The organism is Nocardia sp. NPDC003963, from assembly GCF_053605105.1.
Genome location: NZ_JBSGIP010000004.1, coordinates 1 through 57671 on the forward strand (window position 1 = coordinate 1; position 57671 = coordinate 57671).

Below are 57671 nucleotides of genomic sequence, written 5' to 3' on the forward strand. Positions count from 1 at the left end.
TCTGGCCGGGCCTGTACCTCGACGATTTCGCCGCCTTCGCCTACGAACCGCTCGGCGGACGTGGCGAGGCGTACCTGGCCGGTATGGCATTCGCGGCGGCGGCCCGGGCGCTGGGCGTCCGGATCCGCCAGTCCACCCCGGTCCGGGAACTCGTCGTCGGGGCGGCCGGAGCGGTGCGGGGAGTCCGGCTCGACGACGGCTCCGAGATCCACGCGGGCACAGTGGTGCTCGCGGCGGGTCCCTGGACGCCCGCGCTCGCGGCGAGTGCCGGGGTACCGGTGGACGTGCGGGCGCAGCGCGCGCAACTCGTCCTGGTCGATCAGGGCGCGCCGCTCCCCGTGGTCCCGGTGCTGTCGGATCTGGCCGGACTGTCCTATCTGTGCCGGGAACCCAACGGCGAACTGCTGGCCGGAAACTCCGACCACCGGGCACCGGAGTACATCGACCCGGACAACTATGTGAACCGTGCCGACGAGAGCACGGTGGACAAGGTGATCGGCAAGCTCGGGCACCGGCTTCCGGATATGCCCGATCCGCGGATCACCGGCTCCTATGTCGGTGCCTACGATGTCACACCCGACTACAACCCGATCATCGGCCCGGCCCCGGTCGAGGGCCTGTTCCTGGCCACCGGTTTCTCCGGCCACGGGTTCAAGATCTCCCCGGCGGTGGGCCGGCTGGTGGCCGATCTGCTGCTCACCGGAAAGACCGATCTGCCCGGGGTGGATCCGCACGATTTCCGCTGGTCCCGTTTCGCCGAGGGCGATCTGCTGGTCAGCCCGCATCCGTACGCGGGTGCGGGGGAGATGCGCTGAGACCTCCACCGCCCGTACCGTCCACCGATCATCTGGAGCGACCATGACCATCGATACCGCCCCCGTTCTCGCCCCCGCGACAGGTCGTACCACCGGCCCGGCAACTCTCACGGCACTGGCGAAGGCCGCCGGCATCGAATACATCCTCGCGCTGTTCACCACCCTGGCGGGCAAACCCTGCGCCAAACTGGTTCCGGTCGAGGCGGCCGCGCAACTGGAGGCCGGCGGTGCCGGTTTCGCCGGCTACGCCGCGGGCAGTATGGGGCAGGAGCCGAAGGATCCCGATCTGGTCGCCGTTCCCGATCTCGCTTCGTTCACCCCGATCCCGTTCATCCGTCCCGGGCTGGCGCTGGTGCACTGCGATCCGCATGTGCACGGGAAACCCTGGCCGTACTCGCCGCGGGTGATCCTGCGGGTCGCGCTGCGCCGGGCGGCCGCGCGCGGCCTCACGGTGAAGGCCGGCGCGGAGATCGAGTACTTCCTGGTCAACCGGGCGGCCGACGGCACCCTGCGCACCGCCGACGATGCCGATACCAGCCGCCGGCCCTGCTACGACGCCCGCGATGTGACCAGGATGTACGACCACCTCACCGAGATCTCGGCGGCGATGAACGCGCTGGGCTGGGGTAACTACGCCAGCGACCACGAGGACGCCAACGGGCAGTTCGAACAGAACTTCGCCTACGCCGAGGCGATGACGACGGCGGACCGGGTGATCACCGCCCGGTACCTGCTGTCGGTGATCGCCGAGAAACGCGGTATGCGAGCGACTTTCATGCCGAAGCCGTTCGCCGATCGCACCGGTTCCGGGATGCACCTGCACCTTTCGCTGTGGAACGGCGAGCGGCCGATCTTTCCCGATGCCACCGATACCCGCGGTCTGGGCCTGTCCGCCACCGCGTACGCCTTCATCGCGGGCCTGCTGGAGCATGCCTGCGCCATGCAGGCGCTCCTGGCGCCGACGGTGAATTCCTATAAACGCCTGGGCGCGGTCTCCACCAGCAGCGGTGCCACCTGGTCGCCGCGCCGTGCCACCTACGGCGGTAACGATCGCACGCACTACCTGCGAGTGCCCGACGAACATCGGGTGGAATTGCGCGGCGGTGACGGTTCGGCCAACCCGTATCTCGCGCTGGCCGCCGGGGTGGCCGCGGGACTCGACGGTATCGAACGCGAGCTCGATCCCGGCGCACCCGGTGAACAGCGGGATTCCGGTGCCGTGCTGCCGATGACCCTGCTGCACGCCATGGACGCGCTCGACGCGGACCCCGTGGTCGCGCACGCGCTCGACGGGGCGGGGCCCGGCGTCAGCGAATATTTCGCCCGCCTCAAACGCGATGAGTTCTTCGCCTGGCACAACACGGTCTCCGCGTGGGAGATCGACGAATACCTGACCGCTTTCTGATACCGCGACGAGGAGTTCCTATGTGCGGAATAGTCGGGTTGCATCTGCGCGACCCCGCGCTGCACCCACGGCTCGGCGAACTGCTGACCGCCATGCTCGACCAGATGTGCGAGCGCGGACCGGATTCGGCCGGGATGGCGATCTACGGCGACCCGCGATGGTCGCCACCCGGCGTGGCCACGGTATCGCTGCTCGACGCCGGAGTACCGGCCGCCGAACTCGCCGCGGCGATCGGCACCGATATCGGCACCCCGGTCACCGGGATCGATCTGACGCCGACCACGGTGCTGAACGCGAAGACCGACCCGGAGAGCCTCGCCGCCGCGGCCCGCCGGGCGGCGCCGGCCGCCCGTGTCATCGGATTCGGCCGCGATCTCACCGTGCTCAAAGGCGTCGGCGATCCGAGTGCGCTGGCCCGGCGGTTCGGACTGCCCGCGGCGGCGGGCTGGCAGGGGGTCGCGCATACCCGGATGGCGACCGAATCGGCGGTCACCGCGGCCGGTTCGCATCCGTTCTCGGTCGGCCCGGACCAGTGCCTGGTACACAACGGATCGTTCGCGAACCATATGAGCGTCAAACACGAACTGGAACGGGCCGGCGTGGTTTTCGACAGTGCGAACGATACCGAGGTGGGTGCCCGTTTCGTGGCGCGGGAGCTCGCCGGGGGCGCCGATCTGGAGAAGGCCCTGCGGCTGCTCGCCGAACGCTTCGACGGCTTCTACACCCTGCTTGTCGCCAACCGCGAATCGTTCGCGGTGGTGCGCGATCCGATCGCCTGCAAACCGGCGGTCGTGGCCGAAACCGATCGCTGGGTGGCGATGGCTTCGGAATATCGCGCGCTGGCCGGCCTGCCGGGTGTGGAGCAGGCCCGCATCTTCGAACCCGAACCGGAGGAGGTCTACGTATGGCACCGACAGTGAGTACCGAGGGCACGGTGCGGGCCGAATCCGCCGGCACGGTCCTGGATCTCGGCACGTACAGCGTGCGGGAGGTCAATGCCCTGCTGCACGGACCGGACGCGCCGCGCCGGGTCACCCTGACCGCGCCGCGGGGCGCGCATGCGATGGTATGCGGTCTCGACGACGAGATCGAGGTCACCGTCGAGGGACATGTGGGTTACTACTGCGCCGGGATGAATCAGCGGGCCACGGTCACAGTCCGCGGTAATGCCGGGGTCGGGGTGGCGGAGAACATGATGTCGGGGACGGTGCGGGTCACCGGTAACGCCTCCCAGTCGGCCGGGGCCACCGCGCACGGTGGCCTGCTGGTGATCGAGGGCGACGCGGGCGCCCGATGCGGTATCTCGATGAAGGGTGCCGATATCGTCGTCGGCGGCGATATCGGGCATATGAGTGCGTTCATGGGACAGGCCGGACGCCTGGTCGTGTGCGGTGACGCCGGTGAGGCGCTGGGGGATTCGCTCTACGAGACCCGGATCTACGTGCGCGGACGGGTCGCCTCGCTGGGTGCCGATTGCGTCGAGAAACCCATGCGCCCGGAACATCTGGCCGAACTCGGTGAGCTGCTCACGGCGGCCGGGTTCGACGCCGCACCCGGCGAGTTCACCCGGTACGGCTCGGCCCGCACCCTCTACAACTTCCACGTCGACAACCTCGGCGCCTACTGACACGCCTATCAGGAGACCGAATATGACCACTCCCGCGCCGGTGAATCCGGCACTCCGTGAATCGGCGACCTATCCGCGCTCCGTGATCGCCGAGATCCAGCGCGCCGCCGATACGGGTCTCTACGATATCCGTGGCTGGGGCGCGAAACGGCCGCTGCCACATTTCGACGATCTGCTCTTCCTCGGTGCCTCCATGTCGCGATATCCGCTGGAGGGCTACCGCGAACGCTGTGACACCGACGTCGTACTCGGCGATCGGTACGCGACGAAGCCACTGCATCTCGATATTCCGGTGACCATCGCCGGAATGAGTTTCGGTGCCCTGTCGGGCCGGGCCAAGGAAGCACTGGGACGCGGCGCGAGCGCGGTGGGCACCTCGACGACCACCGGCGACGGCGGTATGACCGCGGAGGAACGCGGACAGTCGAAAACGCTCGTCTACCAGTATCTGCCGTCGCGCTATGGGATGAATCCCGATGATCTGCGCAAGGCCGATGCCATCGAGGTCGTGCTCGGACAGGGCGCGAAACCGGGTGGTGGCGGGATGCTGCTCGGCCAGAAGATCACCGAGCGCGTCGCTCGGATGCGTACGCTCCCGCAAGGGGTGGATCAGCGGTCGGCGTGCCGGCATCCGGACTGGACCGGCCCGGACGATCTGGCGATCAAGATCATCGAGCTGCGCGAGATCACCGAATGGGAGAAACCGGTCTATGTGAAGGTCGGCGCCACCCGGACCTATTACGACGTGAAGCTCGCGGTGCAGGCCGGTGCCGATGTGATCGTCGTGGACGGTATGCAGGGCGGTACCGCGGCCACCCAGGACGTGTTCATCGAACATGTCGGCATCCCCACCCTGGCGGCCCTGCCGCAGGCCGTCCGGGCACTCCAGGAACTGGACGTGCACCGGAAGGTGCAGCTCATCGTGTCCGGTGGGATCCGCAGCGGCGCCGATGTCGCCAAGGCCATGGCCCTGGGCGCGGACGCCGTCGCCATCGGTACGGCCGCGCTCATCGCCCTCGGCGACAACAGCCCGCGTTTCGCCGAGCAGTACGCCGCGCTCGGTTCGGCGCCCGGTTGTTACGACGATTTCCAGGCCGGCCGCGATCCGGCCGGGATCACCACCCAGGATCCCGAACTGGCCCGTAATCTCGATCCGGTCGCGGCGGGACAGCGCCTGGCCAATTATCTCCGGGTGCTCACCATGGAGGCGCAGACGCTGGCGCGGGCCTGCGGTAAATCGCATCTGCGCAATCTGGAGCCGGAGGATCTGGTGGCCCTCACCGTGGAATCGGCGGCCATGGCCGGTGTTCCGCTGGCGGGGACCGACTGGATTCCCGGCCGGTTCTGACGAGGATGGATATGCGGACTTTCGACACCCTGTGGAACGACATCCTGGACGTCGGCCGGGCCCCGGCCACCGGTGGTTATCGCCGGTTCGCCTGGAACGATGCCGATCTGACGCTGCGCGAATGGTTCACCGGCTGCGCGGGTGCGCGCGGAATGCAGGTGGAGGTGGATCGCAACGGCAACCTGTGGGCGTGGTGGCTGCCGCCGGGATGGGACGGGGATCCGGTCGACGCCTTCGTCACCGGTTCACATCTGGATTCGGTCCCCGACGGCGGTGCCTTCGACGGGCCGCTCGGTGTGGTGAGCGCGTTCGCCGCCGTGGATCTCGTCCGCGAACGAGGTATCGTCCCGGACCGCCCGGTCGCCGTGGTCGCCTTCTGCGACGAGGAAGGCGCCCGGTTCGGTGTCGCCTGCGTCGGATCCCAGTTGAGCACCGGCGCGCTGACCGCCGAACGCGCGCTGGGGCTGCGTGACAGCGACGGCATCACCCTGGCCGAAGCGCTCGCCGGCGCGGGTCGCGATATCGGGCACCTCGGACCGGACCCCGAACTGGTGAAGCGGGTCGGTGTATACGTCGAACTGCACGTCGAGCAGGGCCGGGCCCTGGATCTGGTGGACCGTCCGGTCGCGGTGGCCTCCGCCATCTGGCCGCACGGCCGGTGGGTGTTCGAATTCTCCGGCGAGGCCAACCACGCCGGCGCCACCCGGCTGATCGACCGCCGCGATCCGATGCTCGCCTACGCCACCGCGGTGCACACCGCCCGGCAGGCTGCCGAACTGCATACCGCGGTGGCGACCTTCGGCAAGATCGCGGTACTGCCCAACGGCGCCAATGCCATCGCCTCCGAGATCACCGCCTGGCTGGACGCCCGGGCCGCCGACGAGGACACCCTGCGCCGGCTCGTCGCCGAGATCGAGGACCGGACGCGGGCGGATACCACCGCCGCCGGGATCGGCCTGCGGGTCGAGGCGGAATCGGTGACCCCGATCGTCGAATTCCCGGCGGACATTCGTGATCGGGTCGGCCGGGCTCTCGCGCAACTGGGCGAGGTCCCGGTGCTGCCGACCGCGGCGGGCCACGATGCGGGAATTCTGTCGGCCCTCGTCCCGACGGCGATGCTGTTCGTCCGCAATCCGACCGGTATCTCGCATTCGCCCGTCGAATTCGCCCGGGCGCAGGACTGCCACACCGGGGTACGCGCGCTCGCCGATGTCATGACCGAATGGGTGTGCCCGGCCGCGGCGGAGGTGAGCGACAGGCGCGAGTGACGGTTCCGGCGAGTTCGAATCGGCCCGAGTGGGATCCGCGACCCGGTCCGCTCCTGCCGTTAACGTGCACGGGGTGGACTTGGAACTGAACGGAAAACGGGCGATCGTCACCGGCGGTAGCAAAGGGATCGGGTTCGCCGTCGCGCGCGGACTGGCGAACGAGGGTGTGGATGTGGTGCTCGCGGCCCGCTCGGCCGAGCCGCTGGCGGCCGCCGCCCGCACGCTGGCGGAGGAGACGGGCCGGCGCGTACTCGCCGTACCCACCGATACCGGTGACGACGACCGAGTGCGCGCGCTGGTCGAGCGGACCGTCGCGGAACTGGGCGGCGTAGATATCCTCGTGAATTCCGCCGCCACTCCGTGGAGTGCGGGGGCGAGCAGCGATCTGGCGGGAACGGATGACGAGACCGTGCGGCGTGAGGTCGAGATCAAGGTTCTCGGATATCTGCGCACTGCCCGCGCGGTGGCGCCGTACCTGGTCGAGCAGCGGTGGGGAAGGATCGTCAATATCAGTGGACTCGGTGCGCGGCAGGCGAATTCGATCGCGCAGACCATCCGGAACATCAGTGTGTCCGCGCTGACCAAGAACCTGGCCGACGAACTCGGCCCGTCGGGTGTCAATGTCACCGTCGTTCATCCCGGCTTGACCAGAACCGAACGTCTCACCGACCGTTTGACTGTCGATGCGGAGAAATCCGGACGCGCGATCGCCGACCTCGAGGGCGAGATCGCGCGTAACACCCTGCGGCGGGTCATCGATGCGCGGGAAGTCGCCGATGTGGTCACCTTCCTCGCCTCTCCGCGCAGTATCGCCATCACCGGTGACGCCATCGCGGCGGGCGGTGGAGTCCCCGGTCCGGTGTATTACTGATCGACTGTGGGAGTGTGGGCGGCGTCGGGATCCGATCGAATGCCCGCTCTCCGGTCACTGCGGTAATCGAGAGGGTCCGTGCCTGGTCAACCGTTTTGCCCGCCGGGTGTCCTGCGTGGGCTTCCCCTACGAGCTCTACTCCACGGCAAACACGCCGGAGCACGGCCGATCGTACGAGCGGTTCTCGATTCCGACGTCTCCGGCGGGCAGGGGGCCGGGGATGTCGACCGGGCCGGATTGCCCCTCGGATGCTGAGGATTACCGGGGTCGAAACCGAATTCGGTCCTGAGCGGCATAACCGGGACCTCGGCGATCGTGACGTGGGGCCGGCCACCGGGCCCTCGACCGGTGTGCCGACGAGTTCGGCAGGCGGTTGCTGTGCGACCGCGTCATCGCACTGTGTGTGGCAGACGAGTTCGCTTCCTCGTCGTTCACGGCTCGGAAGGGCAGTTCCCGGAGGTGAACTGGTTCGCCGCAGTTGATGGATGCAGCACGATGCGGCACAGGCGCCGGATCCTGTCGAGGTCGACATCCGTCGTCAGGTGCTCCTCCTCCGGGATCTCGTCGACGACGGGATGGATTCCGAGCAGCACGCGCGGAAGCGTCGGGTGGACGACCAGGCCGATCAGCTCGGTCGCCGCCGCCTGGGCCTCGCCGGATGTGAGCCCCGAGGTGGTTTCCAGGTGCGCCGCGAGATCGCGGGCCGTGGTCCCGAAGAGGACGTCGTAGAGGCCGGCCGCCACATCCGGCAGCCGGTCGGCCTCGGCTATGCCGAGACGGAGCATCCGGGCGACCGAGGACCACCGCAACAGTTGGACGAAGCGCCCGCAGTACCGCACGACTGCTTCCGCGGGTTCGTCGGCGTATTGCCTGGGCGTGCGCATCCGCCCAGCGAACAGGGCGCGGGCGCGCTCGACGACTGCGAGGAACAGCGCGTCCTTGGTCGGGAAGTGCGCATACAGAGAACGTTTCGAGGTTTCCGCGCGCGCCGCGATCGCGTCCATGGAAGTTCGCTCGAAGCCGCCCTCCAGGAACGCGAGTTTCGCCGTGTCGAGGATGTGCTCTCGCAGCGTTTCACCGCGTCGGGCCATGGCGTGCCACCTTAAGTATACGGTACGGTAGAGTCTACTTTTGTTTCCGGGAGTAGGAGCAATCATCCATGATCGTCGTCACCGCCCCCACTGGGCAGACAGGTAGCAAGCTGGTCGCCACGCTGCTCCGGCGAAGTGAACCGGTGCGCCTCGTTGTTCGGGAACCGGACAAGCTGCCCGCGGAAGTGCGGCAGCGCGCCGAGATCGTCGTCGGGTCGCACTGCGACGGGGCTGTCGTCGATCGCGCCCTCGACGGCGCCGACGCGTTGTTCTGGCTCATGCCGGCAGCCGCGAACGCGAGCAGTCCCTACGAGGCGTACGTGACCGCCTCGGTCCCCGGCGCCGACGCCGTCGTGCGCCACGGTGTGCCGCGCGTCGTGATCGTTTCCGCGCTCGGGCGAGGATCGCAGATCTATGCGGGCCACATCTCCGCGTCGCACGCGATGGAGGATCTCTTCCGCAGCACCGGCGCGCACGTGCGCTCGCTCGCGCTGCCCGCCTTCATGGACAACGTCCTCAGGCAGGTGCCCACGATCAGGAACGGAGTCGTTTCCGGCACTCTCCCAGCTGATTTCACGATGCCCTGGATCGCGACGAAGGATATCGCGGCACTCGCTGCCGAACTCCTGGTCGATCACACCTGGACCGGGCAGGAGTCCGTCGACGTCCTCGGTGGAGAAGACCTCTCCTACCTGGATATCGCGCAGATCCTGACCGAGGTTCTCGGTTCGCCCGTCCGGTACGAGCTCGGAGACCGCGCTGCCGTGCGCCGCTTCCTCGTCGATCGCGGCGTCTCCGAGCCGATGGCCCGGTCCATGGTGGATATGGACCTGGCCGGCGAGCGCGGCATCAACAACGGTTCAGTGCGTACCGCCGCGAACACCACTCCCACCACCTTCCGCGAGTTCGCGGAAGCGACCATCAAACCGGCGTTGGCCGATTGACCGTCTTCGCTTCCGACTCCACCAGGAGCTCCTCATGACGCTCATCTGTATCGAAGAACATGCGATCGACCCGTCTATCGCCGAAGCGGCAGGTCCGGTCCTCGCCCGCGAGGCGCCGTACATGCGGGCCCAGAGTTCCAGTTCCGCGCCGGTCCGCGCCGGTGCGGGCCGACGTCCCGCCGTCGACATCCACAAAGCGATCCGCCTCGGAACCGACCTCGGGCAGGACCGCATACGGCGGATGGACGAGCACGGCATCGACGTGCAGATCGTTTCCTGGACCAGCCCGGTCCAGCTGGTCCCCGGCAAGAGGGCGATCGCCCTCTGCGAATCGGTCAACGACCGGCTCTCGAAGGCGGTCCTCGCTCGCCCCGATCGCCTTCAGGGGCTGGCGGCGTTGCCGTGGCACCTGCCCGCCGCCGCCGTCGACGAACTCGACCGCGCCGTGACCGATCTCGGTCTGCGCGGCGTCCTCATCCTGGGACGTCCCGGTGCCGGGTTCCTCGACGAACCCACCTACCAGCCGATCCTGGACCGGATCGCCGCATTGCGGGTGCCTCTCTACGTGCACCCGTTCCACCCCGTTCAGCAGGTGCAGCGATCCTATTACGCGGGTTTCGACGACAAGGTGACTGCGGAGTTCTCCCTGGGGGGATGGGGCTGGCATCATGAGGCCGGCATTCATGTGCTGCGGCTCATCCTGGCCGGAGTGTTCGAACGTCTTCCCGACCTACAGGTCATCAGTGGCCACTGGGGCGAGATGGTCCCCTTCTATCTCAGCCGCCTGGACGACGTCCTCTCACCGGGCGACACCGGGCTGTCACGCACGATCGCCGAGGTCTACCGCTCCAACGTATGGGTCACGCCCAGTGGGATGTTCCACCGCCCCCAGTTCGACTTCATCCGTGCCGAGTTGGGACTCGACCGGGTGATCTGGTCCACCGACTTCCCGTTCCTCCACCTCGGCGGCGTGCACGAGTTCCTCGACGAACTCGACATCACGACCGAGGAACGGGAGAGGATCACACATCGCAACGCTGACCGGCTCTTCCGGCTGAACGGCGGGTAGTCGGCCGTCCGTCGCCCGCTCCGGTGCCGAGCCGCGTCCACGCCGAAATCCGGCACAGCCTCGGCGACACCGCAACTTCGCAGTACGCATGCTGTTTCCTTCCATGGGGCTGTTCGGGTTCGGAGCGGGCCGGTACTCAGCGCGCGAGGGCGGTGACTTCTATTTCGATCTGCCAGTCGGGCCGGGCGAGGGAGGACACCTCGAGCAAGGTGTCGGCGGGGTAGGGCTCGTTGAGGAACTCGCCGCGCAACGCGATGACTTCTTCCAGATGGGCGGCCATATCGGTGACGAAGATCCCGACCTTCACCACGTCGGCCAGGTCGGCCCCGGCCGCGGCGAGCACTCGTCGGATGTTGGCGAAGGCCTGCCGCCCCTGGGTCAGGAAATCGTCGGAGACTGTTCGGCCCTGCTCGTCGATGCCCGCCTGCCCGGATACGTGGATGAGGCCGGCGGCCACGATAGCCTGCGAGATCTTGTACGGCGCATACCAGTCGGGGGTGGTGGCGATCTTCTCGGCGCGCTGTGTGGTCATGACGATTCCTCTCGATGTTGTATGTACCCCGGTATCGGAGCACCAGGGCGATGGCGGGCCATCCGGTCCCGGCCCTGCGGCGCCGCGCGGGCTGCTCCGGAGCCGAGGGCCGCGGTGGACGCCGGGCCCGTCGAGCCCGCGGCCGCGAATCGCGCTGTTGTGATGACTGCGTTCTTCACGCAGTTTCCTCTGGTGTCGGTGTGCTGTTCGTCGAGCACTGTTCGTCGAACAGGCAGTGGTATGGGCGCGGGCGTGAACCCATCGGCACCCGCTGTTCTCCTACCGGGCTGTCCTGGTCGCTGCTCCGGTGATCACCCGCCTCGGACCGGGGCGAGTGTGTTCGCCGCGGTGGGGTGTTCGTTGTCGGCTGCTCGGCGTCCGGGCAGCACCGCCGCGGCGAGCAGGCCGAGAAGAGTGAGCGCGGCGGCCACGACGACGGTGGTGCGCAGGTTGTCCGCGGTCGCGATCCGCAATGCCTCGTCGTCGAGCCCGGCTGTGCCCGCGTTCGCGATACCGACGAGGGCCGCGAGTCCCGCGCCGATACCGACCTGCATCGCGGTATTCGCCATCCCACCGGCGCTGCCCTGCTCGTGATCGGCGACGCCGAGGCCGGCGGCGGTGAACATCGTCGGGAAGACGGTGCCCGTCCCCGCGCCGTAGACCACGATTCCCGCCAGGATCATCGGGTAGGACCCATCGGTGACCATCCCGACCGCGAGCAGAAAACCACCGCCCGCCGCGAGAACCAAACCGATGATCAGGGTGGCGCGGACGCCGATTCGGACGATGAGCCGCTCGGCGGCGAAGTTCGCGACCGCGATCACCAGCGACAGGCTCAGGAACACGAGCCCGGTGACCAGCGCGCTGTACCGCCACACGTTCTGTAGGAACAGCGTGAGGAAGTAGACGATGTTCTGCACGCTCGCGCCGAATACGAAGATCACGGCGAGCACCGGCCCCAACGCACGGGCCAGTCGTAACGGCATGAGTGGGCTGGTGCTGCGCGCTTCGATGAGCAGGAACGCCGCCAGCAGCGCCACCGCTGTCGCGCCGCCGCCGAGGACGAGAGGCGAGGTCCACCCGGACTCCGCTCCTTGCGCCACGGTGAATACCAGGAGGGTGATGCCCAGGGTTCCGGTGAGCGCGCCGGGTACGTCGAATCCGCGCGCCCGATCGCGCGACCCGTCCGCGGGCAGCAGCTCGAACGCGGCCGTCGCGCCGGCGACGACCAGCGGAATATTGATCAAGAACACCGCTTGCCACCCGAACGAGCTGGTCAGCACACCGCCGAGCAGCGCGCCGAGGCTGAGGCCGGCGGCCCCGGCCATCGCCCAGATCGCGAGCGCGCGGATTCGCTGCGCACCCTCCTCGAACATGGTGTTGACCAGCGACAGAGTCGCGGGGAACAGCAGCGCCGCGCCGGCTCCCTGGACCGCTCGGGCGGCGATCAGCGCGGTCGTGGCGGTGGCCAGGCCACCCAGCAGCGATGCGGCGCCGAAAACCACCATGCCGAGGACGAACATCCGCCGCCTACCGAGCAGATCCGCGGATCGCCCACCCAGCAGCAGCAAGCCGCCGAAGAAAATGGCGTAGGCGCTGACCACCCACTGCATCGAATGCCCGGAGAAACCGACGTCGCGGGCTATATCGGGCAGGGCGACATAGATGATCGTGAAATCCAGCGAGGTGATCAGGCTCGAGAAGGCCAATAGCGCCAGGGTTGTCGCAGGGCGTCTCATCATCTGTCCTTTTCCGGGTAGCCGGGGCGGGTAGAGCAAGGTGCCGTGGGAGTCATGCGGCGCCCGAGCCCACCGGGGGAGTGGCTTGCGCGCTGCCGCGGCGCCCACAACCTTCGCCGCAGCGGCCTACAGAACCCCTACAGTCGCCCTACACGGCGATCGACCGTCCGCGGACGGTCCGTATCGTCTCCGGGATGAGGTTCGGCGTGCTCGGTCCACTGGAGGTGTGGACGGATCGGGGTGTGCAGGTCGTGATCCCCGCTGGACAGGTGCGGACCGTGCTCGCCGCGCTGCTCGTCCACCGCGGGCGTCCGGTGTCCACTGATCGGCTCGTCGATGTGTTGTGGCCGCGGCGAGCACCCCGCGACCCGATATCCGCGTTACAGGTCAAGGTCTCGCAGCTGCGCGGTGTCCTCGCCGCCGCCGAGCCGGGCGCCCGCGCTCTGGTGGTGTCCGGGTCCGCGGGTTATCGCCTCGATGTCGCGATGGACGCCGTGGACGCGGGCCGTTTCGAGAAGATGCTCGTACTCACCGGCGCGGATGCGCGATCGCGGGCGGACGTAGTGACCGCCGCGCTCGGACTCTGGCGCGGCACGCCCTTCGCCGACCTCGCCGATGCGGAATTCGCGGCGGTCGAGGCGGCCCGGCTGGAGGAACTGCGGCTCTCGGCTGTGGAGACTCGGGCCGAAGCGCTGCTCGACCTCGGCGAATACACCGGCTTGGCCGCTGAACTGGCGCCGGTTGTCGCCGAATATCCCCTGCGTGAACGACTCCGCGCCGCGCAGTTGCGCGCACTGTACAGGTCCGGTCGGCAGAGTGATGCTCTGGCCGGTTTCACCGAGCTGCGGGAACGATTGCGCGCCGACCTCGGCGTCGATCCGGGACCCGAGATCGTCGCCGTGCACCGGGCCATCCTCGCTCAGGACCCAGTGCTCGTACCTCGTTCGCCGGGCACGCCGACAAACCTGCCGGGCCAGCTGACCGAGCTGATCGGTCGTGCCGACGCGGTGCGCGAGGTGCGTGGTCTGGCCGGTGACTATCGGCTGGTAACCCTCGTCGGTCCCGGCGGTGTCGGCAAGACGCGACTCTCGATCGAGACGGCGCGCACGCTGGTCCCCGATCATCCCGGCGGTGTCCGGTTCGTCGAGCTCGCCGGGATCGACGCGACCGCCGCCGCCGATACGATCATCGTGGACACGGTGCAGGCGGTGCTCGGAATCAGAAGCGATATCCAGTCCACCGCCGGTCCGTTCGACCGGCTGGTCGCCGCGCTGGACGGTAAACAGGTGCTGCTGGTCCTCGACAACTGCGAGCATCTGGTGGCCGTGATGGCCGAATTGGCCGAGCGGCTGTTGCGGTCGGTTCCCGGGCTGCGGATCTTGGCCACGAGCCGGGAACCGCTCGGCATCTCCGGTGAAGCCGTTTACCCGGTCGCTGGGCTCGATCTGCCGTATTCGTCTGCGGATATCAGTGTGGAGGCGCTGCCGCGGTTCAGTGCAGTCCGGCTGTTCGCCGCACGTGCGGCGGCCGCCTCGCCGGGCTTCGCCATCGATGCGGGAAACGCCGCGGCTGTCGTTACGATCTGCCGCCGGCTCGACGGAATTCCGCTGGCACTGGAGCTGGCCGCCGCCCGGGTGCGGGCATTCGGTATCCGGGAACTGGCGGCGCGGATGGACGATCGTTTCGAGCTGTTGGTCACCGGGCGCCGCTCCGGGCCCGGTCGGCAGCAGACGCTGCGCGCGATGATCGACTGGAGCTGGGAGCAGTTGACCGCGCCGGAACAGGTCGTGCTGCGCAGGCTTTCGGTACACAGTGACGAGTTCGGTCTGTCGGCGGCCGAATATGTCTGCGCGAGTGCCGGTCTCATTCCCGCGCGCATTGCGGACCTGCTCGCCCGTCTGGTCGATCGTTCGCTGGTCGCCGTTACCGATACCGAGGCGGGCCCCCGCTACCGGTTGTTGGAATCGGTCGCCCTGTACTGTTCGGATCGGCTGGTAGAAGCCGGGGAGGCCGACTCGCTGCGCGCGGTGCGCAATGAATACTACGTGGCGCTGGCCGAAAAGGCGCATGCGCAGCTACGCAGTGTCGACCAGCGGCACTGGCTGGCGGTGCTGGACGCGGAGTATACGAATCTGCTTTCCGCAGTGGAGGATTCGGCGCGCCGTGGGGACGCGGGTGTCGCGCTGCGACTGGTCTGCGCGATGGCCTGGTACTGGTTTCTGCGGGGGCGGATCGGGGCGGGCATCCGACTCCTCGACACGGCGCTCGGCGCCGGTCGGGAGACCGCTCCCGACCTGTGGGCGCGGGCCAACGGCTGGCGATCGGCGCTCACGCTGCTCGGCGCTGCCGCGTCGGACCGGCCGGAGCTGATCGAGGCCGGGCTGGCGGGATTCGACCAGGTGAGCGATCCGGTGGGCCGCGCGTTCACCGAATGGCTACTCGCCGAGGTACTGCTCGGCGGCGGTGACCAGTCGGTGAGCGAAACGCTGGCCCAGCGGGCGCTGGCCGGTTTCCGTGCGCACGGCGATCGATGGGGCCTCGCTGCCGCCCTCAGCAGCATGGCCCACCACGCCATGCTGCGCGGCGACCTCGCGGCCATGGCGCGTGACGCATCCGAAAGTGCGCGCCTTTTCGCGGTTCTGGGCGATCGGTGGGGACAGCTCCGTGCTGAGGAACTGCTCGGCCGCCGCGCCGAGATCGTCGGTGACTACGCCGAGTCCGCGAGACTGCGTAGCGACGGACTGCGCCGAGCCGAGGAGCTCGGACTCTGGCCGCAGGCGGCCGATATGATGTCGGGGCTGGGCCGGCTCGCGCTGCTCTCGGGCGACCTGGCCCGGGCACGACGCCTGCACGAACGTGCCCTGGAACTCTCGGCGGACCAGGGGCACGAACCCGGCCGGATCTTCGCCGAGGTCGGCCTCGGCATCGGAGCCAGGCGGGAGGGGCGCTTCGACGATGCCGAGAGACACACCCGAGCATCCCTGGACTGGAACCGCGACGTCGACTACGCGCCCGGGATCGCGCACAGCCTGGCCGAACTCGGCTTCATCGCCGAACAGCGCGGCGACTCCGAACGGGCCCGCGCCTACCACCAGGAAGGCTTGGCCGTGGCCCAGCGTATCGGTGACCCTCGCGCGATCGCCCTCGCACAGGAAGGCCTCGCCGGCGCCGCCGTCCTCGCCGGGCACACCGAACGGGCCCGCCGCCTGCTCCGGGCCGCGGCGGCGGCGCGGGCCGCGGCGGGGGCACCGTTGCCCGAACAGGAGCGCGTGGACGTGGACCGCATCACGGCGGCGATCCGCGCAGCCTCCGATCGTCCCGATCACATGTTCTAGTTGCCGAATCATGGTTGGGCGACCTATCGCAGGTGCTCCGTGGTGGCAATCGTGAGTTCGGGAAAGCACGCGCTACCGCCGACGGTGGTGATCCCGGCTCGGCCGCGCCCCACCTCGATCCGCAGCGTGGTGTTCGACCGCGGCCACGAATGCCGTGATCGCCTGGACCACAGAGTGTTACGGGCGCGCTGCCGAACAGATGCGCCGGGCCTGGGCGGCGTATCGGCGACGAGGTCTCGGCCCACATCAGCCTGCCACTCGGCGCCGATATCAGCTTATTCGGCGCGGTCGAGGTTGGTATCGAAGGCGAACTCGCCCAGCTCGGCCCGACCGGGTGCGGGCGTCGTGGGAGTGGGTGAGGGCGTCGGAGAATTCGAGCAATGTGCCGGCCCACAGCCTGCCTTTATCGACAAACCGGACGTTCCGGAATCGGTTCGTTCACGTCGGCCCGTATCGCCCGGACACCGCCGCCGATGCCCAAACCGGTAGCTGCGACTTCGAATTGTCCGGTGAACAAGGCCGGCTATATGTCGACCCGCCTGTTCGCCAAAGGGTTTCGTGGTGTTCCGGATGCCGATCGGCTTCGGTCGGCAAGGCCGGCCGGGTTCGTACGCACATCGGCAGCAGGGTGTGTTCAGTGGACGTGCCGAACCAGCTCGATGCACCGGTCGGTAACGTCGGTGTTCCCGTACACCAACGGATTTCGATCGCATGGCACGACATCCCGGCCGACCGGTTTCGGCGAGGATTTCCCCGGCGCAGCCATGCTGCGGTGCGACAGAGGGTTCCCGACAGCGAGCGTGCCGAAGACGAGTCGAAGTGCGCATCCGGCGCATGATCGACCACGACATCACCCCGTTCTCAGCGGCAACTTCTTGCCTGTCGACGTGGTCGCCCCGACATAGATGTCGCGCGAGTCGAGCGGTTCGCGAAACGAACTCGGCAACGCCCCGAGAACCGTCGCCGACGAACCCGGGCTGCTCTGCGGGGGCATGGGCGCGGCGGCTCCACGGGAAGCCGAGCCTGTAACGGTTCGCCGAGCCGCTCGTCCCGCGGGCGGGGCTCACGGAAAAGTGAGGCTGGACACACAGCTCGGTCTATGCCAAACTGCGATCTGACGAACAGTCAGATTGAGTCAGAGAGGCATAGAAGTCATATGTCGGATCTCCCGAGAATCATCAGCGTCGACGACCACATAGTCGAGCCCGCTCATTTATGGCAGACGTGGCTGCCGAGGAAATATCGCGAGCAAGGTCCCCGTGTCGAGCGTCGTGGAATCGGCGATATCCGGCATGTCGGAGGCGGGCGATATGAGCAGACCTTCGATCCGGACGGGCCGAAGGCGGACTGCTGGGTATTCGAAGATCTCGTATACGTTCATAAACGTCACGTGGCCGGGGTCGGATTCAGCCGCGAGGAAATGACGATGACCCCGATGACGTACGACGAGATGCGCCCCGGGTGCTACGACCCGGTCGAGCGTACTAAAGACATGCTCGCGAACCACGTCGACGGATCGCTCTCGTTCCCGACTTTCCCCCGGTTCTGCGGACAGACCTTCACCGAGAACTCGGACAGGGAGCTGGGTCTGGAATGTATCAGGGCGTACAACAACTACATGGTCGAGGAATGGTGTGGTGACAGCAACGGGGTGCTGATTCCGCTGATCATCGTGCCACTGTGGGATGCCGAATTGGCCGCTGCCGAAGTCCGGCGCAATGCCGAACGAGGCGTCCATGCTGTCTGCTTCAGCGAAATTCCCGCGCATCTGGGCCTGCCGAGCATCCACAGTGGGTTCTGGGACCCGTTCTTCCGGGCCTGCGAAGAGACGTCCACCACGATCAACATGCATATCGGGTCGTCGTCGAGGATGCCTGCGACCTCGGCGGATGCACCGGACGGAGTCGCTGCCACGCTCTCCTTCAACAACTCCATGACATCGCTGGCGGATTGGCTGTTCTCCGGGAAGCTCGTCGAGTTTCCCGATCTGAAAATTGCCTATTCCGAGGGGCAGATCGGATGGCTGCCGTATCTTCTCGAGCGCGCAGATACCGTGTGGGAAGAGCACAGGGCATGGGTCGGACGTGACGGAATCACTCCGGAGCCGCCCTCCGAGTATTTTCGGCGTAACGTGTTCGGCTGTTTCTTCAAGGACTATCATGGAATCGCCTCACGGGATGTGATCGGAATCGATAACATCACTTTCGAGACCGATTACCCGCATACCGATTCCACGTGGCCGGAGTCGAAAAATGTCGCCGAGAAGCATCTACTCGGGCTGAGTGACGAAGAGAAATACAAGATACTTCGCGGAAATGCTATCCGGATGTTGAACCTGGACCGGGTCTGACGGGAGTCGCGAACTCCTGTATCCGAACCACTTCCCGTCCCGGCGGGTGCCGGCCAGGGTGACGACATTGTCATCCGGTCCGGAATCGAATGGGATCGACAAGCTGACAGTGCGGTCGCATTTGGAGGCCCACATGAACGACAAGATATATATCCATGAGTACATCGACATAATCGGCCACAACCGAGAAAAGTACATGTACCATATGGCTGCCAATTTCAGCCCCATCGGACAAGAAGAACGCAACCAGAGCTGCTATGGAATCTGGGGTGTGGTGGGGAGTACTGGGTACTGGCCGCAAGTAGTGAATATCTGGGAAGAAGAGGGGCTTTCCGGACTCGCCGCATCCTTTCGGCACGAGCTTCGACATGAGGCGCTGCAAGATCCCAAGCTCGCGAAATGGTGGGCCACGGCGGCAGAGTTTCGCTCGGGAGGTCGTGATCGGCTCCTGCTGCCCGCGCCGTGGAGCCCCACCTCCGCGGATCTCTGCGCCGCCGGAGTGACCGGCGATGTCTACGCCCAGGAGGAAGTGCACGTCGCGCCCGGACAAGCGGGCGAATACCTGCGCAGAGTGCACGATATTGCCGTACCGCTCTACGAACGCTTCGGGTGGCGGCTCGTCGGAGCCTGGGAGACATTGATGACCAACGACAGTGAGGCCTTCGTGCTCTGGGCCATACCGTCGTGGACTCAGTGGGCCGAGCTGGAGAAGGCTCTGCGCACAGACCCCGCCCTCGCGGCATGGCGTGCGCAGAGCAACGAGCTGACCACTGCCCTCCATCGTTATCTCCTGGTCGATGCCCCTCTCTCGCCGTTCCGGACCGGCCGGCAGCCGCGGCGAGAGGATCGCACCGAGCAATGGGTGGAGTGATCGAGGAAGCGGGATCAGCGGCGGTGCCGCATCGGTCTCGTCGCGACCGACGGTGCGCCGATACCGAGTTGCCGGAGCGGCACAGTGAGGCTTTGCAGGAAGGACATACTGGTCATGACGATTGCGCGCCCGGACTCGACGGCGGCAGAACTGGAGGTCCGCGACCTTCTCGGCCGTTGCGCTCTCTGTGCCGATGAGGGCCACGCTGAGGAGTACCGGAACTTCTACAGCGTGGATGTGGTCTGGGAGACCACCGGCACACGGCAGGTCGGCATCGACGAGGTGGTCGCCGCCGCAGTCGAGCGGCGCAGGGCGGGCGTCAGCGGACCGGGCTCACACACCCGCCACGTGATCACCACGCTCACCGTGAGCATCGACGGCTCGACGGCTCAAGCGCTCAGTTATGTGCAGTTCTACCGCAATACTCACGACGCACCGATACCGGCGCTGCTCGTGCGGTACTCCGACCAGCTCCGCCGGGGCGACAACGGCTGGAAGATCACCCACCGTCGCATCACTTCCGGATAAGTGCCAGATGCCGGGATCCGGAATGTTCACGGCCAATGATCGGAGCGTTACGCCTTGCCCGACCGAGTCTCTGCCCACGAATCGGTCGTGGACCGTCCGGTGACACCGAGTTCCGTCGAACACGGCCCACCAATTCATGTCGAAGGTATAGAAAATGACCACAAACAGCTCGATCGCTTCAGGGGCCCGAGAACAGGACCGCCCCATCGATCTACCCAGTGGTTCCCGTCCGAAGATTACCGCGAACGGTGTCGAACGGTCCTTCGGGTCGGGCGGCGGTAGTGTCCACGCGCTCGGTCCGATGGATATCAGTATCGATGAGGGTGAGTTCGTTTGCATTGTCGGTCCCTCTGGCTGTGGTAAATCCACATTCCTGAGGATAGTGGCCGGACTGCTGCCGCCTTCGAAGGGAAAGGTTACCGTCGCGGCGAAATCGGCTCATCCGGCGTCGATGATATTCCAGGATTACGGAATCTACCCGTGGAAGACAGTCGAGGCCAACGTGCGTTTCGGTCTCGACATCCAAGGAGTTCGTAAATCCGAAGGCCGTAGACGTGCGCGTTCATGGCTGGAGAAGATGAGGATAGCCGAGTTCGCCGATGTTTATCCTGCTCAGCTCTCCGGCGGAATGCGCCAGCGGGTCTCGATCGCGCGTGCCCTCGCATCCGAACCGGAAATCCTGTTGATGGACGAGCCCTTCGCCGCGCTGGACGCTCAACTTCGCACGATCCTGCAGGAAGAACTGCTCGAATTGTGTCAAGCCGAGCGTCGCACGGTTCTCTTCGTTACGCATAGCCTCGAGGAGGCGATCATCCTCGGTGACAGGGTGGTGGTGATGAGCGCGCGACCGGGGCGAATCCTGGCAGAGCGACGCTCTCCGTTCCCACGTCCCCGGTCCGCCGCCGTCCGCGAGGCTCCAGAGTTCGCGGCATTCGAGGCAGAGCTGTGGGAGCTGCTCCGCGGCGAGGTCGAAGCGGGGCAGGGCTCCGCTGGTAGGAGAAAATGAGATGTCGCATACTTCCGAGAGCTCTACCGATCGAGTGCTGGTGCGATTACCAGGCCGAGCGGAAATAAACTCGGCCGGCGCCATTCGACGCCGCAGAGGCATCGATACCGCACTGGCAGTCGGCTTCCCGGTGCTGCTGCTCATGCTGTGGCAGTTGGCCAGCACCGTGGGCTGGATAGACAGTCGCCTCTACCCGGCGCCCACGGACATAATCCGGGACGGCTGGGACCTCCTGAAATCAGGAACGCTCTGGCCAGATATACAGATAACGACCATGCGGGTCTTCTACGGATTTGTCATCGGCTCGTTCGCAGGCATTGTTGTCGGTCTCGTCATGGGTTCGATCCGCTGGATTCGAAAGATGCTCGAATCGACACTCGATGCGCTGTATGTGGTACCGAAACTCGCTCTGCTTCCGATTCTTCTGAATATATTCGGGCTGGGTGAAGGGCCGAAGATCGCCCTGGTCGCCACGACCGTGTTCTTCTTTGTCTGGATCTCCACCATGTCGGCTGTTATTTCGGTTCCCGAGGGCTACCGAGAGGCTGCGCAGTGCTTCGGCGCGAACCGGTGGGACATGTTTCGGCATGTACTCGTGCCCGCTTCGCTACCGCAGATCTTCGTCGCCATGCGGGTGGGCGCCGGGATAGCTTTCCTGGTGATCGTCGCCGCCGAATTCATCGTCGGAACGGACGGGCTGGGCTATCTGATCTTCAACTCACGCGCACTGTTCCTCAACGGCCATATGTTCGTCGGCATCGTCGTCGTCGCCGTCGGTGGTGTGATCTTCACCGAGATCGTCCGATTCATCGGTCGGCGGTTGACGAAATGGGCTCCGCACGACGGCGCTGCCACGAACGCCTGACGGCGACTCTTGTCCCCCTACGAGAATGCTGAGGACAGCATGAGAAGAACACGTACGTCACTGGGGCTCGTCTTCGCCGCGGTGCTCACATTGGCCGTATCGGCCTGCGGGGGTGGTGAGTCGGATGCCTCTCGATCCGCGGGCCCGGTAACCCCGCGCGCCGCGACGGGTCTTCCCGTCGCCGGCTGTGCGGGCGGCCGGACCGATCCCGCCGACCGCGCACCGGACCGGAAACCCGCCCGATGTGAGGCGAATTCTCCCCAACCGCAACCGCTACCGGGCAAAACCAAGCTGTTGGTGACTTCCTCGACACTGCAGAGTGAGTTCATGGCCAATGTTCGTCTCGCGATAGCGAGTGGTGAGTTCGAGAAAGAGAACCTCGAGGTCGAACTCAAACAGGTACCCGCGGCGGACAGTATCAATCTCTTGGCCTCGGGAAAGTCCGATATCTCCGTCGGGGCACCTGATTCGGCATTCTTCAACGGGTTGGCAGCCGGAATCGACCTGCGCTGGGTCCTGGGAAATTACTTCTCCGCCGACGATTCCAGGGCAGGATTGTGGATTCGAGACGTGGACGGGCGTCCGGGGAAGATATCCGACCTGAAAGGTAAGAATATCGGCGCGATCGTGGGCTCGGGCAGCGTGACGATGTATCCGCTCACCCAGGGGTTCGCCGAAGCGGGCGTCGATATCGACGATGTGAAGTTCCAGTCGTTGCCCGCGGCCGACCTGGTCACATCGTTGGAGAACGGAGCGATACCCGCAGCGTGGCTGAGTGACCCCTACTGGACCCGGATCAGCAGCAGCAGCGGTTACACGTTCGCGGTCGGCCAACCACCTGCCGAGCCGCTCGGCGGGATCATCTTCGGACCGAATATGCTCCGGGAGAAGGGCGATGCGGGTGTCGCGTTCGTCAGGGCTCTCGTGCGGACGGTCAACACGTACCTGACCGGCGACTACAAGGCCGATCCGAAGACGGCCGCGAGTGTGGCCGCGGCGGTCGAACTTCCGCTGGAAATCATGACACGGACTCCGTCACTGGTATTCGACTGGGAGATCCGCGAAGGAACCACCGACCGCCTGCAAGAGAGTTTTCAGGAGACCGGTGTGTTCAAGGGAAGCCGGATCCTGCCGGAGTCCGAGGTCGTGGATCGTTCGTATTACGCGGAGGCAGTGGGGCAGCCCGCCGGCTGACGTGATATCGAATTGCCGATCTGTGGCATCCGATGGTCCCGACTGTCGCCGGTACTCCCTGGCAAGGACAGTCGCGACCGCAGAATGTGTGATCGGAAAGGGCGGCCGACCCCGGCCCCTGTTCAGGCGTCGAGAGGTTCCGGCCTCAACCTGTAGGAGAAGGTCGACTGCCCTTTCCCCAGGGTAGTAGCATCACCAAGGAGTGCCATATGGCGAATACCGGGTCGACGACGGAGCCAACACATTCGGTGCTGGATTCGAATATCGTTTCTACGGATCCATTGAACCTTCGGACTTTTTATCGACCGCGGTCCATCGCGGTGGTGGGGGCCCATGACACGCGTGCGGGACTGGCGAGCGTCACCAGCCGCGCGCTGGCACATGCCAACCGGATCGGCGCAGCCTTCTATCCGGTGAATCCGACCAAGGACAAAGTCTTCGATATTCGCTCGGTGGCAGACCTCGCCGCACTACCGGGGCCGATCGACGTCGTCTTGATCCTGGTGCGAGATGCCGAGGCCGTGGTGGACTCCGCGAGAGATGCCGGGCTCGACGTCGGCTTTTTCCTGGTATTCGCGAACGGCTATTCGGAACTCGGCACAGCTGAGGGCATCGAACGGGAGAGGTCTCTGGTCAGGGCGGTGCACAGGGCGGGCGCCCGACTGATCGGACCCAACACCAACGCGAACGCGTGGGACCCGCTCGATGAGCTGCCGGGTCGTCGGATCGGGGTGATTTCACAGAGCGGCGCTCAGGGGCGGCCGCTGACCCAGGCACAGCAGCTCGGCGTCGCGTTGAGCTATTGGGCACCGACCGGAAATGAAGCAGATCTGGCCGCGGCGGACTTTGTCGAGTTCCTGGCGCATGATCCCGATACCGCCGTCATCAGTGCCTACATCGAAGGGTTCACCTCGGGCCGGCGCTTACGAGAAGCGGCGGTGGCCGCGATCGAGAACGACACACCCATCGTTGTGGTGAAGGTCGGGCGCAGTGAGGTCGGCCGGGCGATGGCCCAGTCCCACACCGGGCATCTGGTCGGCACCGACGAAGTATGGGACGCTTTCTTCGAGCAGTTCGGTGTCGTGCGCGTCGACGATTTCGACGAACTCATCGAGATCGGTGCGGCGCTTGCCCGCTGTCCGCTGCCCACCGCGGACGGGGTGGTGGTGTGCAGCGTATCCGGCGGCTCGGCCGCGCATGTCGGTGATCTCGCCACGGTCGGTGGTCTGGCGCTTCCACCGCTCAGTAGCGCGACGCAAACCCTGCTGCGCGAGGTGATTCCAGCGGAATTGAACATCTCGAACCCGGTGGACAACGGCGGGGTGGCCGTGCTCGCCGGCAATGGGGCTCGCATCTTGGAGTTGTGTTTACGCGATGCCGCCATCGGTGTGATGCTGTGCCCCGTCCCCGCGCCGGGCGGCGGGCTCACGGAGGCCGTCGGCGCCGGCCTCGTCGAGTTCGCACGAACCGCGAAGAAGCCGATTCTGCCGATCTGGAACGGGGCATCCACCGACCATCCGGTGTACCGGGAGCTCTGGGCCGCCGGCCTGCCGGTGTTCCGGAATGTTCGTAACGCTGTCGGCGCCGCACGTGCGTTGCTCGGGCACCCGGCACGAGACCCGGAGCTTCGCGAAGTTGTTCGGCTGGCGCGCGCGTTGCCCGATATTCCCCGCCGCGCCCAGTCGACCACTCTGCTGGACGAGAGCCGGTCGACCCGCTGGTTGGAAGATCGTGGTTTCGAGTTCGCCGCTCATCGGACGGCCGACACCGTTGCGGATGCCTGTGCAGCCGCGGACGAAATCGGCTATCCAGTTGTTCTGAAAGGCCGTGGCCACGCCCACAAGAGCGAGCACGGGTTCGTTCGAACGGGGCTCGACGGCCCCGAAGCCGTGAGTTCGGCCGCCGCGGATATGCGATCACGTGGTGCCGAGGGTTTCCTGATCGCGCAGCAGGTGTCGGAGGGGATCGAGCTACTGGCCGGGATCAGTGTCGACCCGGTGCTCGGCCCGGTTGTCCTCGTCGGCGCGGGCGGGGTCGATGCCGAGCTGTATCGCGATGTCGCCCGCGCCGTGCTGCCCCTCACCCGTTCACGCGCGGAGAGAATGGTGGCAGGACTGCGGATCTCTCCGCTGCTCGACGGCTGGCGTGGGGCCCAGCCTGCCGACAGGACCGCGGTGGTCGATGCCGTGTTACGCCTCGCCGAGCTCGCAGCGACCGGCGAGGTTGCGGAACTGGATATCAATCCTTTGCTAGCGCGCGCCGATGGGGTCATCGGGCTGGACGCCCTGGTACGGCTGACGACTCCGCCGGCCGACATTCCCGAAGCGCGGGCCCGATGAATCCGGCCGCTCAGTGTGCGATCGTCGGAATCGGACAGACGGTCTACACCCGAGGAACAGACAGGTCCACGCTCGAACTGCACTTGGAGGCGTGTCAGCGCGCGCTGGACGATGCCGGTTTGACGGTAGCCGACGTCGACGGATTCATTCCCAGTTCGCTGGCTCAGGCCACGGTCGAGGACTTCATCGTCAATCTCGGTTTGCGGGACCTGGCGTTCAGCACCTCGGTTCAGCTCGGCGGCGCAAGCCTGATCGCCTCGGTGCAGGCCGCCTGCATGGCGATCTCGACGGGTGGGGCCTCCTGCGTCCTGATACCGGCAGGCCGACGTGGATATTCCGGTGAACGGGTGTCGACCGGCAAGGCCGTGACAGCGGGGTCGATGGCGACCGTCCGCGAGTTCGAGTTTCCGCTCGGAAACATCGGCGCCGCACAATGGTTCGCGCACGCGGCCCAGCGCCATATGTACGAGTTCGGCACAACCAGTGAACAACTCGGCCACGTCGCGGTGAACAGCCGCGCGAACGCCAACCTGAACGCACATGCGCTCATGTACGGCAAGCCCATGACACTGGCCGATCACCAGAACTCGAGGATGATCACCTCACCGTTCCGCTTGTTCGACTGTTCATTGGAATCGGACGGGGCGGGAGCAGTGGTGATCGTCAGTGCCGAGCGCGGTCGGGATCTTCGAAAACCGCCTGTTCTGATATCGGGAGTGGGAACATCCCACAGCAATTCGCCGACGTCGATTACGCAGAAGCCACACGTCGCCGGTGTGCCGGCGATAGGGGTAGCTGCGCGCCGCGCACTGGGGATGGCGGGTATCGACGTGACGGATGCAGATTGCCTGATAATCCACGAGGGATTCACCTGGTATGTTATCGCCGCACTGGAGGCGCTCGGGGTGGTGGGCATGGGCGAAGGCGGACCCTATGTAGAGGAAGGCCATATCCGCTTGGGCGGCCGCACCCCCGTCAACCCTCATGGAGGTGCGCTTTCGGAGGCACACGTATCGGGTATGAACCACATCATCGAGGGTGTGCGCCAACTCCGAGACGAAGTGGAGCCGGCTCGGCAAGTCACCGGATGCGAGAACATTCTGGTGGTGAACGAGGGCAACTTCTTCGACGGTGCCGTCCTGACCTTGCGGCGTGCGTCGTGATCCCGCGCCCGGCGCCGGAGCCCACATCGCTGACTCGTGGCTTCTGGGAGGCCGCGCGCCGTCACGTACTGGTGATACAGCGATGTAGGGACTGTGGTGTGTACCGCCACTATCCTCGTGTGTTGTGTCCGGACTGTCGCAGTGCGGATTGGCAATGGACCCCGGTCAGCGGTCGCGGAACGATCTTCACGTTCACCGTTACGCACCGGGCTTTCCATCCCGCCTGGGTCGATCGGGTGCCGTATGTGTGTGCCACCATCGAACTCGATGAGGGAGTTCGTATGGTCAGCGATCTGCCTGCCGAGGACACCACCCGCGCAGCAATCGGCATGCGTGTAGAGGTGTTCTTCGAAGAACAGCCCGATAACGGTGCCACGCTGCCGAGGTTCCGTCTATCCGAGAAACCATCCGCCTACATCGTGCGCGAGTAGTGCGGTCGATCGAAGGGAGCATCTCAGTATGTCGCCGGACAGTTCTGGCCTCGATACCCAACACGTCAAGGCCAGCGATGGTCGTGTACCTCGGGCTCGGGGGCTGGCGACGCGTATGAAGCTGCTGGAGTCGACGTCCGCGTTACTTCAGGTGCACAAGTACCACGAAATCACGGTGGCGGATATCGCCGGTGAGGCACAGACGAGTACAGCGACGTTCTATCAATACTTCCCCGATATCGCCTCGGCCGCGCTCGAACTGGTCAGGCTCGTGATCGACGAGGGGGAAGGTATGGCGGAGATCGTCCGGGAGACGGACTGGAGCGGGTCGTCGGCGTATACCGGCGCCGACCGACTCGCGTCGGAGTTCCTCTCGTTCTGGGAAGAGCATATGGCGATACTCCGGGTGCTCGACCTCTTCGTCGCTGAAGGTGATCGGCGCTTCTACGAATTGCGCCTACGGTTTCTCGGCGCGGTCACCGACGAGATCACCCATGCCGCCGGCAGGTGCCACGCGCACAGCGGTGAAACGAACTCGGCGGAGCCGCGAGCCATCGGAGCGGTTCTGGTGTCGATGCTCGCACACGTCGCGGCGCATCAAAGGGGAATGCAGACCGAGGGCATCGCCAGGACAGAAACACATCAGGTCATGGCACAGATCATTCACCATGCGATCACGGGCAGGTGAGTACCGGTCGGTCCGGAACGACATCCTGCCCGGTAAGTGGACAGCTCGAGCCTCGATGCGTCCGGATACTACTCGGGTGCTGACACACGGAGCGACTGATCGACTTGCTCAGGTGCCTCCACGGGAGCGGGGGGAATCCCAGCCGCGGTTCCCGGCCTCACCTTCTCGGCCGGTCGCCGATCCGAAAGGACTCGTAATCCATGAAATTCGACGTCATCCTGCCGGGAACCAACCATATTCCGGGCGTGAACTCCTGGTCACATACGCTCGACGCGAACGGTTTCCGGCGTATCCTCACCGCCCTGGACGAAGCGGGCTTCCATGCCGTATCGGTTTCCGAGCACCTCGCGATGCCGCTGTTCGAGGTACCGAGGTTGGGCCCGTATTGGCAGGATGCTCTGTCGGTGATGGCGTTCGCTGCCGCCGCGACCCACCGGATCCGGTTGGACGCGGCCGTTCTGGTGTTGCCGTATCACCATCCGTTACGGCTCGCGAAGTCGTTGGCGACGATCGATGTGCTCTCCGGTGGCCGGGTCGATGTGTCGATCGGTGTCGGCCACGCCGAACAGGAGTTCGCGGCGCTGGGAGTGCCGTTCCGGGAACGTGGCGTACGTAGTGACGAGATCCTCGAGGCGCTGAACACCCTCTGGACCGCCGAGCTACCCGAACACCACGGGAAGTACTTCGAGATCACCGGTCTCGCGGTGGAGCCGCGTCCACTGCAGAAACCGCGTCCGCCCATCTATGTAGGCGGGAATTCGAAGCCGGCCCTGCGTCGCGCGGCGCGCTACGACGGCTGGCAGCCGAATCCGACGGACTTCACGCTGGTGGAGATCCCGCCACTGCTGGACTATATCCGCGAGCAGCCGGACTTCGCCGGCAAGGAGGACAGCTTCGACGTCAACTGGCTCAAATCGCCCGCCGGCATCACCCTGCGCAATGGCTTCGCCGACGCGACCGTGGGAGAGCTGAACAGTTTCCGGGACGAGCTGATCGAAGTCTATTCCGGCGGTTATCGGCAGGCCGGGATCACCCGCACTGTCGTGGAACCGCCGGGCACCGTGGACTCCGAACAGGAGTATCTGGACTATCTGCGCTGGTTCGCCGGGGAGGTCGCGCCGGCAGTAGGGGCGGAGTGAGTATTTCGCGCCGACGCCGAGTCCGTGTCGGTGGAGTATCTGGTGTGGAGCGCGGTGGGATGCCGGATCGCGCGGGCCGTCGGGGTGCCCCGCGAACACCGGCGCCACCACAGCCGGCCCGGACCCGGTCCTGATGCCCGCCGCGAGAGCACGGTCAGGAGGCTGTCGCGTTCAATGTCGGTATCGCCGGCGCCGCGCTCGGCACCGCGGGCCTCGCCCGGACAGGGTACCGAGATGGTACGGGCAGTGACGGCCGGAGCGACCCGGATGAGCGAGGCCGGCTGACCGGTGACCCGTGGCGGCTCGCGAAGCTGTCGCACCGTGTGCCTGCGGTAGTTCTGGTCACAAACCGATCGTGCACGCCGAGCCGGACCCCGGGTGCCGGCGGACCGTGCTACACCAGGGAAACCCTCGAGGCGAAGGAGCGCGCAAGTCATGATTCTGAACGAGACGTACACGCTGTCGAACGGAGTACACATCCCGAAGCTGGGCTTGGGCACCTGGTTCATCGATGATGACAAGGCCGCCGCCGCGGTGACCGAGGCCGTCGCGATCGGCTATCGCAATATCGATACCGCGCAGGCCTACGGCAACGAGCGAGGGGTGGGCGAAGGAGTCCGAGCCGGCGGGGTTCCGCGCGCGGAACTGTTCGTGTCCACCAAGGTGGCGGCCGAGATCAAGAACTACGACGACGCGGCCGCCGCGATCGACGGCTCGCTGGCCGCGTTGGGGCTGGACCACATCGATCTGATGTTGATCCATAGCCCGCAACCCTGGAAAGACTTCCGGGGCGGGGACTACGCCGAGGGCAATCGCGAGACCTGGCGTGCGCTGGAGGAGGCCTACCGGGCGGGCAAACTCCGATCGATCGGTGTCTCGAACTTCGAACAGCGCGATCTCGACAACATCGTCTCGAACTGTACCGTCGCACCGCAGGTGAACCAGCTGCTCGTCCACGCGGGCAACACCCCGGCCGAACTCATCGCCTACTGCCGAAGCAAGGACATTCTCGTGCAAGCGTATTCGCCTATTGCGCACGGAGAGATCCTGAAGAACCCCGATATCCGGGCGATGGCCGACCGGTACGGCGTGAGCGTTCCGCAGCTGTGTATTCGCTACACCCTGCAACTGGGTACCGTGTCGCTGCCGAAGACCGCCGACCCCGAGCATATGCGCAGCAACGCCCAGGTCGACTTCGTGATCGCCGACGACGATATGGACACGCTGCGAAATATGCGAGCCCGGGACTACGGCGAGCACAGCGTGTTCCCGGTCTACAGCGGCAAGTGACAAGCTGGTCCCGAAGTCGCCGCCGCGCCGTCGCAGTTCGTGCACGAGATGCAGCACGATCCGTACACCCGATATGCCGAGCGGGTGGGCTCACCGCGGTCGTGGGCGGAACTGCTTCTCGCCGGTGAGGTGCATCTCCTTCGCTGTTTCTGCCCGTATCCGCTCAACCTGCTCTGGCGGGGCGACCTTGATGATGTCACTTCGTGAAGTGATCACGAGTTTTCGGAATATCGCAGCCATCTGCGCGTCGATCGTCTTGGTGGACGTGCCCCGGCGCGCCGCTATGGCGGCGTTCGTCCCGCCGGCGGCCGCCATGATCGCTACCTTCTGCTCGGTAGCGGACAACTTACGCCACCGTGTGGGGACTGCCGGGCGGGCGGGATGGTCGGTCGGCAGCCTGTCCACCGACAGCGTGCCCAGTGCCAGCCGCTGGATTTCGCACTGCTCTCCGTTGAGCAGGGACCCTTGCCGCAGTGCTGTCGTGAACGCTTCACGTCCCAGCACACGCCGGACAGCCTCGAGTGCCTTGTTCTCGGTGAAAGGCCCCATATCGCCTCTCTCGAAACCCAGTGACGCTCGGAGTGTGGAAATTCCGCCTGCGAGTTGGGCGGCTTCGGTGGCAAGTGCTCGAGCTCGGCTGCTGTCCGCGGTCGTTGCCGTAAGCAAATCGCCCGTGACTCGGGCCAGAGCCCACATTCGTATCCGTACAGCCCACGTTTCACCGAAGAGGTCGCCGGTTCGCAGGAGGAACTCCAGTGCGTCCCGGCTGAGGTCGAGGGCCTCGGCAGGACTGTCGCTCTTGACGAACGCCATCGCGCACGCCAGCTTCGCCCACGCCGTCGCCCATTCTGCGCCTGCGGCGGTGGCGTGCGCGAGGTGGCGGGAGGTGATCCCGAGTGCTTGTGGCGCTGCTCCCACGAAGCACGAGGCCCATGCCTCCAACTCCGAACACCTGGCCTCACCCGCCCGGTCGCCCAGCGTGCCGAATTTCTCCCGGGCGCGTGCGAGTACGGTGACCGCGGCCGCGTCTCGGTGCAGCATCATCAGTTCCGCGCCCCAGAGGAATTCGACGCGGGGTGGAAGACCGATATCGGTTTCGGGTTCCTGCCGCCAGTCCTTTCCGATCCGCTGGTCGTGGACAGCGGCGACACTCTCGTCGAGCATTCGCTCGGCCTCGTCGTTCTTGGCCTGAATCAGATCCAGCCAGCCGATTACGGCCACGGCATCGATGTGCAGATCTGTTGTCTCCGGCGCGTGCGTTCGGACGGCCTCGAGAGCGTGGATGGTCCAGCGGCGCATCTCGCGGGGTGACCCTACGATGTTCCGCATGTCACTCAGGCAGATGGCTATCTCGAGGCCGGTGGTCGGGTCGTTCGAAACCAGGCTCGTCTCGATGGCGCTGACGAGGTTGTCGCGTGCCCCGCGGACCCAGGTGATGAGGTTCCTTTCGGAGGGGCCGAACCAATCGGCCCGTGCGGCGACGATCTTGTCCCGGTAGTACCACCGGTGCCGTCGTGTGAATCGTGCGGGCGCGCCCATTTCGGTGTCGGAGCGTTCCTGCAGTTGTCGCGCGGCGAAGACCCGGACGCTTTCGAGTAGCGAGTACCGCACAGTGGTGGGCGTGAGGTGGGCGGTAACCAGCGACTGGTCGACCAATCGCTCGAGTACGTCCTCCACGTCTTCCGGTGGGAGCGCTGTCGGCTCGTCCTCGATGGCCTTCGCGTCCCGGGGGCCGTCAGCGCAGACCGCCTCGATCGCCTCCAGATCGACTCCGACATCCGGGGGCGAGACGACATCATCGGGATTCGCGTCGTATCCGGCCGCGAAAACCGACATTCGGTCGAGCAGCAAACGCTCCTGATCCAGGCACAGGTCATAGGACCAGGCGATGACGTCCCGTACGCCCTTGTGCCGAGGCTCCGCGCCTACTCGTGGTCCGTGCGTCCACCGCATGCGTTTATCGGTGTGCGCACCGCTGAGATCATCGATGATGGACGTCAGTGGTTGTCGTAACAATCGTGCCGCAGCCAAACGTATATACAGTGGATTGTGGTGAACATGGCGGCAGATCGAATTGGCCTTCGCGAGCTCTTCTTTGCCGGCGATGGTGTTACCGGTGAACTGTGCACGGTGTCGAAAGAGCGCCAGAGCCTGGCCCTGTGACAGGGAGGGGACTTTCACCACGTACTCGTCCAGCCAACCGATAGGCGCCCGGCTGGTGGCCAGAATACTCACACGAGGCACTGCTTCCAATAGGTCTGCGATCACCCGGGCGGCGCCGTCGAGCACATGCTCGCAGTTGTCCAGCACGAGTATCACCTGGTCGCGGCCGGAGTCGGGCGGTGTGTTCAACCTGTCGACAAGGGCATCCCATCCGGGCCGGCCCGAGAGATCGAGGCCGATGATCGTGGTGGCGATCTCTTCCTCCACCGCGGTCGGGCTCGCGTCCTTCGTCAGCCGAGCCAAGCGCACCCAGAAAACGGGTACTTCCTCGGCTCTGTAAATGCGACGAACGGCCTCGCTCGCCAACCGCGTTTTGCCGATCCCGCCGGCGCCGGTCAAAGTGATCAATCGGGCCGACCGCCGCAATAGGCCGATTATTCGATCCAACTCGGCATCCCGGCCCACGAACTCATCCGTTACCGCCGGCATATTTCCAGTCCGCGTTCGGTGCCGAACCGACATGTAGTCGGATTTTAGTCGCGTTTCACGGGGTGGGCCACCCTCACACCCGACCTTCGACTTCATCCGTTTCGGTACGGCTGTGGTTCGGCCGAACCATACGAAGTCCGTATGCGTAGGCATCAGAGATATCGCGGAGCAGAGCGGGCGGCGATCGATTGCGCAGGGCGGGACAACCTCGATGTGGACCTCACGGCGCCGAAGCCGTAGGAGCAGCGGCGTGCGCTGCCGCGATCGGTTCGTTCCGGAGGATTGCCGTGCGTATGGCCATATGCAGATCTCGGCGGCTCGATCGTTCGGTGGCGACCTCCAGGACACGCAGGCCGCCGGCCCGGCCCCGAAGCGCGACGGCCAACTCGGCCGTGGTCACCCGGCGGTGGGCTATGCGGTAGGCAGCGCAGAGTGCTTCGAGATCGGCCCCGTGTGGGGTGGCGAAGATCCGCTCGGATATTCCGGCATATGCGGGGTCGCCCTGTTCGAGAAGTTCGAAGATCCCGCCGCCGTTATCGTTTGCGACCACGATCGTGAGGTCGTCCGGTCGTGGTTCGGTGCGACCGATGAGCAGACCGCAGACGTCGTGCAGGAAGGTCAGGTCGCCGATCAAGGCGATGGTACGACCCCCATGCGTCAGTGCGGCGCCGACGGCTGTCGAGACCGTGCCGTCGATCCCTGCCACGCCGCGGTTGGACAGAACCTCGATGCCGGTGCGCGGGCTCCAGACCAGTGCCGCGTCGCGGACCGGATTGGATGCGCCGAGCAGTAAACGGTCGCCGACGCGTAGCGCGTCCATCACCGTGGCGGCCACGTGCAGGCCGGTGGGGTGGGAATGCCGCTTCAGTTCGGCTCGCACTGCCCGGTGAGCTCGGCGGCCGAGTTCGCCGCAGCGCCACAGCCAATCCGGGTGTGGTGTTCCGAGGGGGGCCGCGCGCGTGCCCGCTGCGGTGACGGTGCCCGGAACATCGGGCCAGAGCGGGCTCGGCGTCAGACTGTAAACGGTGACCGACGGGTCACGTAGCAATTCCGATACCTGGCGGTGCAGAGTTGGTCGGCCGACCACAATCGCCTGGCGCGGTCGCAGGAACGGCAATGCGAGTGGGTGCAAGGCGGGCCCTTGCGGGGGCGAGGTCGGTTCGGTGACGGCGGGCAATCCCGCCAGCTCCGGCTGCGGGTCTGCGCCGTGTCCCGAGATCAGGACGGTGTCATGACTCAGGTCGATCCGCACTGGTATCTCCACGGTGGCGCGCCTGCTCGTCGTCCAGGGCCGGCCACCGGGTCGGTCCGCGGGATAGGAGCAATCGGGTGCGGGGCCGGTGAGCGCGTCGGGCGCGGGGACGTCCACCCATACCGGCCCTGGGCGACCGAGGGCTTCGCCGTGTGCGGCCGCCAGCGCCCGGCAGATATCGGAGCGCCATACGCTGTGGTGCCGACCGCCGGTTTCGTGGCCGTCCACGGCGAACTGCTCGGCGTCGGTACGCGCGAGCCGCACACACGCGCGAACTCGGCGGTGTAGCGGCTCCTCCGGCGAAGGCGCCGGACCGGTGGTCAACACCACGAGGGGGATCGCCGCGTAATCGGCTTCGAGTATCGCGGGGGCCAGGCCGGCGAGAGCCGGAGTCGTCAGGATGGGCACCGGCCGAGCCTCGGCCACCGCGAGACCGATGCCCAGGAAACCGCAGGCGCGTTCGTCGAAGCGCAGGTGCAGCCGGACGAGTCCGGCGGTTTCGGCGCTCCGGAATGCCAGGGCGAGCGCGCTGGTCCTCGCTCCCGGGCACAGAACCGCTTCCTGTACCCCGCCGCGGATCAGCTCGTCGACGATCACTCGCGCTCGATCGGCCGAAGTGTTCACGTTGGTGCCTTCCTCGAAAACTCGTGGTCGTGCGGCGGCGCGTGTGGGCTGCTATGTCGTGCGTCACGTTGGTGGGCATAAGTGACCCTTGACACAAGCGCCCTGGCCGTAGATATTCAGTACACGGATATTACGTACACGGATTAATTGGAGAACCGGATGACCCCGAAGGCCGAACAGAGTCTCGGCGAGCACTACTACCGCCGCCTACACGAAGCGAAAGTGGCGCCGCTCTGGCGGATTCCAGGCACAACCGCCCCGGAACCGGTGGTGGACGAGGTGCCGCACCTGTGGCGGTGGCGCGAGCTCTATCCCTTGTTGACGGAAGCCTCGGAAGTGGTCGATCTCGGTGGCGACGCGGACCGCCGGGCCCTGAATGCCTTCAATCCGAGCCGGGTATTCGGGACGACCCATACGATGGTCGCGGGATATCAACTGGTCGAACCGGGCGAAACGGCTCCGGCGCACCGACATACCCCCGGAGCGATCCGGTTCATGCTGCAGGGCAGCGGCCATACGATCGTGGAGGGCGAGCCGGTGCTGATGGAGCCCGGCGATCTGGTACTCACCCCCAGCTGGACCTGGCACGACCACCGCCACGAGGGCACCGAACCGATGGTTTGGCTGGACGGGCTCGACGTGCCGTTCGTCAAAGGAATGCGGGCGAGTTTCTACGCCGATTACCCGGACCAGCAACTGCAGCCGCTGACCAAGCCCGAGGGTTTCAGTATCCGGCGCTACGGCTCGGGAATGCGCCCCCTCGACGATAAGCGCACCGCCGCCCACTCCCCGCTGATGAACTACAAGTGGGACACCTGCTATGCAGCCCTCACCCGACTCGCCGCGGACGGCACCGACCCGTACCGCGGTGCGACACTGGAGTACACGAATCCACAGACCGGCGGCCATGTTCTGGCCACGATGGCCTGCTATCTCCACCTGCTGCCGGCCGGATTCGGCACACGTTCGCTCCGGCACACCTCGAGCACGATTTTCTGCGTCGTTCGCGGTTCCGGCCACAGCATCCTCGGGGGCGAGCGCTTCGACTGGGCGGAGAACGACTTCTTCGCTGTCCCGTCCTGGACATGGCACTCGCACGTGGCCGACCCAGGCGAGGAGACGGTGCTGTTCGCGATGAGCGACCGGCCGCTGCTGGAACCGTTCGGGCTGTACCGAGAGGAATTGGTCTGATGCGGGTCATCGTTGTCGGCGGCGGAATCGGTGGTGTCGCCACGGCGCTCTCGCTGGCGAAGAAAGGGGTCGGCGTCCGGGTCCTCGAACGGGCACCGGAGATCGTCGAAGTGGGCGCGGGACTGCAGGCGGGTCCCAACGCCTGGCGGGCGCTGACCCGCCTCGGGGTCGTCGACCGTTTGGTGGATACCGCAGTGCGGCCCACCCGCGCGGTGATGCGCGATATCTATACCGGCGCAGATATCGGGGCGATCGACTTCGGGCCCGAATTCGTCACCCGCTACGGCGCGCCGTACACCGTGCTGCATCGCGCCGACCTGCTCGCGGCCCTGGTCGATGCGTGCGCGGCCACGGGCTCGGTCGAGCTGATACCGGATAGCGAAGTCGTGCGGGTGGAGCAGACCGACGATCTGGTGACTGTCGAATGCGCCAAGGGCGCGATCTACACCTGCGACGCCGTCGTCGGCGCCGACGGATTACGTTCGACGGTCCGTCGATTCGTGCTCGACGACGCGAAGCCGCTGGTCGATCCGTACATCGTCTATCGGGGTCCCGGGCCGCGTCCCGAGGGCGTCGAGGACGCGGTCACCCTCTATGTGGGCGACGGTCTGCACTATATGCAATACCCGGTGCGCGGTGGTTCGGTACTCAACCGGGTGGCATCCTTCAAACCCGAGGGAACCGGTGACGCCGAGGAGTTCCTCGCCCGCTTCGATTCCGTATGCGACTACGTGCGCACGGCCATCGCAGAATTCGATCTGAGCAAGCAGTGGCCGCTGTGCGACCGAGAGCCGCGGCCGGGCTGGGCCTCCGGTCGTATCGTTCTGCTCGGCGACGCGGCACACCCGATGCACCAGTATCTGGCCCAGGGGGCGTGCCAGGCGCTCGAGGATGCCGTCGTGCTGGCCGAAGCGATCACCGACTCCGGCCCTGATATCACCGGTGCGCTGAAGAAATTCGAGGCGATCCGGTTTCCCCGTACGAGCAGAGTGCATCGGGTGACCCGGGAGATGGGGGAGTTCTGCCACCTCGGCGGGCTGGGCGCACGGTTGCGCGACCACATGTTGGCCGCCCGGGCGGCCGACGACTACACACATGTCGACTGGCTGTACGGCGAAGGAGAGATCTGATGCGCTATCTGGTGCTGCAGGGCCCCAATCTCAACCGGCTCGGAAAACGTGACCCGCTGCGGTACGGCCGCCACACCTTGGCCGAGGTCGAAGCCGATATCGAAACAACCGCCGGTGAACTCGGCGTGACGGTCGAGCAGTACCAGTCCAATCACGAGGGTTCTCTCATCGATTTCCTCCAGGAGCGCCAGGACGAGCTCGACGGCGGAATCATCGTCAACCCCGCGGGGCTGACCAAGGCCGGATATTCGCTGGCCACCGCGCTGGCCGATACCGGACTGCCGGTCGCGGTGGTCCACCTGTCCCAGCTCTTCGTACACGACCCCGGCAATCGCCAGGATGTGTTCGCATCGGTGGCGGCGGTGTATATCGCGGGTGCCGGCTGGCGCGGATACCGGCTGGCCCTCCAGGCCCTGCACTGGCGGTCGTCATGACACGCTCCGCCCTCGGCAGAGCGGGACTGCTGGCAGCCGCCGCGTCGATGTACGTGCTGCCGTTGGTCATGGTGATATACGCGGCGTTCCGAACAGCCGCTCCGGGTATGCCGGGTTCGTTCACCCTGGACGGATTCACTACGGCCTTCTCGGATCCGCGGACCTACGGGACCCTGGGTAGCTCGCTGTGGCTGGCGGTGACGACCGGGTTCGGCGCCACCGCGCTCGCCGTGGTGTTCGCCTGGATCGTCTCCCGGACCAACGCCGCACTACGCCGGACCGTCACCCCGCTGATGGTGGTCGTGCTCGCCACACCGCCGCTGTTCTTCTCGCTCAGCTGGAATCTGCTCGGCACGCCCGAGTTCGGGTTGCTCAACCAGCTGCTCGGTGCTGTCGGGCTGCCGGACGATATCGTGCACGTCGCCGGTGGCTGGGGAACCTGGTTCGTGCTGAGCTTGAAGATCTGCTCGCTGGGCTATTTCATCCTGCTCGGTCCGTTCCTCGCGATGGACCGCCGGCTCGAGGAGGCCTCGCTCATATCCGGCGCGAGCCGGATACGCACCTTCCTCTCGGTCAACATCCCGGTGCTGGCGCCCGCGGTGCTCGGGGTTTTCATCATCATGTTCATCATCGGCCTCATCGCATTCGAGATTCCGCTGATAATCGGCAGGCCGGCCGGTTTCTCGGTGCTGTCCACTCAGATATACGGCTTCGTCACCAACGAGACACCGCCCAATTACGCGGCGGCGAGTTCGCTCGCACTGTTGTTCATCGCGGCAGTGGTCGTGCTGGTCTCGATCAAGTGGCGGCTGCTCGACCGGCGCCAGTTCACCACGGTCTCGGGTAAGGGCGCCAAACCCGAGCCATGGGATATCGGGCGGGGAACCTGGCTGTGCAACGCCGTGATCGTCGCCTACGCGCTGCTGGCGTTCGTGCTGCCCGTCGCGCAGATCGTGCTCGGATCGCTGCAACCGCTGTTCGGGGTGAATCGGTTCAGCCTGAACAACTATCGGATGCTGCTGGCCGACCCCGGTGTCGTGCCCGCGATCGCCAACACCGCAGTCTTGGCGATAGTCGGTGGATTGCTGGCGGTCGTGATCTCACTGCTGTTGGGGATGGTCGGCCGACACTCGGGCGTCCGGATGCGGCGAAGCCTGGAACTGGCCACCTGGCTGCCCTGGGCGGCGCACGGCATCATTCTCGGACTGGGATTGGTGTGGGCGTTCTTGACCGTGCCCTTCCTACGCGGCCTGTTCGGCACGGTATGGATCGTACTCATCGGCCTGATCATCGCGTCCACCCCGGTGGCCGGTCGTGCCGTCGACGCCGCACTGGCACAGGTCGGCACCGAATTGGAGGAATCGGCCCGGGTCAGCGGCGCCTCGCCCCTACGAGCGGCGACCGGCATCGTCGTCCGGCTCATCCTGCCCGCCTGCGCAGCGGCCTGGCTCATCACCGGCATCCAGATCGCCGGCAATCTCGAAGTGCCGATTCTGCTGTCGCTACCGACCAACGAAACCGTCGCGGTCATGGTGTTCCAGCTCAACACGCAGGGGCAATCCACGCAGGCTGCCGCACTGTTCTGCCTGATACTCGGCGTCACCGCAACCGGTGGCCTGATCTACGTCGCGGTGAAGGCCGCATCCCGAATCACGTTAGGAGCACAGCGGTCATGGCGGCTGTCACCATCCGTGGGCTGACGAAGCGTTACGGTGAGAACTGTGTCGTAGACAATCTCGACCTCGATATCTCCGAGGGGGAGTTCGTTACTCTCCTCGGGCCGAGCGGTTGCGGCAAGACCACCACCTTGCGGTGTGTCGCGGGGCTGGAGAAGCCGGACGCCGGCGAGATCATCATCGATGGAGAAACGGTCGTTTCCGGATCCGGCGGCCGATTCGTGCCACCGGAGAAACGTGACGCCGGCATGGTGTTCCAGAGCTACGCGCTGTGGCCACATCTGAGTGTGCAGGCGAATGTCGCCTACCCCTTGCGCATGCGCGGTCGCAAGCGCAAGGAGGTCACCGAGTCGGTGCGCGAGACGCTGGCCATAGTCGGACTCGATCATCTGGCCGACCGTTCGGTGGGAGCACTTTCCGGCGGTCAGCAGCAGCGTGTTGCGCTGGCCCGGGCGATCGTCGGCCGTCCTGCGTTGCTGCTGTTCGATGAGCCGCTGTCCAACCTGGACGCCAAGATGCGCGCCGCTATGCGTGCCGAATTGCGCGCTATGCGCGAGCGGGTCGCCACCACTTCGCTGTACGTTACGCACGACCAGATCGAGGCGCTGACCCTGGCCGACCGTATCGTCGTGATGCGCGACGGCGCGATTCACCAGATCGGCACACCGGAACAAATCTACGCCGAACCCGTAAACCGCTTCGTGGCCGATTTCGTCGGATTCGAGAACATCCTCAACGGACTCGTCGTCGAGGTCACCGATGAGGCCACCGTGGTGAAGGTCGACGGTTTCCCGTCGGGAATCCTGGCGCGCTCCGCCGCCACCACGACACATCGAGCTGGAGACGCTGTCGCTCTCGCGATGCGCGCCAACAGCATCGGCCTGGCGGCCGGGGGCGACGAAGGTATCCCCGCAGTGGTCATCACCGTGTCGTATCTCGGCGATCAGGTCGAGTATCGGGTTCGCGTCGGTCACCACGATCTCACCGTCCGTATGCCCGTCCCGATTCGCTGGTCGCCCGGGGACGCGGTGAATGTTGTTCTGGCGCCCATGTCATCCCTGGTTGTCGAGGAGGACTGATGACCGTTCGCTATACGCGCTGTGTCCGCTACACCGTCGCCGCGATCGCTGCCGCGTTGCTGGTCGCCGGATGCAACACCGCACCGGAGACCGCGGGCGGTGCCGACCCGGCAGCGCTCGGTAACGCCGAGGTACAGAAAGGGCTCGCCGACCTCTATACCGCCGCTCGGGCAGCGAATGAAACCCAGATCGTCGTCTACGGACCGGGGCAGGAGTTCTTCGAACCCGCCTACCGCGCGTTCATGCGCCGGTATCCCGGCATCGAGGTGACTGCCGAGCCGCTGTTCGGGGAGAAACTCAATACCCGGCTCGATCAGGAATTCGTCAGTGGACAGCATGTCGGTTCGGTGCAGACACACGGTGGTTCCGGGACCGCGCTGACCGCGGGAGCCGGGCGTTGTGAGGCGTACCGGCCGTTCACCGCCGACTACCTGACCTCGGAACAAGTAGCTCCCGACGACACTTACCACGCGTTCGCGCATTTCGGGGTGGGCATCGAGTACAACAGTGAGAAACTCGGTCCCGATCAGGCCCCGAAGAGCTGGCGAGAACTGGCCGATCCGAAATGGAACGGTCGAGTGGCCATGTCGGACCCGAATGTCGTGGGCGCCACGGCGTTGATGATCTCCAATCTCGTCAAGGAGAACAAACTCGACCAGGCCTGGGTCCGGGGCCTGCTCGCCAATGACCCGCTCGTCGTCGATACCTCGGCACTGGCCGAGCAATCGGTGGCCCGTGGCGAACGAGAAGTCCTCGCGGTCAACAATACCGGCGTGTACACCACCAGCCGGAAGAAGAACCTGCCGGTGGAATTCGTCTTTCCGACCGCCGAGGGCGCGCGGCTGGACACCATGTACCTGTGTCTGCTGAAGGGCGGTCCGAACCCGAACGCCACCAAGCTGTTCGCCAACTGGTTGTTCACCGCCGAAGCGCAGGAGGAGATCTCCGAGACCGGAGTCTACGGAGCGCGGCCGGGCACCAGTGCGCCGCCGAATCTGCCGGCCCTGGAGGATATCCGCGCCGAGATCATCCCGCAGATACCCGTCGCCCAGCAGGGGGCCGAAGTACAGAAGACCATCCAGATGATCAGAGGAAGCTGAGGACCGAAATCATGCGATACGAAATCTTCGGAGGAGAAGCGCTGTGGTCCGCTCCGGTACCGCGGCCGGGAAAGATCATCGGCGCACCTGCCAACTATTACGACCATGTCGACGAGATGCCCGACGCCCACACCATCATGGACTGGGGTGTATTTCTCAAGGCGCCGTCCTCGTTGCTCGAAAGCGGGGGATCGGTCCGATTGCCGTACTCGGACAAGCGAACCGACTACGAAGGGGAACTCGCCGTCGTCATCGGTACCACCGCTCGTCATATCTCTCCGTCCACGGCGTTGGAGTATGTTTTCGGCTACACCTGCCTGCTGGACATCACGGTGCGGTCCACCGAGGACCGCTCGACCCGCAAGTCGTTCGACACCTTCACTCCTCTCGGGCCGGAGCTCGTGACCAGTGACGAAGTCGGCGATCCCGGCTCCCTGGAACTCCACTGCTGGGTGAACGGCGAATTACGGCAGTACACGAGTACCGCGAAGATGATCTACGACGTGCCCACCCTCATCGCCTATGCCAGCTCGGTGATGACCCTCCATCCGGGCGACATCATCGCCACCGGAACTCCGGCCGGCGTCGGTGCTCTGGCCGACGGGGACAGCGTGGCAGTGGAGATCTCGGGTATCGGCAGGCTCGAGGTGACAGTCTCTGCGCACGACGCTGTTGCCTACAGCGACCGGCCCGGCGCGGAGCGACGGGCATGACGGCGCAGCGAGACGGTATTCCCGAGGTCGACATGTACCAGCAGCCCGGCCATCTGATCCGCCGCGCTCAGCAGATACACAACCAGATGTGGGTCGCCCAGGTATCGACAGAGGTGACCTCCACGCAGTTCGCCGTGCTCAGCGTAATCGCCGCGCACCCGGAAACCGACCAGAACACCGTCGCCCGAGAAGCATCGCTGGATACCTCCACGACCGCCGATGTGATCAACCGTCTCACCGTTCGCGGTTACCTGCATCGGACCAAAGATCCGCGCGATATGCGACGCAACCTGCACAGTCTCAGCGGAGAGGGGCAGGAGCTGTTCGATCGTATCTCGATCTCCGCGGCCCGGATGACCGACCGACTCGTCGACTGTCTGTCCGATGACGAGCGCCGGGAGTTCGTCGGATACCTGCAGCGGGTGGTCGAGGTCGGCGAGACAGCACGTGACACAACCGTCCACGACAGCGGCAACGGAGACCTGCGATGATTCCCATTACCCTCGCCTGTGGTCGCTACGACCGAACCGAGGCCCTGCGGACAGGAGCTGTCCGGCCGCTCGGCGTCGATCTGACCTATCTTCCCCTCGCTCCGGAAGAGATCTTCTTTCGAATGCTCCGCCACCGAGAGTTCGATGTCGCCGAACTGTCGCTGTCGTCCTACGTGATGAACCCGGACGACTTCGTCGCGATCCCGGTGTTCCCCTCGCGGACCTTCCGGCACAATGCGATCTATATCAATGTCGACTCCGGCATCACCGAGCCGTCCGAACTGATCGGAGGGATCGTCGGCGTACCCGAATATCAGATGACGGCGGCGGTGTTCATCCGCGGTATTCTCGCCGAGCATCACGGCGTTCCCGTCGACGCTGTGCGCTATCGGACCGGCGGCCTGCACGAGCCGGGACGTACCGAGAAGATCCCTTTGCCGGACGGGATCACCGCGCGAGTGGAACCCATCCCCGCGGGTGCCACCCTGGCGGAAATGCTCGTCGACGGCGAGATCGATGCCCTCTACTCGGCCCGCACTCCGGCGCCCTATGCGCAAGGACATCCCAAAATACGTCGCCTGTTCTCCGATACACGCCGGGTCGAAGAAGACTATTTCCGCTCCACCGGAGTCTTTCCGATAATGCACACCGTGGCGCTGAAGCGCGAGCTCTATCGACGTCACCCGTGGCTCGCGCGCTCCCTGTACGACTCTTTCGACCGAGCCAGAGAACAGGCGATGACCACACTGGGCGAGACCAACGCGCTGCGTTATTCGCTACCGTGGCTCTATACCGAGGTCGAGCGAACCACCGAGCTCATGGGCAGCGACTACTGGACCTACGGCGTCGAAGCAAACGATAGGACTCTGCGCACCTTTCTGCGGTACTCCTACGAACAGGGCCTCTCGAAGAAGCTGCTGGAGCCGGCGGAGATCTTCGCACCGGAGACCGTCGAAGGATATCGCGTGTGAACCCGGACAACTGGGCTACGGATGGTCGCGCGATGTCCGCCGCAGCGTTACCGTCGACTGCCTCGGCAGGGCCGGGGCTTCCGGGCGAATACCCTGTGCGGGAGGGTTTCCGGTGATCGAGTCGGAATGGGTCACCATCTCCACCACGGCCGGGCCGATGTCGATGTACAGCTGCCGGCCCTCGTCCGCGTCCGGTAGGGCGGTCGTCATCCTGCAGACGGCTTTCGGCGTCGACCGCCCGCTGCAGTCAACGACACAGGATTTCGCTGAGCGCGGATACCTTGCCGTGGCGCCGCAACTGTTCCACCGATCCGGGATCCGCTCCCTGCCTCATCAGCAACACGCGGCCGCGGTCCGGTTGGTCGATGCCACGGGACCCGACGACATAATCACCGATCTCCGGGCGGTGGTCGCGCACCTACGACGGGAGGGTATCGAACCGGACCGAATCGCCCTGGTCGGATTCTGTTTCGGTGGCCGCGCGGCCTTCACCGCTGCCACGGCCATCGCGGGTCTGGCGGCGACGGTCGTCTTCTACGGTCCGGGCATCGTTGCCGGGCCACACGCGGTACTCGACCGGGTCGCTGCCCTCGATACCGCGCTGTTGATACATGTCGGAGCCGAGGATCCGCTCATCCCTGCGGATCAGATACACGCACTCGACACCGCTCTCCGCGAAGCCGGCGTCGATTTCCGACACCATCTCTATCCCGACGCCGGACATGCCTTCGCTTCCGGCGCCCGCCGGGAGCTGTACCGGCCGGCGCAAGCAGAAGCGGCATGGCGGCGAACTCACGAATTCCTGGAGTTGCATCTGCCGATTGATATCCGAGCCGATCCCTGAGGCAGCGCACCTCGGCGGCGTGATGCGGTCGCCGGTCGACTACCGCGAGCTGTCGGCGCGCAGGGCGCACGCTTACGTCGCCTCGGTCCACGAGCCGCGATCCGGGCGCTGCCCGGGCTGGGCCGAGAGCTGTCCACCATATCGGATCGAAGGACCTGCTCTGATGCGCAGGAATGACGGTGTGGCCGCCGAATGAGGGGGCGGCCACACCGTCTTTTATTGCCTTCGGACGCCGTCCATCGACGAACGCTGACATCGGGCGGCAATGCTGAGCCCGCTGGCATCGGCGAAATCCGACGCCGGTCGCGGATTCGTCGTGATGGCTGGTGTCGGCTACGAGGTGGTCGGTCGTGATGATTCGACCTATCGGGCATGGGCCCGGATCGAGCCCGTGCTGCCGGTCTCTGCGCGTGGGTGGCGTGATCACCGGCAGGTGATCAACAGGATGTCGTCGTCGACGGTCCGCTCACCCACCCCTCGGACGAAGCCTCTGTTCCGGGGCGAATCGAGTTACCCGAGCGGGCGGGGCGAGCTCATCGCTCGCCCCGCCCGCTCGGGTACACCGGACTCGGCGGCAGCTCGACCACGTTCACGAAGCAGTTCTGGAACAGGCGCCCACCACGCAAGTTCGCGCCGAGCCTGTCAGCTCAGGCCTTCGGAGACCAGCCACTCCTTTGCGACATCGTGCATATCGTCGAGATTGCCGACACGCACGTTCATGGCAGTCAGATCCTCGGTCGTCAACGCGGCGGACACCGCGTTCAGGGTAGCGCGAACGTTATCGGTCGCTTTGGCCTGGTTGATGATCGGTGTGATGTTCTCTGCCAGGAAGAGGTTCTTGGTGTCCTCGAGCGCGACCAGGTTCTCGTTCTTCAGCGCCGGGTCGGTACTGAAGACATCGGCGACCTGAATCTGACCACTGGTCAGTGCGTTCAGCGTGAGCGGGCCGCCTGCGTCGAGCGCCGTGAAGTCCTTGAACCTCAGCCCATAGACATCCTGCAGACCGACAACGCCGTTCTTGCGGGTCTTCCACTCGGGCGGGCCGCCGAGGGTCAGTTCGCCCGCATGCGCCACCAGATCATCGATCGTCTTCAGCGAGTACTTGTCTGCCGTCTTCTGAGTGACGGCCAGGACATCCTTGTCCTCGGCCGGCGAGGGGTCGAGGTTGACGAGCCCCTGGGGCAACTCGGGCTGCAGTGCCGCGATGACTTCATCGGGCGTGTTCGCGGTCGCCTGGGCGTCGAGGTATTGCAGCAGGGCGCCGGTGTATTCCGGGATCAGGTCGATGGAGCCGTCCTCGATCGCCGGCATGTACAGCTCGCGACTACCGATATTCGGTTTCTCCGTGACCTCGATCCCCTTCGCGCGCAACGCCTCCGCATAGATCGTCCCGATCAGCTGGCTTTCCAGGAAGTCGGCGGAGCCGACCACGATGGCACCGCCCGAATCTCCGGACGGGCTCTGGGCCGACAGCGGGTCGCCGGATCCACACGCTGTCAGTGCGGCGAGCGCACAGACGGCGAGTCCTGCGATGAGCGTCTTCTTCATGGTGAACTCCTCGATTTCATGCGGAGGTGGGTTGCGGAGCCGACAGAGGTCTCTTGTGGCGCCCCTTGCTGTCGCGGCGCGTCAGGCCTGGAGATACGAGACGGTTTGCGATGTATGCGATGCCCAGGTCGAAGACGAGGGCCAACAGTGAGACGAGGACCGCTCCGGCGGCCATCATCGCGTAGTTGCTCTGCGCCTTGCCGTCGATCAGGAGTCGACCCAGACCACCGAGCGAGATATAGGCCGCCACAGTGGCGGTCGAGATGATCTGGAGGACGGCACTGCGAACACCGGACAGGATCAACGGCATGGCACAGGGGATTTCCACTTCCGTGAGGATCCGGAGAGACCGGAACCCCATTCCGCGTGCCGCATCCACGGCGGCGGCATCGACCGCCGTGATGCCGGCGTAGGTATTCGTCAGAATCGGTGGCACTGCCAGGAGGGTCAGCACCACGAGGCTGGGGATGAGGTAGGCGAGCTTTGTGGTGAACGCCGGACCCAGGACAAGGACCAGCAGAATCAGCAAGCCGATGGTCGGCAGCGCCCGCAGCGAGTTCGCCAACCCGGCGATGAGCACCGCGCCACGCCGGGTATGACCGATGTAGAGGCCGAGCGGAATGGCGAGTACTGCCGCGACTACCAACGCGAGCAGTGTGTAGAAGAGGTGCTGGTAGACGAGCGTCGGTATGCCGTCGGGTCCATACCAGTGTGCGGAATCCAGTAGCCAGTTGATCATGATGAGGACACCTTCGGAGTCCAGGGCGTCAGCAGTCGGTTGCCGAGCATGATGAGCAGGTCGAGAGCGAGGGCAAGCAGCAGACAGAGCACGATGCCGGTGACGATCGGTGTATAGAACCGCAACTGGAACCCCTGGGTGAACAGCGTTCCGATCTGCGGAATGCCGAGTAGCGCGGCCAGCGACGCCAGGCTGACATTCGAAACGACCGCTACTCGCAGGCCCGCGCTGATGACCGGCACACCGACCGGCAACTGCACTAGTAGCAACGTCTGATACGACCGGTACCCCATCGCCGTCGCGGCCAAGATCGTTTCGGGTGCCACGGAATCGAGAGCGTCGGCGACCACACGAACCAGGAGCGCGACCGTGTAGACGGTCAACGCGACCATGACGTTGGCCGGGTCGAGGATCCTGGTGCCGAGAATGGACGGCATGATGACGAACAGGGCGAGCGAGGGGACGGTATAGAACAGGCCCGCAGTGCCCACGATGTAGTGATGCAGCCGACGGTTGCTGTGCGCGACCCATCCGATCGGTAGCGCGATGATCAGCCCGACGACCAGCGGAAAGACGGAAAGCGCGATATGCCAGCCGACGAGGGTGATGATGTGGTCGGACTGACGGCTCAGCCATTCGAAGTTCATCTCGACCGCACCTCCATGTCGGGTCGATCGGCCTTCTCGATCGCCGAAACCGCCGCGGCGGCGGTCACTGTTCCGACCAGGATGCCGTGGCGATCCACGACGACGCCTCGTTTGCTCGGTGCGGACAACGCCGCATCGAGCAGCGCGCGCAGTGTCCCGTGAACACTCGCGGTGGTGCCGCTCAGATTCAGATCGGCTGCCGTGATCGTGCCGGTGACGGCATGTGGCCGCACCCAGCCGATCGGCCGGTCCCCGGCGTCCACGATGAGCAGCCAGTCGCCGTCTGTCAGTGCTGCGACGGCATCGGCCGAGTCGCCGATCCGCGCGGTCGGTTCGAGTGCAGTCTCCAGCGTTCCATCGATTGAGGCGAATCCGAGGGATCGATATCCCCGATCGCGGCCCACGAAATCGGCGACGAACTCGTCGGCCGGATGTGTGAGAAGTTCATGCGGAGTGGCGGTTTGGGCGAGCCGGCCGCCAGTGCGCAGCACCACGACCTGATCACCGAGTTTCAGTGCCTCGTCGATATCGTGGGTGACCACGATGATGGTTTTGCCGATGTTTTCCTGTAACCGGAGGAATTCATCCTGCAACTGGGCTCGGACGACCGGGTCCACCGCGCTGAACGGTTCGTCCATCAGCATGAACGCCGGGTCCGCGGCCAGCGCCCGGGCGACGCCGACGCGCTGCTGCTGGCCGCCGGACAGCTGCCAGGGATATCGGTCGCCGAAATTCGCGGCCAGACCGACCACTTCGAGTAGCTCGGCGGCTCGCTTCCGGGATTCCCGTCGCGTCTTACCGAGTAGCCGCGGCATGGTGGCGATGTTGTCGATGATGGTCCGGTGCGGAAAAAGGCCCGCGTTCTGGATGACGTAACCGATTCTGCGCCGCAGCCGGGCCGGATCCATCGCCGTGGTCACTTCGCCGTTCAAAGATATCGTGCCCGAGGTGGGTTCGATGAGGCGATTGATCATCCGCAGCGAGGTGGTCTTGCCGCAACCGGACGGACCGACCAGGGCGGTGATCTTGCCGGTCGGACACTCCAGGCTCAGCTCGTCCACCGCGACTGTGCCGTCCGGGTACGCCTTGGTTACATTCTCGAAGGTAATCATGAAGTAGTGCTACTTTCCGTTCGACTCGGACGTAGGACCACCCGAGTACTTCAACGCCTTCTGCGCAGGTTCGTGCAGGAACTCTGTGGCCACCTCGAGGTCCGGGCTCAGCGGCCGGTCGGCCACCCGCGAATCGAGGCGGTCGCGGACCCGGCGCAGGTAGGCACCGAGCGGAGTGCCGGGGTCGAGCTCACGCTGCTGCTGACCCAACGCGCGCACCGCGCAGATCAGTTCGCACGCCAGCACCACAGTGGCCTGTTCGAGGATGTCGGTGAGTTGGGCCGCCGCCTGTGACGCGAAGCTGGCATGGTCTTCGGTCCCGCGCGAAATGACCGTGTGGCCGAGCGAGCCGGGCGCCGCCGACGCCTTGGTCTCGGCGATCGCCGCGGCAGCGGTGTATTCCAGCAGCATCACGCCGCTGCTGCCCGCCGGACCGTCGGCGAGGAAGGGCCGCAGCCCGGTCACCGCGGGGTCGGTCAGGTTGGCCAACCGGCACTGGGAGAGCAGGGCGCTGCTCGCCACGGCGAGTTTCAACTCGTCCACTCCGAGCGCTAGCGGCATGCCGTGGAAGTTTCCGTTGTGGAATATCTCGTCATCGTCGACGCATACCAGTGGGTTCTCGGTCGCCGAGTTCATCTCGATACCGAGGGTGGCCTTCAGACGCTGGACCGCCTGCCAGGTCGCACCGCATATCGGAGCGATCGCACGGAATCCGTAGGAATCCTGTACTCGTACCGGTGCGAGTCGGTGGCCGGCGAGCAGGATACGAACCCGCTGCGCTACTTCTTCCTGGCCGAGGTACGGCCGCGCCGCCTGCACCTGTGGCGCGAAGGGCTCCGACGAGCTTCTGGTCGCGATCAGCGACAGCACACAGACGGTCAAGTAGTGGTTCAGCCAGTTGGTCACCCTTTCCGATGCCGCCGCCGCGATCGCCACCGTCATGGCGTTGGTCGAGATGAGCGGCAGAGCATCGCCGTGGTGCGGGGTCCACCGCTGCCGAGTGCGGCCGTCGCTCAACGGGATATCCCCGATCAGTGCGAGACCGATCTCGGCGAACGCGCTGAGGTCGCCGGTGCCGATCGCGCCACGGGAGTGCACCCGGGGCAGTGCGTCGGCAGCGACAGCGCCGGTCAGCGCCGCGACGATATTCGGATGAATGCCGGATCCGCCGTTGAGGATCTGATTGACCCGGATGATCATCGATGCGCGAACGATATGGTCGGCCAGGTACCCACCCGATCCGGTGGCGTGACTGCGCAGTAGGCGCAGGTCCTGCTCGACACCGTCGGCGACGGTGTCGTCGCGGTTCCCACCGACACCCGTGGTGCGACCGTATACCGCTCGGCGCTGTGCGATCCGCAACGCCGCTTCGCGCGATTTCCGCACCTTGTCGTGGCCCGCCGGATCCGCCGTGATCCGGACCGGCGCCGCCGCCAGTTGCATCAATCTTTCCACGGCGAGCCCGCGACCACCCAGCACCACCTCGTCGGTCATGAAATCTCCTGTGGTGGTTGCCGCGTGGTGACGATGCGGTGGATCAGCCGGGCGGCGGTGCGCGCGGTGCGGCTGTCGATATCGAACAATGGATTGAGTTCGGCCACGTCACAGACCACGAGCTTGCCGCTCGCGGCGACGTGGTCGGTGACGGACTGGATGGTTTCGAGGGGCACCCCGAAGGCGGCAGGTGCACTGACTCCGGGCGCCACCGAGGCGGGCAACACGTCCAGGTCGATGGTGAGGTGAACAAGGTCGACGCGGGTCAGGAATTCCTCGACGAATTCCCGGACGCGAGGAATGCTGCCGATACCGCATTCGTCATCCGGCAGGTACCTCACACCGAGGCGTCGCGCGGTGTCGAACAGGGCAGCGGTGTTGCTGGGCTGGCCGATACCGACGACCGCGTATTCGACGGCCGTCCCCGTCGCATCCGCCAGCTCGAAGATCTGCCGAAACGGTGTCCCCGAGGAAGGAACCGGATCGGCGCGGAGATCGAAGTGCGCATCGAGATTCAGGACCCCGATCCGCACGTGCGGAGTACGCAGGACCGAATCGGACAGCCCCCGGTAGGTTCCGAATGCCACCTCATGGCCGCCGCCGAGTACGACCGGGAACTGTCCCGAGTCGAGCAGCTCGGTCACCACACATCCGAGCCGGCGTTGACCCGCCGCCAACCTGTCGTAGCCGACCTCTACCGTACCGGCGTCGAACGCGCGGATCGGGTCGGCCAGTGCCATCGAGGACAATGCCTGCCGCAGCGCATTCGGCCCGGCCGCCGCGCCGCGGCGACCTTGGTTGCGGTGCACGCCTTCGTCGCTGGCGAAGCCGACGAAGACGCAGGCAGCCGGGTCGGCGCCGGGGATGTGCGGTCGCACCACGTGATGCCACCGCAGATGCTCGCCGCCGGGGCCGTCGTCACGGCCGGTCCATAGCGCCGGCGGCATCGTCACCGGAATCGGTAACCCCATCTCTCGGTCTCCTCGTAGCAGGTCGGTCGGCTCAACGTGTTGCGGAATAGACCGGCTGTCCGGCCACCCAGACGCTGTGGATCAACGGCACTCCCGGCCGGTATGCCAGGTGTAGGTACGACGGTGCGTCCAGCGCGATCGCATCCGCCTTCGATCCAGGGCTCAGGACCCCGATATCGGTGCGGCGCAGCGCCGCCGCCCCGCCGGCGGTCGCTGCCCATACGGCTTCCTCCGGCGTCATGTGCATATCCCGTACCGCCAGCGCGATGCAGAAGGGCAGGCTCGTCGTATACGAGGTACCCGGGTTGCAGTCGGCACCCAGCGCGACGGTGACACCCGCGTCGAGTAGCGCCCGAGCGTCGGGATAGCGGTTGCGCGTCGAGAATTCGGCCGCCGGAAGCAGCGTGGCCACCGTCGAACTCTGCGCCAGTGCGTCGATATCCGCAGCGGTCACATAGGTGACGTGGTCTACGGACGCGGCCCCGATCTCGACCGCCAGCGCGACGCCGGGGCCGGGCCGAAGCTGGTTGCCGTGCACTCGCGGTACCAGGCCCTTGGCCATACCCGCGGTGAGCACGGCATGTGCCTGATCGCGATCGAACGCACCCTCCTCGCAGAAGACATCGATCCACTTGGCATGCGGTGCGCACGCCTCGATCATCTCGTCGCAGACCATGCGCACGTAGTCGTCCGCACGTCCGGTGTATTCCGGCGGCGGGACGTGTGCGGCGAGCAGCGTGACTTCATCGGTGAACGCCGCCGCGATCTCGGCGCTGCGCAACTCGCTGTCCACCGATTGCCCGTATCCGGTCTTGCATTCGATCGTGGTGCTGCCACTGCGGCTCGATTCCTTCATCAGCCGCCCGGTGTTCGCGCGCAGTTCGTCGTCGGTGGCGTCGCGCGTCGCTTCGATCGTTGTCCGGATTCCGCCTGCCGCGTACGGCGACCCGGACATGCGTGCGCTGAACTCCTCGGCACGATCTCCCGCGAACACGAGATGCGCATGGCTCTCTACGAATCCCGGCAGTACCGCCCGTCCGCCGAGATCATGTCCGGTATCACTGCTGGGCGCGGAGCCGGCTTTGCCGATCCACGCGACGACGCCGTCCTCGAAGGCGATCGCGGCATCACGTACCAGGCCGAGGGGGCCTTCGCCGATTCCGGGGTCGTTGGTGACGAGAGTGCCGATTCCGGTCAGCAATGTGGACCGCATCGCGCTCAGCCCTCGTTCATCGGGACACGCACCCCGCGCGCTCTGGCGACATCGTTCGCATAGTCGTAGCCCGCGTCCGCGTGCCGGATCACACCCATTCCCGGATCGTTGGTCAACACCCTGGCGAGCTTCTCGGCGGCGATTTCGGTGCCGTCGGCGATACACACCTGTCCGGCATGGATCGAGCGGCCCATGCCGACTCCGCCGCCGTGGTGGATGGATACCCACGACGCTCCGGACGCGGTGTTCACCAGCGCGTTGAGCAGCGGCCAGTCGGCGATGGCATCCGACCCGTCCGCCATCGATTCGGTTTCGCGATACGGCGAGGCCACCGAGCCCGAATCCAGATGGTCACGTCCGATCGCGATCGGCGCGGACAGTTCGCCGGAGGCCACCATTTCGTTGAACTTCAGACCTGCCAGATGTCGTTCGCCGTACCCGAGCCAGCAGATCCGGGCGGGCAGGCCCTCGAAGGCGACCTTCTCTCCGGCCATTTCGATCCACCGGCGCAGGTGCGCGTTCTCCGGGAAGAGGTCCAAGATCGCTTTGTCGGTGGCCTCGATGTCCTTCGGGTCACCCGACAGCGCGGCCCACCGGAACGGGCCCAGACCTTCCTCGAAGAGCGGGCGGATGTAGGCGGGGACGAAGCCGGGAAAATCGAAAGCCCGGTCGTACCCGGTCTTGCGGGCCTCGTCGCGGATCGAGTTGCCGTAGTCGAAGACCTCGGCTCCGCGATCGAGGAACCCGACCATCGCCCGCACATGGTCGGTCATCGACGCCCGGGCGTCCTCGGTGAACTTGGCCGGATCCTGCTCGGCCGCCGCCTTCATATCCGCGAAGTCGATTCCCGCCGGCAGGTACGCCAGCGGGTCGTGTGCCGAGGTCTGGTCGGTCACGATATCGATGGGTGCGTCCATGGCCAGCAGTTGCGGGAAAATCTCTGCCGCGTTGCCTTCGACGCCGATCGAGAGCGGCCGCCTGGTATCGCGGGCCTCGACTGCCAGCCGGAGCGCGTCGTCGATATCGGTGGCCTTGGTATCGAGGTACCGATGTGCGATCCGGCGGTCGATACGAGTCACGTCGCAGTCGACACAGATCGCGACTCCCCCGTTCATCGTCACGGCGAGTGGCTGGGCACCGCCCATACCACCGAGTCCCGCGGTCAAGGTGATGGTGCCCGCCAGGGTGCCGTCGAGGTCGGGGCGGCGGCCCGCGGCGGCCAACTTGCGCGCCACCGCACCGAACGTCTCGTAGGTGCCCTGCAGAATGCCCTGGGTGCCGATATAGATCCACGAGCCGGCCGTCATCTGTCCGTACATGGTCAACCCGAGTTCCTCGAGCCGGCGGAACTCCTCCCAGTTCGCCCAGTCCCCGACCAGGTTCGAGTTCGCGATGAGCACTCGCGGGGCCCATTCGCTGGTGCGGAAAACGCCGACCGGTTTGCCCGATTGCACCAGCATGGTTTCGTCGGACTTCAAGGTCTGCAGCGTCCGGACCATCGCGTCGAATGATGCCCAGTTGCGCGCGGCCCTGCCGGTACCGCCGTAGACGACCAGCTCGTCCGGGTGCTCTGCCACGTCGGGATCCAGATTGTTCATCAGCATCCGCAGGGCACCCTCCTGCTGCCAGCCCAGTGTGTTCAGTTCGCGCCCGCGTGGTGCGGACACGGATCGCGAGCCGGGCACAGCGGCGGGCTTGACGGTCGACATCGGTGTGTACTCCTCGGGTTCGGTTGGGACACGTCGGCGGTGCGGCGCATCAGAGCAGCGCATCCGGTGACGGGCTTCACGCTTCGGAACGTCTGTGTCGGGACTCACGCTGCGCGAGTAAGAATGTATAGTCCTGTATAGACATGCTGGTGTCAAGCGGTACGCAAGAGCTGGGCCGCGCACCCGCGGCGGAAGGTATTTCACATGAGTCCCACTGCGATCGTTCCCGAGCCGGCTCGGGCATCGGCGGACCCCGTGGTCATCGAGCGACTGGGGTCCGGGGAGATACACCTACGAATGACTTGCGGTATCGACCGCGAAGCAGGTGAATGGCTGCTCACCCTCTCCGTGGGGGGCCGCCGGGCATCCCTGAGCGAAGTTCTTCCCATACTGGGCAGCCTCGGCGTAGAGGTACTCGACGAACGGCCGTACACGGTCGACAATTCCAGCGGAATGCGTTGCTGGATATACGAGTTCGGGATTCGGTTCCCCGCAACTCTGGCGGGTGAGGCCGCGCAGGAAGACCCGACGTTCGCGGCACGGTGCACCGAGACGATCGCCGCGATCTGGAATGCTCGGGCCGAAGCCGACAAGTTCAACGAACTCGTTCCGCGGGCGGGGCTGGGCTGGCGTGCGGTGAGCGTGCTACGCGCCTACGCGAACTATCTTCGTCAGGCCGGTTTCCCGTACAGCCTCCCGCATATCGCCGGAGTGCTCGGCGAGTATCCCGGCATCACCCGGATGCTCGTGGATCTGTTCCGGGCGCGGTTCGACCCCGACCTACCGGAGCCACGCGTGACCGAGCCGTTGCTGCACGCCGTGAGCGCCGAATGCGGCGCCGTGCCGGGTCTGGACGCCGACCGCATTCTGCGCGCCTTCCTCGGTCTCGTCGATGCGACGGTGCGGACCAATTTCTTCGTCCACCCACCGACCGCGGACCGGTCCACCGACCGCGAATACCTCTCGTTCAAGTTCGATTCGCAACGGATCGCCCAGCTGCCACAGCCGCGGCCACGCTTCGAGGTCTACGTTCATTCGCCCTGGATGGAAGGTGTGCATCTGCGTTTCGGCCGTGTCGCCCGCGGTGGACTGCGCTGGTCGGACCGCAGAGAAGACTTTCGCACCGAGGTGCTGGGCTTGGTCAAAGCGCAAGCGGTGAAGAACTCGGTCATCGTGCCGGTCGGAGCCAAGGGCGGATTCGTGGTCAAACGTCCGCCCGCCGCGACCGGCTCCGCCGCGGCGGACCGCGACGCCTACCGTGCCGAGGGAGTCCGCTGCTACCGCCTTTTCATCAGCGGTCTGCTGGACCTCACCGACAACATCGACCTCGCCGGCGGTGCCGTGATCCCCCCGGCTCGCGTAGTCGACTATGACGGCCCCGACACCTACCTCGTCGTCGCCGCGGACAAAGGCACCGCGACCTTCTCCGATATCGCCAACGATGTCGCCGCGCAGTACGGATTCTGGCTGGCGGACGCGTTCGCCTCCGGCGGCTCGGTCGGCTACGACCACAAGGCTCTCGGCATCACGGCCAAAGGCGCGTGGGAAAGCGTGCGGCAACATTTTCGAGAAATCGATCTGGACCCGCAATCGCGGGATTTCACGGTAGCCGGGATAGGCGATATGAGCGGGGACGTATTCGGCAACGGAATGCTGCTCAGCCGGCACATCCGGCTCATCGCGGCCTTCGACCACCGGCATATATTCCTCGACCCGAACCCGGACGCCGCGGTGTCGTTCGCCGAACGCGCGCGTCTGGCCGCGCTGCCGCGATCATCGTGGAACGACTACTCCGCCGATCTGATCAGTCCCGGCGGCGGCGTCTGGGACCGTTCTCGTAAGGCGGTGCCGATCAGCGAACCAGTGCGGCAGGCACTCGGCTTGCCGGACGGAGTCGCCGAACTGCCGCCGCCGGAATTGGTGCAGGCGATCCTGCGCGCACCCGTCGATCTGCTCTGGAACGGCGGCATCGGCACCTACGTGAAAGCGAGCACCGAATCGCAACTCGACGTCGGGGACAAGAGCAACGACCCCGTACGGATCGACGCCACGCAACTGCGTGCCCGGGTGGTCGTCGAAGGCGGCAATCTCGGCTGCACCCAGCTCGGCCGCATCGAGTACGCCCGGGCCGGTGGCCGGATCAATACCGATGCGCTCGACAATTCGGCCGGGGTGGACTGCTCCGACCACGAGGTCAACATCAAAATCCTGCTCGACGCCTGGATCGGCGCAGGAGCGCTCACGAGCGAAGAACGCGCCCCCCTGTTGGCGGCAATGGCTCCTGAAGTGCTGCGTCTGGTTCTTGCCGACAACGACTCCCAGAACGACCTCATGGGTTTCAGCCGGGCCACCGCCGCGACCTCGATCGCGGTGCACGGCCGGCTGATCGATCACCTGGTGCGCAACTACGGTGTGGATCGTGCCCTCGAGGTCTTGCCCGGCGCGGCGGAGATCACCGCCCGGCAGCGATCAGGACAGGGGCTCACGTCTCCGGAGTTGGCGATCCTTGCCGCGCACACGAAACTCGCGCTGAAATCGCAACTGCTGTCCAGTGATCTGCCCGATCTATCCGACTTCACCGATGTGCTCGCCGATTACTTCCCGGAACAGCTACGCGGCCTCTCCGGCACGGCGGTCGAGCAGCATCCGCTCCGGCGCGAGATCATCGCCACCACGCTGGCCAACCGTGTTGTCGACCGCGGTGGTATCACCTACGCGTTCCGACTGCACGAGGAGATCGGGGCGACGGACGTCGACGCCGTCCGGGCATTCGCGATCGTTACGGAGATTTTCCAGCTGCCCGATCTGTGGCGCATCATTCGGGAAAGCCGGTTCGACGCCGCGGTCACCAATGACCTGAATTTCTCTATCCGGCGATTGGTCGACCGATCCGCGCGCTGGTTACTGACGCGCCGGCCACAACCATTGGCCGTGCACGCCGAGATCGATCGTTTCCGGGATCGAATCGCGGAATTCACACCGTATCTGGGTGCCTGGTTGCACGGCGACGACGCGAACGACCTCGCCGCCCGCACCGCCGCGATGATCGGGCAGGGGGTTCCGGCCGAACTCGCCCATACCGTGCAGGTGCAGCTCGACCAGTTCGGCCTGCTCGACGTCGTGGAAATCGCCGACCTCGCGGGCCGCGGTATCCAAGAGGTCGGTGAGCTGTACTATCTGCTCTGCGAACGAATCGGGCTGGTACCCCTGCTTGTCCAGGTTTCCCGGCTGGAGAAGGAGAACAGGTGGAACGCGTTGGCCCGACTGTCTCTACGCGACGAACTCTACGATATCGTCCGCGCGGTATGTCTCGATATCCTCACTCTCGGTACCTGCGATGGCACCGCGGCCGACAAGATCGCCGAGTGGCAGTGTGACAACACAGCCCGGCTGCTGCGCACGAGCACTGTGCTGGACGCCATCGAGGAGTCCGGCCAACAGGATCTGGCGGCGCTGTCGGTCGCGACACGCCAATTGAGAGCAATGGTCAGGTAGTGAAATATTATGTGTCACAGGTATTCCCGGCAGTAGGCAATCGTCTGCACGGGGGGACTGAACGGCGGGAGCAACACAATAACAAAAGGATAGGGGTCCGAAGTGGCGGTCGCAGACGTGGATACTGAGCTCAAGGCGCTGTTCAACGATATGGGGAACGAATCGGCTCCCGCGTACGAACGCGTGAAGAATCTGATCGTCTCGCAGATAACCTCGGGCCAGTGGTCGGAGGGTGACCAGTTGCCCTCGGAGAATCAACTGGTCACGACCCTCGGATTGTCTCGTATGACAATCAATCGTGCGTTACGCGAACTGACCGCCGACGGGCTCCTCGTACGAATGATGGGTGTCGGTACGTTTGTCGCTCCGCCGAAATCGGTGTCCTCATTGTTCGAGGTGAGGAATATCGCCGATGAAATTCAACAGCGGGGCCACAGTCATCGAACGGAGGTTATCTTCGTCCGTGAGGAGGACACCGGTGCGGAACACGCGATTATCGGAGACGAATTGCGGGGCACTGTCTTTCATTCGCTGATAGTTCATTTCGAGGACGACACGCCGATTCAGCTGGAAGACCGCTACGTAAATCCGAGGGAGGCGCCGGATTATCTGAATCAGGATTTCGCACTGCAGACACCGAACAACTATCTGAGCGAGGTCGCTCCGCTGGTGCGCGGT

46 protein-coding genes and 2 pseudogenes (1 of these 48 running past the window's edge) are annotated in these 57671 nt (G+C 65.6%); 35 read left to right on the forward strand and 13 right to left on the reverse strand.

The features are described 5' to 3' along the window. The 7 genes from ACWEWT_RS12115 to ACWEWT_RS12145 all read left to right on the forward strand — a co-directional run. The coding region (locus tag ACWEWT_RS12115) for an NAD(P)/FAD-dependent oxidoreductase (protein WP_452558385.1) at positions 1 to 815 on the forward strand (815 nt) is incomplete at its 5' end. A 43-nt stretch (positions 816 to 858) separates the two neighbouring features. Beyond that, positions 859 to 2220 (forward strand): type III glutamate--ammonia ligase, encoded by a 1362-nt coding sequence (glnT, locus tag ACWEWT_RS12120; RefSeq protein ID WP_452558386.1) that lies wholly within the window; start codon positions 859 to 861, stop codon positions 2218 to 2220. Positions 2221 to 2240: 20 nt separating this feature from the next. Further along, entirely contained in the window at positions 2241 to 3140 is a 900-nt protein-coding gene (locus ACWEWT_RS12125; protein ID WP_452558387.1) for a class II glutamine amidotransferase, read from the forward strand. After that, complete coding sequence (locus tag ACWEWT_RS12130) at positions 3125 to 3847, forward strand: GltB/FmdC/FwdC-like GXGXG domain-containing protein (protein ID WP_452558388.1); 723 nt, start codon at positions 3125 to 3127, stop codon at positions 3845 to 3847. The genes ACWEWT_RS12125 and ACWEWT_RS12130 overlap by 16 nt, the downstream gene beginning before the upstream one ends. A 22-nt stretch (positions 3848 to 3869) precedes the next feature. After that, positions 3870 to 5195 (forward strand): FMN-binding glutamate synthase family protein, encoded by a 1326-nt coding sequence (locus tag ACWEWT_RS12135; RefSeq protein WP_452558389.1) that lies wholly within the window; start codon positions 3870 to 3872, stop codon positions 5193 to 5195. Positions 5196 to 5206: 11 nt separating this feature from the next. After that, positions 5207 to 6463, forward strand: coding sequence for an allantoate amidohydrolase (locus ACWEWT_RS12140; RefSeq protein WP_452558390.1), 1257 nt, complete (start codon positions 5207 to 5209; stop codon positions 6461 to 6463). Between the two features lie 73 nt (positions 6464 to 6536). Further along, positions 6537 to 7334: an SDR family NAD(P)-dependent oxidoreductase gene (locus ACWEWT_RS12145; protein WP_452558391.1), complete on the forward strand. Its 798-nt coding sequence runs from the start codon at positions 6537 to 6539 to the stop codon at positions 7332 to 7334. A gap of 431 nt (positions 7335 to 7765) precedes the next feature. On the opposite strand, the gene ACWEWT_RS12150 is transcribed toward ACWEWT_RS12145, so the two are convergent. Continuing rightward, a complete protein-coding gene (locus tag ACWEWT_RS12150) occupies positions 7766 to 8491 on the reverse strand; it encodes a TetR/AcrR family transcriptional regulator (protein WP_452558392.1) in 726 nt (241 codons plus the stop codon). A 2-nt stretch (positions 8492 to 8493) separates the two neighbouring features. Here ACWEWT_RS12150 and ACWEWT_RS12155 point away from each other — a divergent pair, with 2 nt between their 5' ends. Together ACWEWT_RS12155 and ACWEWT_RS12160 are read left to right on the forward strand one after the other, a co-directional pair. Next, a complete protein-coding gene (locus ACWEWT_RS12155) occupies positions 8494 to 9369 on the forward strand; it encodes an NmrA family NAD(P)-binding protein (protein ID WP_452558393.1) in 876 nt (291 codons plus the stop codon). Between the two features lie 34 nt (positions 9370 to 9403). After that, positions 9404 to 10438, forward strand: a complete 1035-nt coding sequence (locus ACWEWT_RS12160) for an amidohydrolase family protein (RefSeq protein ID WP_452558394.1) — start codon at positions 9404 to 9406, stop codon at positions 10436 to 10438. 136 nt (positions 10439 to 10574) lie between these two features. Here ACWEWT_RS12160 and ACWEWT_RS12165 read toward each other — a convergent pair whose 3' ends face one another. Further along, positions 10575 to 10970, reverse strand: a complete 396-nt coding sequence (locus tag ACWEWT_RS12165) for a RidA family protein (protein WP_452558395.1) — start codon at positions 10968 to 10970, stop codon at positions 10575 to 10577. 311 nt (positions 10971 to 11281) lie between these two features. After that, entirely contained in the window at positions 11282 to 12712 is a 1431-nt protein-coding gene (locus ACWEWT_RS12170; protein WP_452558396.1) for an MFS transporter, read from the reverse strand. Positions 12713 to 12903: 191 nt separating this feature from the next. Here ACWEWT_RS12170 and ACWEWT_RS12175 point away from each other — a divergent pair, with 191 nt between their 5' ends. The 14 genes and pseudogenes from ACWEWT_RS12175 to ACWEWT_RS12240 all read left to right on the forward strand — a co-directional run bounded on the left by ACWEWT_RS12175 (position 12904) and on the right by ACWEWT_RS12240 (position 29908). Continuing rightward, on the forward strand, positions 12904 to 16044 hold the full coding sequence (locus tag ACWEWT_RS12175; RefSeq protein ID WP_452558397.1) for a BTAD domain-containing putative transcriptional regulator: 3141 nt from the start codon (positions 12904 to 12906) through the stop codon (positions 16042 to 16044). A gap of 124 nt (positions 16045 to 16168) precedes the next feature. After that, positions 16169 to 16403 (forward strand): annotated as a pseudogene (locus ACWEWT_RS12180) (hypothetical protein); the annotation flags it as partial. 797 nt (positions 16404 to 17200) lie between these two features. Then, complete coding sequence (locus ACWEWT_RS12185) at positions 17201 to 18394, forward strand: amidohydrolase family protein (RefSeq protein ID WP_452558398.1); 1194 nt, start codon at positions 17201 to 17203, stop codon at positions 18392 to 18394. A gap of 133 nt (positions 18395 to 18527) precedes the next feature. Next, a complete protein-coding gene (locus ACWEWT_RS12190; protein ID WP_452558399.1) occupies positions 18528 to 19265 on the forward strand; it encodes an NIPSNAP family protein in 738 nt (245 codons plus the stop codon). 114 nt (positions 19266 to 19379) lie between these two features. Next, entirely contained in the window at positions 19380 to 19793 is a 414-nt protein-coding gene (locus ACWEWT_RS12195; RefSeq protein WP_452558400.1) for a nuclear transport factor 2 family protein, read from the forward strand. A gap of 154 nt (positions 19794 to 19947) precedes the next feature. Further along, positions 19948 to 20799 (forward strand): ABC transporter ATP-binding protein, encoded by an 852-nt coding sequence (locus ACWEWT_RS12200; protein WP_452558401.1) that lies wholly within the window; start codon positions 19948 to 19950, stop codon positions 20797 to 20799. Between the two features lies 1 nt (position 20800). Further along, positions 20801 to 21664, forward strand: a complete 864-nt coding sequence (locus ACWEWT_RS12205) for an ABC transporter permease (RefSeq protein ID WP_452558402.1) — start codon at positions 20801 to 20803, stop codon at positions 21662 to 21664. Positions 21665 to 21991: 327 nt separating this feature from the next. Further along, positions 21992 to 22858, forward strand: coding sequence for an ABC transporter substrate-binding protein (locus tag ACWEWT_RS12210; protein ID WP_452558403.1), 867 nt, complete (start codon positions 21992 to 21994; stop codon positions 22856 to 22858). Positions 22859 to 23067: 209 nt separating this feature from the next. Continuing rightward, complete coding sequence (locus ACWEWT_RS12215) at positions 23068 to 25197, forward strand: acetate--CoA ligase family protein (protein ID WP_452558404.1); 2130 nt, start codon at positions 23068 to 23070, stop codon at positions 25195 to 25197. After that, complete coding sequence (locus tag ACWEWT_RS12220) at positions 25194 to 26360, forward strand: thiolase C-terminal domain-containing protein (protein ID WP_452558405.1); 1167 nt, start codon at positions 25194 to 25196, stop codon at positions 26358 to 26360. The genes ACWEWT_RS12215 and ACWEWT_RS12220 overlap by 4 nt, the downstream gene beginning before the upstream one ends. Next, positions 26285 to 26791, forward strand: coding sequence for a Zn-ribbon domain-containing OB-fold protein (locus ACWEWT_RS12225; protein ID WP_452558406.1), 507 nt, complete (start codon positions 26285 to 26287; stop codon positions 26789 to 26791). Before ACWEWT_RS12220 ends, ACWEWT_RS12225 begins: the two co-directional genes overlap by 76 nt. A 28-nt stretch (positions 26792 to 26819) precedes the next feature. After that, complete coding sequence (locus ACWEWT_RS12230) at positions 26820 to 27479, forward strand: TetR family transcriptional regulator (RefSeq protein ID WP_452558407.1); 660 nt, start codon at positions 26820 to 26822, stop codon at positions 27477 to 27479. 200 nt (positions 27480 to 27679) lie between these two features. Beyond that, positions 27680 to 28618: a TIGR03619 family F420-dependent LLM class oxidoreductase gene (locus ACWEWT_RS12235; RefSeq protein ID WP_452558408.1), complete on the forward strand. Its 939-nt coding sequence runs from the start codon at positions 27680 to 27682 to the stop codon at positions 28616 to 28618. A 435-nt stretch (positions 28619 to 29053) separates the two neighbouring features. Beyond that, positions 29054 to 29908: an aldo/keto reductase gene (locus tag ACWEWT_RS12240; protein WP_452558409.1), complete on the forward strand. Its 855-nt coding sequence runs from the start codon at positions 29054 to 29056 to the stop codon at positions 29906 to 29908. Positions 29909 to 29998: 90 nt separating this feature from the next. On the opposite strand, the gene ACWEWT_RS12245 is transcribed toward ACWEWT_RS12240, so the two are convergent. Together ACWEWT_RS12245 and ACWEWT_RS12250 are read right to left on the reverse strand one after the other, a co-directional pair. Next, on the reverse strand, positions 29999 to 32656 hold the full coding sequence (locus tag ACWEWT_RS12245) for a helix-turn-helix transcriptional regulator (RefSeq protein ID WP_452558410.1): 2658 nt from the start codon (positions 32654 to 32656) through the stop codon (positions 29999 to 30001). Positions 32657 to 32780: 124 nt separating this feature from the next. After that, a complete protein-coding gene (locus ACWEWT_RS12250) occupies positions 32781 to 34436 on the reverse strand; it encodes a thiamine pyrophosphate-binding protein (protein WP_452558411.1) in 1656 nt (551 codons plus the stop codon). Between the two features lie 159 nt (positions 34437 to 34595). Here ACWEWT_RS12250 and ACWEWT_RS12255 point away from each other — a divergent pair, with 159 nt between their 5' ends. From ACWEWT_RS12255 to ACWEWT_RS12300, 10 genes are all read left to right on the forward strand, one after another. Continuing rightward, a complete protein-coding gene (locus ACWEWT_RS12255; protein ID WP_452558412.1) occupies positions 34596 to 35627 on the forward strand; it encodes a cupin domain-containing protein in 1032 nt (343 codons plus the stop codon). After that, positions 35627 to 36757, forward strand: a complete 1131-nt coding sequence (locus ACWEWT_RS12260) for an FAD-dependent monooxygenase (RefSeq protein WP_452558413.1) — start codon at positions 35627 to 35629, stop codon at positions 36755 to 36757. Before ACWEWT_RS12255 ends, ACWEWT_RS12260 begins: the two co-directional genes overlap by 1 nt. Next, positions 36757 to 37191 carry a type II 3-dehydroquinate dehydratase gene (locus ACWEWT_RS12265; protein ID WP_452558414.1) on the forward strand — a complete coding sequence of 145 codons (435 nt, stop codon included), beginning with the start codon at positions 36757 to 36759 and terminating at the stop codon, positions 37189 to 37191. Before ACWEWT_RS12260 ends, ACWEWT_RS12265 begins: the two co-directional genes overlap by 1 nt. Beyond that, entirely contained in the window at positions 37188 to 38891 is a 1704-nt protein-coding gene (locus tag ACWEWT_RS12270; protein WP_452558415.1) for an ABC transporter permease, read from the forward strand. Before ACWEWT_RS12265 ends, ACWEWT_RS12270 begins: the two co-directional genes overlap by 4 nt. Beyond that, the gene (locus ACWEWT_RS12275) at positions 38864 to 39946 is read left to right on the forward strand and encodes an ABC transporter ATP-binding protein (protein ID WP_452558416.1); all 1083 of its coding nucleotides are present in this window, start codon (positions 38864 to 38866) and stop codon (positions 39944 to 39946) included. The genes ACWEWT_RS12270 and ACWEWT_RS12275 overlap by 28 nt, the downstream gene beginning before the upstream one ends. After that, complete coding sequence (locus ACWEWT_RS12280) at positions 39946 to 41046, forward strand: ABC transporter substrate-binding protein (protein WP_452558417.1); 1101 nt, start codon at positions 39946 to 39948, stop codon at positions 41044 to 41046. Before ACWEWT_RS12275 ends, ACWEWT_RS12280 begins: the two co-directional genes overlap by 1 nt. Before the next feature lie 11 nt (positions 41047 to 41057). Then, the gene (locus ACWEWT_RS12285; protein ID WP_452558418.1) at positions 41058 to 41759 is read left to right on the forward strand and encodes a fumarylacetoacetate hydrolase family protein; all 702 of its coding nucleotides are present in this window, start codon (positions 41058 to 41060) and stop codon (positions 41757 to 41759) included. After that, the gene (locus tag ACWEWT_RS12290; RefSeq protein WP_452558419.1) at positions 41756 to 42250 is read left to right on the forward strand and encodes a MarR family winged helix-turn-helix transcriptional regulator; all 495 of its coding nucleotides are present in this window, start codon (positions 41756 to 41758) and stop codon (positions 42248 to 42250) included. The genes ACWEWT_RS12285 and ACWEWT_RS12290 overlap by 4 nt, the downstream gene beginning before the upstream one ends. Continuing rightward, a complete protein-coding gene (locus ACWEWT_RS12295; RefSeq protein ID WP_452558420.1) occupies positions 42247 to 43221 on the forward strand; it encodes an ABC transporter substrate-binding protein in 975 nt (324 codons plus the stop codon). The genes ACWEWT_RS12290 and ACWEWT_RS12295 overlap by 4 nt, the downstream gene beginning before the upstream one ends. A 112-nt stretch (positions 43222 to 43333) precedes the next feature. Continuing rightward, positions 43334 to 44065 carry a dienelactone hydrolase family protein gene (locus ACWEWT_RS12300; protein ID WP_452558422.1) on the forward strand — a complete coding sequence of 244 codons (732 nt, stop codon included), beginning with the start codon at positions 43334 to 43336 and terminating at the stop codon, positions 44063 to 44065. Between the two features lie 642 nt (positions 44066 to 44707). Here ACWEWT_RS12300 and ACWEWT_RS12305 read toward each other — a convergent pair. The 8 genes from ACWEWT_RS12305 to hutU are packed head-to-tail and all read right to left on the reverse strand — an operon-like array spanning position 44708 to position 53498. Next, positions 44708 to 45613, reverse strand: coding sequence for a glycine betaine ABC transporter substrate-binding protein (locus ACWEWT_RS12305; RefSeq protein ID WP_452558423.1), 906 nt, complete (start codon positions 45611 to 45613; stop codon positions 44708 to 44710). 16 nt (positions 45614 to 45629) lie between these two features. Then, complete coding sequence (locus tag ACWEWT_RS12310; RefSeq protein ID WP_452558424.1) at positions 45630 to 46352, reverse strand: ABC transporter permease; 723 nt, start codon at positions 46350 to 46352, stop codon at positions 45630 to 45632. After that, positions 46349 to 46999 (reverse strand): ABC transporter permease, encoded by a 651-nt coding sequence (locus ACWEWT_RS12315; RefSeq protein ID WP_452558425.1) that lies wholly within the window; start codon positions 46997 to 46999, stop codon positions 46349 to 46351. The genes ACWEWT_RS12310 and ACWEWT_RS12315 overlap by 4 nt, the downstream gene beginning before the upstream one ends. Continuing rightward, positions 46996 to 48111 (reverse strand): ABC transporter ATP-binding protein, encoded by a 1116-nt coding sequence (locus tag ACWEWT_RS12320; RefSeq protein ID WP_452558426.1) that lies wholly within the window; start codon positions 48109 to 48111, stop codon positions 46996 to 46998. The genes ACWEWT_RS12315 and ACWEWT_RS12320 overlap by 4 nt, the downstream gene beginning before the upstream one ends. Positions 48112 to 48120: 9 nt before the next feature. Further along, positions 48121 to 49605, reverse strand: a complete 1485-nt coding sequence (locus ACWEWT_RS12325; protein ID WP_452558427.1) for an aromatic amino acid lyase — start codon at positions 49603 to 49605, stop codon at positions 48121 to 48123. Beyond that, entirely contained in the window at positions 49602 to 50576 is a 975-nt protein-coding gene (gene hutG / locus ACWEWT_RS12330; protein WP_452558428.1) for a formimidoylglutamase, read from the reverse strand. The genes ACWEWT_RS12325 and hutG overlap by 4 nt, the downstream gene beginning before the upstream one ends. 31 nt (positions 50577 to 50607) lie before the next feature. Next, positions 50608 to 51789 carry an imidazolonepropionase gene (gene hutI / locus ACWEWT_RS12335; RefSeq protein WP_452558430.1) on the reverse strand — a complete coding sequence of 394 codons (1182 nt, stop codon included), beginning with the start codon at positions 51787 to 51789 and terminating at the stop codon, positions 50608 to 50610. A 5-nt stretch (positions 51790 to 51794) separates the two neighbouring features. Continuing rightward, a complete protein-coding gene (hutU, locus tag ACWEWT_RS12340; protein ID WP_452558431.1) occupies positions 51795 to 53498 on the reverse strand; it encodes a urocanate hydratase in 1704 nt (567 codons plus the stop codon). Between the two features lie 237 nt (positions 53499 to 53735). On the opposite strand from hutU, the pseudogene ACWEWT_RS12345 reads away from it, so the two are divergent. Both ACWEWT_RS12345 and hutC read left to right on the forward strand, forming a co-directional pair. Continuing rightward, positions 53736 to 56993 (forward strand): annotated as a pseudogene (locus ACWEWT_RS12345) (NAD-glutamate dehydrogenase domain-containing protein); the annotation flags it as partial. 150 nt (positions 56994 to 57143) lie between these two features. Next, positions 57144 to 57671, forward strand: the 5' portion of a protein-coding gene (gene hutC / locus ACWEWT_RS12350; protein WP_452558828.1) for a histidine utilization repressor. Its footprint extends 207 nt past the window's final position; 528 of the gene's 735 nt are visible here — the first part of the coding sequence; it begins with the start codon at positions 57144 to 57146; its stop codon lies beyond the right edge, outside the window.

Bases quoted from the DNA above. Each gene is read 5' to 3' on its own strand.
- ACWEWT_RS12165 (WP_452558395.1), bottom strand. From the start codon at position 10,970: ATGACCACACAGCGCGCCGAGAAGATCGCCACCACCCCCGACTGGTAT.
- ACWEWT_RS12200 (WP_452558401.1), top strand. From the start codon at position 19,948: ATGACCACAAACAGCTCGATCGCTTCAGGGGCCCGAGAACAGGACCGC.
- ACWEWT_RS12290 (WP_452558419.1), top strand. From the start codon at position 41,756: ATGACGGCGCAGCGAGACGGTATTCCCGAGGTCGACATGTACCAGCAG.
- ACWEWT_RS12265 (WP_452558414.1), top strand. From the start codon at position 36,757: ATGCGCTATCTGGTGCTGCAGGGCCCCAATCTCAACCGGCTCGGAAAA.
- ACWEWT_RS12280 (WP_452558417.1), top strand. From the start codon at position 39,946: ATGACCGTTCGCTATACGCGCTGTGTCCGCTACACCGTCGCCGCGATC.
- hutG (WP_452558428.1), bottom strand. From the start codon at position 50,576: ATGGGGTTACCGATTCCGGTGACGATGCCGCCGGCGCTATGGACCGGC.
- ACWEWT_RS12190 (WP_452558399.1), top strand. From the start codon at position 18,528: ATGAACGACAAGATATATATCCATGAGTACATCGACATAATCGGCCAC.
- ACWEWT_RS12325 (WP_452558427.1), bottom strand. From the start codon at position 49,605: ATGACCGACGAGGTGGTGCTGGGTGGTCGCGGGCTCGCCGTGGAAAGA.
- ACWEWT_RS12215 (WP_452558404.1), top strand. From the start codon at position 23,068: ATGGCGAATACCGGGTCGACGACGGAGCCAACACATTCGGTGCTGGAT.
- ACWEWT_RS12220 (WP_452558405.1), top strand. From the start codon at position 25,194: ATGAATCCGGCCGCTCAGTGTGCGATCGTCGGAATCGGACAGACGGTC.
- ACWEWT_RS12195 (WP_452558400.1), top strand. From the start codon at position 19,380: ATGACGATTGCGCGCCCGGACTCGACGGCGGCAGAACTGGAGGTCCGC.
- ACWEWT_RS12295 (WP_452558420.1), top strand. From the start codon at position 42,247: ATGATTCCCATTACCCTCGCCTGTGGTCGCTACGACCGAACCGAGGCC.
- ACWEWT_RS12240 (WP_452558409.1), top strand. From the start codon at position 29,054: ATGATTCTGAACGAGACGTACACGCTGTCGAACGGAGTACACATCCCG.
- ACWEWT_RS12235 (WP_452558408.1), top strand. From the start codon at position 27,680: ATGAAATTCGACGTCATCCTGCCGGGAACCAACCATATTCCGGGCGTG.
- ACWEWT_RS12170 (WP_452558396.1), bottom strand. From the start codon at position 12,712: ATGATGAGACGCCCTGCGACAACCCTGGCGCTATTGGCCTTCTCGAGC.
- hutU (WP_452558431.1), bottom strand. From the start codon at position 53,498: ATGTCGACCGTCAAGCCCGCCGCTGTGCCCGGCTCGCGATCCGTGTCC.
- ACWEWT_RS12175 (WP_452558397.1), top strand. From the start codon at position 12,904: ATGAGGTTCGGCGTGCTCGGTCCACTGGAGGTGTGGACGGATCGGGGT.
- ACWEWT_RS12310 (WP_452558424.1), bottom strand. From the start codon at position 46,352: ATGATCAACTGGCTACTGGATTCCGCACACTGGTATGGACCCGACGGC.
- ACWEWT_RS12160 (WP_452558394.1), top strand. From the start codon at position 9,404: ATGACGCTCATCTGTATCGAAGAACATGCGATCGACCCGTCTATCGCC.
- ACWEWT_RS12260 (WP_452558413.1), top strand. From the start codon at position 35,627: ATGCGGGTCATCGTTGTCGGCGGCGGAATCGGTGGTGTCGCCACGGCG.
- ACWEWT_RS12210 (WP_452558403.1), top strand. From the start codon at position 21,992: ATGGCCAATGTTCGTCTCGCGATAGCGAGTGGTGAGTTCGAGAAAGAG.
- ACWEWT_RS12205 (WP_452558402.1), top strand. From the start codon at position 20,801: ATGTCGCATACTTCCGAGAGCTCTACCGATCGAGTGCTGGTGCGATTA.
- ACWEWT_RS12155 (WP_452558393.1), top strand. From the start codon at position 8,494: ATGATCGTCGTCACCGCCCCCACTGGGCAGACAGGTAGCAAGCTGGTC.
- ACWEWT_RS12185 (WP_452558398.1), top strand. From the start codon at position 17,201: ATGTCGGATCTCCCGAGAATCATCAGCGTCGACGACCACATAGTCGAG.
- ACWEWT_RS12130 (WP_452558388.1), top strand. From the start codon at position 3,125: ATGGCACCGACAGTGAGTACCGAGGGCACGGTGCGGGCCGAATCCGCC.
- ACWEWT_RS12230 (WP_452558407.1), top strand. From the start codon at position 26,820: ATGTCGCCGGACAGTTCTGGCCTCGATACCCAACACGTCAAGGCCAGC.
- ACWEWT_RS12125 (WP_452558387.1), top strand. From the start codon at position 2,241: ATGTGCGGAATAGTCGGGTTGCATCTGCGCGACCCCGCGCTGCACCCA.
- ACWEWT_RS12305 (WP_452558423.1), bottom strand. From the start codon at position 45,613: ATGAAGAAGACGCTCATCGCAGGACTCGCCGTCTGTGCGCTCGCCGCA.
- ACWEWT_RS12275 (WP_452558416.1), top strand. From the start codon at position 38,864: ATGGCGGCTGTCACCATCCGTGGGCTGACGAAGCGTTACGGTGAGAAC.
- ACWEWT_RS12225 (WP_452558406.1), top strand. From the start codon at position 26,285: ATGCGAGAACATTCTGGTGGTGAACGAGGGCAACTTCTTCGACGGTGC.
- ACWEWT_RS12255 (WP_452558412.1), top strand. From the start codon at position 34,596: ATGACCCCGAAGGCCGAACAGAGTCTCGGCGAGCACTACTACCGCCGC.
- glnT (WP_452558386.1), top strand. From the start codon at position 859: ATGACCATCGATACCGCCCCCGTTCTCGCCCCCGCGACAGGTCGTACC.
- ACWEWT_RS12150 (WP_452558392.1), bottom strand. From the start codon at position 8,491: ATGATTGCTCCTACTCCCGGAAACAAAAGTAGACTCTACCGTACCGTA.
- ACWEWT_RS12245 (WP_452558410.1), bottom strand. From the start codon at position 32,656: ATGAAGTCGAAGGTCGGGTGTGAGGGTGGCCCACCCCGTGAAACGCGA.
- ACWEWT_RS12320 (WP_452558426.1), bottom strand. From the start codon at position 48,111: ATGATTACCTTCGAGAATGTAACCAAGGCGTACCCGGACGGCACAGTC.
- ACWEWT_RS12140 (WP_452558390.1), top strand. From the start codon at position 5,207: ATGCGGACTTTCGACACCCTGTGGAACGACATCCTGGACGTCGGCCGG.
- ACWEWT_RS12285 (WP_452558418.1), top strand. From the start codon at position 41,058: ATGCGATACGAAATCTTCGGAGGAGAAGCGCTGTGGTCCGCTCCGGTA.
- ACWEWT_RS12135 (WP_452558389.1), top strand. From the start codon at position 3,870: ATGACCACTCCCGCGCCGGTGAATCCGGCACTCCGTGAATCGGCGACC.
- ACWEWT_RS12270 (WP_452558415.1), top strand. From the start codon at position 37,188: ATGACACGCTCCGCCCTCGGCAGAGCGGGACTGCTGGCAGCCGCCGCG.
- hutI (WP_452558430.1), bottom strand. From the start codon at position 51,789: ATGCGGTCCACATTGCTGACCGGAATCGGCACTCTCGTCACCAACGAC.
- ACWEWT_RS12315 (WP_452558425.1), bottom strand. From the start codon at position 46,999: ATGAACTTCGAATGGCTGAGCCGTCAGTCCGACCACATCATCACCCTC.